The 57007-nt window shown below is 70.3% G+C and carries 50 protein-coding genes and 1 riboswitch; of the genes, 25 read left to right on the plus strand and 25 right to left on the minus strand.

The annotated features are described in order from the left end of the window. The first annotated feature begins 17 nt into the window (after positions 1 to 17). Positions 18 to 563: a hypothetical protein gene (locus tag RBJ65_RS25440; protein WP_306318860.1), complete on the plus strand. Its 546-nt coding sequence runs from the start codon at positions 18 to 20 to the stop codon at positions 561 to 563. 19 nt (positions 564 to 582) lie between these two features. Here RBJ65_RS25440 and RBJ65_RS25445 read toward each other — a convergent pair whose 3' ends face one another. After that, positions 583 to 1224, minus strand: a complete 642-nt coding sequence (locus RBJ65_RS25445; protein ID WP_372341270.1) for an AAA family ATPase — start codon at positions 1222 to 1224, stop codon at positions 583 to 585. Positions 1225 to 1359: 135 nt separating this feature from the next. Continuing rightward, positions 1360 to 1459: riboswitch (glycine riboswitch) on the plus strand. 140 nt (positions 1460 to 1599) lie between these two features. On the opposite strand from RBJ65_RS25445, the gene gcvT reads away from it, so the two are divergent. The 7 genes from gcvT to RBJ65_RS25480 all read left to right on the plus strand — a co-directional run bounded on the left by gcvT (position 1600) and on the right by RBJ65_RS25480 (position 7913). Beyond that, on the plus strand, positions 1600 to 2715 hold the full coding sequence (gene gcvT / locus RBJ65_RS25450) for a glycine cleavage system aminomethyltransferase GcvT (protein ID WP_306318861.1): 1116 nt from the start codon (positions 1600 to 1602) through the stop codon (positions 2713 to 2715). 64 nt (positions 2716 to 2779) lie between these two features. Further along, positions 2780 to 3157, plus strand: a complete 378-nt coding sequence (gene gcvH / locus RBJ65_RS25455; RefSeq protein WP_306318862.1) for a glycine cleavage system protein GcvH — start codon at positions 2780 to 2782, stop codon at positions 3155 to 3157. Positions 3158 to 3165: 8 nt separating this feature from the next. Further along, complete coding sequence (gene glyA, locus RBJ65_RS25460) at positions 3166 to 4440, plus strand: serine hydroxymethyltransferase (protein ID WP_306318863.1); 1275 nt, start codon at positions 3166 to 3168, stop codon at positions 4438 to 4440. Between the two features lie 95 nt (positions 4441 to 4535). Then, complete coding sequence (locus RBJ65_RS25465; protein ID WP_306318864.1) at positions 4536 to 5921, plus strand: L-serine ammonia-lyase; 1386 nt, start codon at positions 4536 to 4538, stop codon at positions 5919 to 5921. A 165-nt stretch (positions 5922 to 6086) separates the two neighbouring features. Then, entirely contained in the window at positions 6087 to 6701 is a 615-nt protein-coding gene (locus RBJ65_RS25470; RefSeq protein ID WP_306318865.1) for a hypothetical protein, read from the plus strand. Then, a complete protein-coding gene (locus tag RBJ65_RS25475) occupies positions 6701 to 7600 on the plus strand; it encodes a nucleotidyl transferase AbiEii/AbiGii toxin family protein (protein ID WP_306318866.1) in 900 nt (299 codons plus the stop codon). Before RBJ65_RS25470 ends, RBJ65_RS25475 begins: the two co-directional genes overlap by 1 nt. Before the next feature lie 115 nt (positions 7601 to 7715). Further along, positions 7716 to 7913, plus strand: a complete 198-nt coding sequence (locus RBJ65_RS25480; RefSeq protein ID WP_306318923.1) for a tetratricopeptide repeat protein — start codon at positions 7716 to 7718, stop codon at positions 7911 to 7913. A gap of 405 nt (positions 7914 to 8318) precedes the next feature. Here RBJ65_RS25480 and RBJ65_RS25485 read toward each other — a convergent pair whose 3' ends face one another. Together RBJ65_RS25485 and RBJ65_RS25490 are read right to left on the minus strand one after the other, a co-directional pair. Then, positions 8319 to 9308 (minus strand): L,D-transpeptidase, encoded by a 990-nt coding sequence (locus RBJ65_RS25485; protein WP_306318867.1) that lies wholly within the window; start codon positions 9306 to 9308, stop codon positions 8319 to 8321. Between the two features lie 144 nt (positions 9309 to 9452). After that, the gene (locus tag RBJ65_RS25490; protein ID WP_306318868.1) at positions 9453 to 9797 is read right to left on the minus strand and encodes a DoxX family protein; all 345 of its coding nucleotides are present in this window, start codon (positions 9795 to 9797) and stop codon (positions 9453 to 9455) included. A gap of 145 nt (positions 9798 to 9942) precedes the next feature. On the opposite strand from RBJ65_RS25490, the gene RBJ65_RS25495 reads away from it, so the two are divergent. Beyond that, positions 9943 to 10497, plus strand: coding sequence for a glycoside hydrolase family 25 protein (locus RBJ65_RS25495; protein ID WP_306318869.1), 555 nt, complete (start codon positions 9943 to 9945; stop codon positions 10495 to 10497). Positions 10498 to 10512: 15 nt separating this feature from the next. Here RBJ65_RS25495 and RBJ65_RS25500 read toward each other — a convergent pair whose 3' ends face one another. Next, complete coding sequence (locus RBJ65_RS25500; RefSeq protein ID WP_306318870.1) at positions 10513 to 11217, minus strand: FadR/GntR family transcriptional regulator; 705 nt, start codon at positions 11215 to 11217, stop codon at positions 10513 to 10515. A gap of 212 nt (positions 11218 to 11429) precedes the next feature. Here RBJ65_RS25500 and leuA point away from each other — a divergent pair, with 212 nt between their 5' ends. Beyond that, the gene (leuA, locus tag RBJ65_RS25505; RefSeq protein WP_306318871.1) at positions 11430 to 13127 is read left to right on the plus strand and encodes a 2-isopropylmalate synthase; all 1698 of its coding nucleotides are present in this window, start codon (positions 11430 to 11432) and stop codon (positions 13125 to 13127) included. A 51-nt stretch (positions 13128 to 13178) separates the two neighbouring features. Here leuA and RBJ65_RS25510 read toward each other — a convergent pair whose 3' ends face one another. From RBJ65_RS25510 to RBJ65_RS25535, 6 genes are all read right to left on the minus strand, one after another. Beyond that, the gene (locus RBJ65_RS25510) at positions 13179 to 13391 is read right to left on the minus strand and encodes an EF-hand domain-containing protein (RefSeq protein WP_306318872.1); all 213 of its coding nucleotides are present in this window, start codon (positions 13389 to 13391) and stop codon (positions 13179 to 13181) included. Positions 13392 to 13438: 47 nt separating this feature from the next. Next, entirely contained in the window at positions 13439 to 14353 is a 915-nt protein-coding gene (locus RBJ65_RS25515) for a MerR family transcriptional regulator (RefSeq protein WP_306318873.1), read from the minus strand. Between the two features lie 83 nt (positions 14354 to 14436). Then, a complete protein-coding gene (locus tag RBJ65_RS25520; protein ID WP_306318874.1) occupies positions 14437 to 14940 on the minus strand; it encodes an ATP-binding protein in 504 nt (167 codons plus the stop codon). A 261-nt stretch (positions 14941 to 15201) separates the two neighbouring features. Then, positions 15202 to 15969, minus strand: a complete 768-nt coding sequence (locus RBJ65_RS25525) for an enoyl-CoA hydratase/isomerase family protein (RefSeq protein ID WP_306318875.1) — start codon at positions 15967 to 15969, stop codon at positions 15202 to 15204. Positions 15970 to 16093: 124 nt separating this feature from the next. After that, positions 16094 to 17281: an Ig-like domain-containing protein gene (locus RBJ65_RS25530; RefSeq protein ID WP_306318876.1), complete on the minus strand. Its 1188-nt coding sequence runs from the start codon at positions 17279 to 17281 to the stop codon at positions 16094 to 16096. 182 nt (positions 17282 to 17463) lie between these two features. Further along, positions 17464 to 18681, minus strand: a complete 1218-nt coding sequence (locus RBJ65_RS25535; RefSeq protein ID WP_372341261.1) for an Ig-like domain-containing protein — start codon at positions 18679 to 18681, stop codon at positions 17464 to 17466. Positions 18682 to 18824: 143 nt separating this feature from the next. Between RBJ65_RS25535 and glgX the strand changes: the two genes are divergently transcribed. Then, positions 18825 to 21122, plus strand: coding sequence for a glycogen debranching protein GlgX (gene glgX, locus RBJ65_RS25540; protein ID WP_372341262.1), 2298 nt, complete (start codon positions 18825 to 18827; stop codon positions 21120 to 21122). Positions 21123 to 21212: 90 nt separating this feature from the next. On the opposite strand, the gene RBJ65_RS25545 is transcribed toward glgX, so the two are convergent. From RBJ65_RS25545 to RBJ65_RS25570, 6 genes are all read right to left on the minus strand, one after another. Beyond that, complete coding sequence (locus RBJ65_RS25545; protein WP_306318878.1) at positions 21213 to 21641, minus strand: VOC family protein; 429 nt, start codon at positions 21639 to 21641, stop codon at positions 21213 to 21215. 4 nt (positions 21642 to 21645) lie between these two features. Then, positions 21646 to 22503, minus strand: a complete 858-nt coding sequence (locus RBJ65_RS25550) for a helix-turn-helix domain-containing protein (RefSeq protein WP_306318879.1) — start codon at positions 22501 to 22503, stop codon at positions 21646 to 21648. Positions 22504 to 22644: 141 nt separating this feature from the next. Further along, positions 22645 to 23289 carry a response regulator transcription factor gene (locus RBJ65_RS25555; protein ID WP_306318880.1) on the minus strand — a complete coding sequence of 215 codons (645 nt, stop codon included), beginning with the start codon at positions 23287 to 23289 and terminating at the stop codon, positions 22645 to 22647. Next, positions 23279 to 24610: a sensor histidine kinase gene (locus RBJ65_RS25560; RefSeq protein WP_306318881.1), complete on the minus strand. Its 1332-nt coding sequence runs from the start codon at positions 24608 to 24610 to the stop codon at positions 23279 to 23281. Before RBJ65_RS25560 ends, RBJ65_RS25555 begins: the two co-directional genes overlap by 11 nt. A 35-nt stretch (positions 24611 to 24645) precedes the next feature. Beyond that, positions 24646 to 25431, minus strand: a complete 786-nt coding sequence (locus RBJ65_RS25565; protein WP_306318882.1) for an ABC transporter permease — start codon at positions 25429 to 25431, stop codon at positions 24646 to 24648. Continuing rightward, positions 25428 to 26351: an ABC transporter ATP-binding protein gene (locus RBJ65_RS25570; RefSeq protein WP_306318883.1), complete on the minus strand. Its 924-nt coding sequence runs from the start codon at positions 26349 to 26351 to the stop codon at positions 25428 to 25430. The genes RBJ65_RS25565 and RBJ65_RS25570 overlap by 4 nt, the downstream gene beginning before the upstream one ends. 253 nt (positions 26352 to 26604) lie before the next feature. Between RBJ65_RS25570 and RBJ65_RS25575 the strand changes: the two genes are divergently transcribed. The 4 genes from RBJ65_RS25575 (at position 26605) to RBJ65_RS25590 (ending at position 34488) form a co-directional block, all read left to right on the plus strand. Further along, on the plus strand, positions 26605 to 28479 hold the full coding sequence (locus tag RBJ65_RS25575) for an ABC transporter ATP-binding protein (protein ID WP_306318884.1): 1875 nt from the start codon (positions 26605 to 26607) through the stop codon (positions 28477 to 28479). Continuing rightward, positions 28476 to 30350: an ABC transporter ATP-binding protein gene (locus RBJ65_RS25580; protein WP_306318885.1), complete on the plus strand. Its 1875-nt coding sequence runs from the start codon at positions 28476 to 28478 to the stop codon at positions 30348 to 30350. The genes RBJ65_RS25575 and RBJ65_RS25580 overlap by 4 nt, the downstream gene beginning before the upstream one ends. A 343-nt stretch (positions 30351 to 30693) precedes the next feature. Then, the gene (locus tag RBJ65_RS25585; RefSeq protein WP_306318886.1) at positions 30694 to 32769 is read left to right on the plus strand and encodes a M4 family metallopeptidase; all 2076 of its coding nucleotides are present in this window, start codon (positions 30694 to 30696) and stop codon (positions 32767 to 32769) included. Between the two features lie 225 nt (positions 32770 to 32994). Further along, the gene (locus RBJ65_RS25590; protein ID WP_306318887.1) at positions 32995 to 34488 is read left to right on the plus strand and encodes a M4 family metallopeptidase; all 1494 of its coding nucleotides are present in this window, start codon (positions 32995 to 32997) and stop codon (positions 34486 to 34488) included. A 78-nt stretch (positions 34489 to 34566) separates the two neighbouring features. Here the strand turns inward: RBJ65_RS25590 and glgP are convergent, their stop codons facing one another. The 3 genes from glgP to RBJ65_RS25605 form a co-directional block, all read right to left on the minus strand. Further along, on the minus strand, positions 34567 to 37185 hold the full coding sequence (gene glgP, locus RBJ65_RS25595) for an alpha-glucan family phosphorylase (RefSeq protein ID WP_306318888.1): 2619 nt from the start codon (positions 37183 to 37185) through the stop codon (positions 34567 to 34569). A gap of 171 nt (positions 37186 to 37356) precedes the next feature. Continuing rightward, positions 37357 to 37827: a hypothetical protein gene (locus RBJ65_RS25600; RefSeq protein ID WP_306318889.1), complete on the minus strand. Its 471-nt coding sequence runs from the start codon at positions 37825 to 37827 to the stop codon at positions 37357 to 37359. Positions 37828 to 37967: 140 nt separating this feature from the next. Continuing rightward, positions 37968 to 38552, minus strand: coding sequence for a 1,4-alpha-glucan branching protein (locus RBJ65_RS25605; protein ID WP_306318890.1), 585 nt, complete (start codon positions 38550 to 38552; stop codon positions 37968 to 37970). 219 nt (positions 38553 to 38771) lie between these two features. On the opposite strand from RBJ65_RS25605, the gene RBJ65_RS25610 reads away from it, so the two are divergent. The 5 genes from RBJ65_RS25610 (at position 38772) to glgB (ending at position 48159) form a co-directional block, all read left to right on the plus strand. After that, positions 38772 to 40001 (plus strand): S8 family peptidase, encoded by a 1230-nt coding sequence (locus RBJ65_RS25610; protein WP_372341263.1) that lies wholly within the window; start codon positions 38772 to 38774, stop codon positions 39999 to 40001. 228 nt (positions 40002 to 40229) lie between these two features. Then, positions 40230 to 42374, plus strand: coding sequence for an alpha-1,4-glucan--maltose-1-phosphate maltosyltransferase (locus RBJ65_RS25615; RefSeq protein ID WP_306318891.1), 2145 nt, complete (start codon positions 40230 to 40232; stop codon positions 42372 to 42374). Positions 42375 to 42421: 47 nt separating this feature from the next. Then, positions 42422 to 44122, plus strand: a complete 1701-nt coding sequence (gene treS / locus RBJ65_RS25620) for a maltose alpha-D-glucosyltransferase (RefSeq protein ID WP_306318892.1) — start codon at positions 42422 to 42424, stop codon at positions 44120 to 44122. A gap of 301 nt (positions 44123 to 44423) precedes the next feature. Continuing rightward, positions 44424 to 45776, plus strand: a complete 1353-nt coding sequence (locus RBJ65_RS25625) for a phosphotransferase (protein ID WP_306318893.1) — start codon at positions 44424 to 44426, stop codon at positions 45774 to 45776. 172 nt (positions 45777 to 45948) lie between these two features. Then, positions 45949 to 48159, plus strand: coding sequence for a 1,4-alpha-glucan branching enzyme (glgB, locus tag RBJ65_RS25630; protein WP_306318894.1), 2211 nt, complete (start codon positions 45949 to 45951; stop codon positions 48157 to 48159). Positions 48160 to 48256: 97 nt separating this feature from the next. Here glgB and RBJ65_RS25635 read toward each other — a convergent pair whose 3' ends face one another. Continuing rightward, a complete protein-coding gene (locus RBJ65_RS25635; protein ID WP_306318895.1) occupies positions 48257 to 50260 on the minus strand; it encodes an AAA family ATPase in 2004 nt (667 codons plus the stop codon). Between the two features lie 3 nt (positions 50261 to 50263). On the opposite strand from RBJ65_RS25635, the gene RBJ65_RS25640 reads away from it, so the two are divergent. Next, entirely contained in the window at positions 50264 to 50533 is a 270-nt protein-coding gene (locus RBJ65_RS25640) for a hypothetical protein (protein ID WP_306318896.1), read from the plus strand. Positions 50534 to 50661: 128 nt separating this feature from the next. Here the strand turns inward: RBJ65_RS25640 and trxA are convergent, their stop codons facing one another. From trxA to RBJ65_RS25660, 4 genes are read right to left on the minus strand one after another with little or no spacing between them, the layout of a single operon-like run. After that, the gene (trxA, locus tag RBJ65_RS25645) at positions 50662 to 50991 is read right to left on the minus strand and encodes a thioredoxin (RefSeq protein ID WP_306318897.1); all 330 of its coding nucleotides are present in this window, start codon (positions 50989 to 50991) and stop codon (positions 50662 to 50664) included. Continuing rightward, entirely contained in the window at positions 50988 to 51404 is a 417-nt protein-coding gene (locus RBJ65_RS25650; protein ID WP_306318898.1) for a MerR family transcriptional regulator, read from the minus strand. The genes trxA and RBJ65_RS25650 overlap by 4 nt, the downstream gene beginning before the upstream one ends. 42 nt (positions 51405 to 51446) lie before the next feature. Further along, entirely contained in the window at positions 51447 to 52979 is a 1533-nt protein-coding gene (locus RBJ65_RS25655) for an ATP-binding protein (RefSeq protein WP_306318899.1), read from the minus strand. Further along, positions 52958 to 53440 (minus strand): ATP-binding protein, encoded by a 483-nt coding sequence (locus RBJ65_RS25660; RefSeq protein ID WP_306318900.1) that lies wholly within the window; start codon positions 53438 to 53440, stop codon positions 52958 to 52960. Before RBJ65_RS25660 ends, RBJ65_RS25655 begins: the two co-directional genes overlap by 22 nt. Before the next feature lie 209 nt (positions 53441 to 53649). On the opposite strand from RBJ65_RS25660, the gene RBJ65_RS25665 reads away from it, so the two are divergent. Together RBJ65_RS25665 and RBJ65_RS25670 are read left to right on the plus strand one after the other, a co-directional pair. Continuing rightward, positions 53650 to 54531, plus strand: a complete 882-nt coding sequence (locus RBJ65_RS25665; RefSeq protein WP_306318901.1) for a helix-turn-helix transcriptional regulator — start codon at positions 53650 to 53652, stop codon at positions 54529 to 54531. Positions 54532 to 54535: 4 nt separating this feature from the next. Then, a complete protein-coding gene (locus RBJ65_RS25670) occupies positions 54536 to 54754 on the plus strand; it encodes a DUF397 domain-containing protein (protein WP_306318902.1) in 219 nt (72 codons plus the stop codon). Here the strand turns inward: RBJ65_RS25670 and RBJ65_RS25675 are convergent. Next, entirely contained in the window at positions 54735 to 55106 is a 372-nt protein-coding gene (locus tag RBJ65_RS25675; protein ID WP_306318903.1) for a hypothetical protein, read from the minus strand. The two genes, RBJ65_RS25670 and RBJ65_RS25675, sit on opposite strands and share 20 nt — an antisense overlap. Before the next feature lie 152 nt (positions 55107 to 55258). On the opposite strand from RBJ65_RS25675, the gene RBJ65_RS25680 reads away from it, so the two are divergent. Both RBJ65_RS25680 and RBJ65_RS25685 read left to right on the plus strand, forming a co-directional pair. Continuing rightward, positions 55259 to 56140 (plus strand): AraC family transcriptional regulator, encoded by an 882-nt coding sequence (locus RBJ65_RS25680; protein WP_306318904.1) that lies wholly within the window; start codon positions 55259 to 55261, stop codon positions 56138 to 56140. Positions 56141 to 56184: 44 nt separating this feature from the next. Then, positions 56185 to 56961: a maleylpyruvate isomerase family mycothiol-dependent enzyme gene (locus RBJ65_RS25685; RefSeq protein WP_306318905.1), complete on the plus strand. Its 777-nt coding sequence runs from the start codon at positions 56185 to 56187 to the stop codon at positions 56959 to 56961. Positions 56962 to 57007 lie beyond the last annotated feature (46 nt).

Genomic DNA, 57007 nt, shown 5'->3' on the forward strand with positions numbered 1-57007 from the left:
CGACCGAAAGGACCCGCATGAAGCTCTCCAAGGCCGCCTCCGTCGCCGTCGGCTCCGCCCTCTGCGGCTCGCTGCTGCTCGGCACCGCAGGCCCGGCGCTCGCCTCCGGCGCCGAACCGGACACCTCCCTGCCGACCGCCGCCACCACGCGCATGTACGCGGACGTCAACGCCCTGTACGACGCCGTGAACCGGTACACCGCGCAGCCGTACGGCGATCCGGCCGAGGTGCTCGCGGCGCTCGACCGGGTGCTCGCCGATCCGGCCCCGGGCCAGCCGGTGGACGGCAAGGACCAAGTGGCGAAGCTCAAGGCGGAGTTGAAGACCGAGATCGACGCCTTGGTGAGCGCGGCGAGCAAGGGCGACCTGTCGGCGACGGTCTCGAAGTTGCAGGCGGTGCCGCAGCTCGCGGTGGAGCTGCTGGTCACCGTGAGCCTCGGCAAGCTCGCGGACGAGATGAAGCTCCCCGACGCACCCAAGACACCGAAGGTGCCCAAGGCATCCAAGGACGCCGCCGCCATGCCGAAGCTGCCCGAGCTGCCGAAGGCCCCCTCCAACGGCTGACCGCTCCCCCGCGCGGCGATCACTCGCTGAACGTGATGCCTCCCAGCGCCTCCGTCGCCGCGCGGTCGAGCAGCACCGCCGACTCCATCCCGGCCGGCAGGTCCCCCCGCTCCGTCGAGGAGACGAGCGCGCCGACCGCCCGGCGGTGGCGGGCGAAGGCGTACCGGGACACCCCGCGGCCGCGGCTGCGCTGCCCTTCGAGGGCGGTGTCCTCCGGCACGTCGAGCAGCATCAGGTGGACGGCGGCCCCGCGCCGCCGCGCCGTGCGGGTCACCCAGCGGCGCACCCACGCCTGCGTACCGCAGTCGTGCACGACGACGCTGGCGCCCGAGCGCATCGCCCGCCGCAGACCCGCGTAGTGCGCGACGCGGACGAGCGGGCGGTACAGCGCGTACGGCAAAAAGCGCGGCATCCGCGCGGCCCAGCGCTCGCGGGTGTCCTGCGAGTCGATCCGGATCTCCGTGACGGCCCGCCGCATCAGCGTCGACTTGCCGCTGCCCGGCAGGCCCGAGATCACGACGAGGTCGCCCGCCCCGAAGAACAGCCTGTGCGGGGTGTGTCCGCGGCGCCCGCGCAGGTCGCGCACCGAGCGCTGCCGCGGAATCCGCACCCCCGCCAACGCCCCCGCGTATACGCCTGCCACAGCCTTCTGCACCGCGATCGTCCTCCCCGCTCCGGTCACGCCACTCTTGCCCGCCAAGTGTAAAGAGAAGGTAATGCCGTACAAGCTGTTTCCCTGTTCCCCCGGCATGCAATGATGTGCGCGCCAAGCCCACACAACCTCATACCGGCCGCTCGAATCCGCGCGGGAGAGTTCCGGGGACCTACGGGTTCGCGGACGCCGAAGGAGCAAGTTCCTCCCTTGAATCTCTCAGGCCCCGTACCGCGCGGGCGAGGCAGATCTGAAAAGCGGGCCACCGTTGACGTACGGCGGCCCCACCCAAGGTGCAAGCCCTCTCGGGGCGAACCTCTCAGGTTCCGATGACAGATGGGGAGGAAACTTCACCATCGCCGTCATGCCACGGGAGCACCGCTGATGACTCGCACCACCGCACTGGACGCCCTGCATCGTTCGCTCGGCGCGACGATGACCGACTTCGCCGGCTGGGACATGCCGCTGCGCTACGCCAGTGAGCGCGACGAGCACAACGCCGTGCGCACGGCGGCGGGCCTCTTCGACCTGTCGCACATGGGCGAGATCACGGTGACCGGGCCGCAGGCCGTGGACCTGCTGAACCGCTCCCTCGTCGGCAACATCGGCTCCGTGGGCCCCGGCCGTGCCCGCTACACCATGATCTGCCGCGAGGACGGCGGCATCCTCGACGACCTGATCGTGTACCGGCTCGGCGAGACCGAGTTCATGGTGGTCGCGAACGCGGGCAACGCGCAGGTCGTCCTCGACGCCCTCACCGAGCGCGCCGCCGGCTTCGACGCCGTCGTCCGCGACGACCGCGAGGCGTACGCGCTGCTCGCCGTGCAGGGCCCGAACTCCGCGGCGATCGTGAAGTCCGTCACGGACGCGGACCTGGAAGGACTCAAGTACTACGCGGGTCTGCCCGGCACCGTCGCCGGTGTGCGGGCGCTCATCGCGCGCACCGGCTACACCGGCGAGGACGGCTTCGAGCTGTTCGTCTCCCCCGCCGACGCCGAGAAGCTGTGGCAGGCGCTGACCGAGGCGGGCGCCGCGCACGGGCTCGTGCCCTGCGGCCTGTCCTGCCGGGACACGCTGCGCCTGGAGGCCGGCATGCCGCTGTACGGGCACGAGCTGAGCACCTCCCTCACCCCCTTCGACGCCGGTCTGGGCCGGGTCGTGAAGTTCGAGAAGACCTCGCACGGGGACGACTTCGTGGGCCACGACGCGCTGAAGGAGGCCGCGGCGAAGGCCGAGGCCAACCCGCCGCGCAAGCTCGTCGGCCTGATCGCCGAAGGCCGCCGCGTGCCGCGCGCCGGGATGTCGGTCGTCGCCGACGGCAAGGTGATCGGCGAGGTCACCTCCGGCGCCCCGTCGCCGACGCTGGGCAAGCCGATCGCGATGGCGTACGTGGACGCCGCGCACGCGGAGCCGGGTACGGCGGGCGTCGGGGTCGACATCCGCGGCACGCACGAGCCGTACGAGGTCGTCGCCCTGCCGTTCTACAAGCGCCAGAAGTGAGCCGCGCCCGTCCGGGCGCCCCCTCTGTCACCAGCACCTTCCCGCGTACAGGAGAATTCGCATCATGAGCAACCCCCAGCAGCTGCGTTACAGCAAGGAGCACGAGTGGCTCTCGGCCGTCGAGGACGGCGTCGCCACCGTGGGCATCACGGAGCACGCCGCCAACGCGCTCGGTGACATCGTGTTCGTCCAGCTTCCCGAGGTCGGGGACACCGCCACCGCGGGCGAGACCTGCGGCGAGCTGGAGTCCACGAAGTCGGTCTCCGACCTGTACTCCCCCGTCACCGGCGAGGTCACCGAGATCAACCAGGACGTCGTCGACGACCCGGCGCTCGTCAACTCGGCCCCGTTCGAGGGCGGTTGGCTGTTCAAGGTCCGCCTCGCCGAGGAGCCGAAGGACCTGCTCTCCGCCGACGAGTACACCGAGTTCTCCGGGAGCTGACCCCTCTGATGACCGACAAGAACGTACTGAACGAGTCCCTGCACGAGCTCGACCCCGAGGTCGCCGTCGCGGTCGACGCCGAGCTGAAGCGCCAGCAGTCGACCCTCGAAATGATCGCGTCGGAGAACTTCGCCCCGGCCGCCGTCATGGAGGCCCAGGGCTCGGTCCTCACCAACAAGTACGCGGAGGGCTACCCCGGCCGCCGCTACTACGGCGGCTGCGAGCACGTCGACGTCACCGAGCAGATCGCCATCGACCGCGTGAAGGCGCTGTTCGGCGCCGAGTACGCGAACGTGCAGCCGCACTCGGGCGCCTCCGCGAACCAGGCCGCCCTCTTCGCCATCGCCAAGCCGGGCGACACGATCCTCGGCCTGGACCTGGCGCACGGCGGCCACCTCACGCACGGCATGCGCCTGAACTTCTCCGGCAAGCAGTTCAACGTCGTGCCGTACCACGTGGACGACGCGGGCCTGGTCGACATGGCCGAGGTCGAGCGCCTCGCCAAGGAGCACCGCCCGAAGGTGATCATCGCGGGCTGGTCCGCCTACCCGCGCCAGCTGGACTTCGCCGAGTTCCGTCGCATCGCCGACGAGGTCGAGGCGTACCTCTGGGTCGACATGGCGCACTTCGCGGGCCTCGTGGCCGCGGGCCTGCACCCGAACCCGGTCCCGCACGCCGACGTCGTCACGTCCACGACGCACAAGACGCTCGGCGGCCCGCGCGGCGGCATCATCCTCGCCCGCAACAAGGACTTCGCGAAGAAGCTGAACTCGGCGGTCTTCCCGGGCTTCCAGGGCGGCCCCCTGGAGCACGTGATCGCGGCCAAGGCGGTCTCCTTCAAGGTCGCGGCTTCGGACGACTTCAAGGAGCGCCAGGCCCGCACGATCGAGGGCGCCCAGATCCTCGCCGAGCGCCTGACCACCCCGGAGTCCCGCGCGGCGGGCGTGAACGTCCTGTCCGGCGGCACCGACGTGCACCTGGTCCTCGTCGACCTGCGCGACTCCGAGCTCGACGGCCAGCAGGCCGAGGACCGGCTCCACGAGGTCGGCATCACGGTCAACCGCAACGCGGTCCCGAACGACCCGCGCCCGCCGATGGTCACCTCCGGCCTCCGCATCGGCACCCCGGCCCTCGCCACCCGCGGCTTCACCGCCGAGGACTTCCGCGAGGTCGCCGACGTGATCGCGCTCGCGCTTCAGCCGTCGTACGACGCCGAGGCGCTGGGGGCCCGGGTGACCGCCCTGGCCGACAAGCACCCGCTGTACCCGAACCTCGGGAAGTAACACACAGCGGGCCTGCCCCTGGGGCACCGCGCACACTGGAGTGTGCACGGTGCCCCGCACCATGTACGTACCGTCCTTCCCTCCGGAGGAGTCCCGTGGCCATCTCGGTCTTCGACCTGTTCTCGATCGGCATCGGCCCGTCCAGCTCGCACACGGTCGGCCCGATGCGCGCGGCCCGCATGTTCGCGCGGCGCCTCAAGAACGAGGGCCTGCTGGCCCACACCGCTTCCATACACGCCGAGCTGTACGGCTCCCTGGGCGCGACCGGCCACGGACACGGCACGCCGAAGGCGGTACTGCTCGGCCTGGAGGGCGAGTCCCCGCGCACCGTCGACGTCGAGACGGCCGACGAGCGCGTGGAAGCGATCAAGGAATCCGGCCGCCTGAACCTCCTCGGCGCGCACGAGATCCCCTTCTCGTACGACGACGATCTGATCCTGCACCGCCGCAAGGCCCTCCCGTACCACGCCAACGGCATGACGATCTGGGCCTACGACGCCGACGGCAAGGAACTGCTCACCAAGACGTACTACTCGGTGGGCGGCGGCTTCGTGGTCGACGAGACCGTGCTTTCTCAAGAGGGCGTGGCGGGCGAGAACCCGATCGTCCCCGACGACACCGCCCTCAAGTACCCCTTCCGCACCGGCGACGAGCTGCTCCGCCTCACGCAGGAGACCGGCCTTTCCATCCCGGCGCTGATGCTGGAGAACGAGAAGGCGTGGCGCACGGAGGACGAGATCCGTTCCGGGCTGCTCGACATCTGGCACGTCATGCAGTCCTGCGTCTCGCGCGGCATGTCCCGCGAGGGCATCCTGCCCGGCGGCCTCAAGGTCCGCCGTCGCGCGGCCGGTTCGGCCCGCAAGCTGCGCGCCGAGGGCGACCCCGTGGCGCACGCCATGGAGTGGATCACCCTCTACGCGATGGCCGTGAACGAGGAGAACGCGGCGGGCGGCCGCGTCGTCACGGCCCCCACGAACGGCGCGGCCGGCATCATCCCCGCCGTCCTGCACTACTACGTGAACTTCGTGCCGGGAGCCGACGAGGACGGAGTGATCCGCCTCCTGCTCACCGCGGGCGCGATCGGCATGCTCTTCAAGGAGAACGCCTCGATCTCCGGCGCCGAGGTCGGCTGCCAGGGCGAGGTCGGCTCGGCCTGCTCGATGGCGGCGGGCGCGCTCGCGGAGGCCCTCGGCGGCAGCCCCGAGCAGGTCGAGAACGCGGCCGAGATCGGCATGGAGCACAACCTCGGCCTCACCTGCGACCCCGTCGGCGGCCTCGTCCAGATCCCCTGCATCGAGCGCAACGGCATGGCGGCGGTCAAGGCCGTCACGGCGGCCAAGATGGCGCTGCGCGGCGACGGCTCGCACAAGGTGTCCCTGGACAAGGTCATCAAGACGATGCGGGACACGGGCGCGGACATGTCGGTGAAGTACAAGGAGACGGCGCGGGGCGGGCTCGCGGTGAACATCATCGAGTGCTAGGCGGAGGGCCCTGACCAGCGCGCTCGCATCTTTCGGCGCTCCCTGAGGAAGGGGCTCTTGACCTGCAGGTTTGCGGTACGCGATCAACACCGGATGCGCCGCTCACCCGCCACGGGATGTATCAAATCGATCCCTCGGAACCATACGAGGGGTACCATTTGATACATGGATGCTGTGGAAAACTCGCGCCTGGAACAGCGGCTGGCCGGCCTATCCCCCACATTCACGACGGCGCAGGCACGTCAGGCCCTGCTCTCCCCTCGCGATCTGGCGCACTTGGTCACGGAAGCGGAGATAGACGAACTGTCCCGTGGGGTGTACCGGCGTGCAGACGCCCCGGAGACTGCGCACGCGGATCTGCTGGCCGTGTGCGCACGGGCTCCTCGCGCCGTCGTGTGCGGTGAATCCGCCCTGGCCCTGCATGAGCTGATCGACGACATCCCCTCAGCAGTACACATCGCCGTGCCGCGCGGTACACGCCGCCCGACGATTTCCTACCCGCCGACCGTGGTGGCGCAGTACGCCGCGAAGACCTTCGACCTCGGTATCGAACGGTTCGAAGCAGCCCCGGGAGAGACCATCCCCATGTACAACGCGGCCCGCAGCGTCGTCGACGCGATGCGCCACCGCGGCCGCCTCGGCGAGACCCTCGCCCTGTCCGCGCTCGGCCGCTACCTGCGCCGGAGCGGACGCGGCGGGGTCGGTGAACTCCAGTACATCGCACGCGAGTTGGACGCTCTCTCCATCGTCCGCCCCGCCGTAGAGGCGGTGCTCGCCTGATGGCCAACCCCACCCGCGACACCATCGCCGGCCGCGTCTACAACGACCTGCGCAACCTGGCACGCCGCAACAGCCGGTCCACGGACGAGGTCATGGTCGAGTACGTCCTCGAACGGTTCCTCTACCGTCTGGCCTCATCACCCCTGGGCCGGGAGCACTTCGTCCTCAAAGGTGGCCTGCTGCTCGCCCAGTTCGGCGCACGTCGAATGACCCGCGACATCGACATCCTCGGCCGCTCGTTCCCAGGCACCGAAACCGAGATCATCCGCAGGGTCGCGGCCATCGCCGCCGCCGAGATCGACGACGGCGTCGCATTCGATCCCACGACGCTCAAGACCGTCCCCATTCGTGAGGAGGACGAGTACCACGGTCTGCGCCTGTCGATGGCCGCCTCCATCGCCCGAGCACGACTCAAGCTCCAACTGGATATCAGCTTCGGCGACCCCGTCACCCCCGGCCCCCGGATCATCGACTACCCGCAGCAACTCACGACGGACAGCTTCCAGATCCTCAGCTACCCGCTCGCCACCGTCATCGCCGAAAAACTCTCCACCGCCATCTCACTCGGCGACCTCAACACCCGCGACCGCGACTACGGCGACCTCTACCGCCTGCTCACTCTCAACGACTTGGACGGCCAAGAACTCACCACAGCGCTGACCGCCACCGCCACACACCGCGACATCACCCTGAAACCCCTCAGCACCACCATCACCGACCTCGGCGAGCGCCGCCAGACCTCCTACACCGCCTGGCGCCGCCGGCAAGGCACCGCCGCAACGAGCTACCCCGAACGCTTCACGGACGTCGTCCGGCAGGTCACCGCCTTCGCAGACACACTTCTCAACGGCGACGCCGTCACCCTCACTTGGAGTGCGGCGACCCTCACGTGGTCATGACCCAGACCTGGCCGACCGACCAGGCCTTCGGTCGGATCTTGGTCCGTCGACTTCGTCAGGCATCCACCACGAGAACGAAAACCTGGGCAATGCTGTGGTTGCAGTGGCATCCGGGGTGGCTGCTGATCTTCGCGCGCGAGTTTTCGGCGACTCCCACCCAGGGACGCTGACCGTCAACTCCAACCTCGCCAACTCCTACCGTGCCGCCGGCGATCTGGATCGTGCGGTCTCCCTGCATGAAGCGACCCTCACGCAGTACGAGCGATCCCTAGGACCAACTCACAGCGCGCTCCTTCATGTCCGCCTCCCGTAGCAGCTCGTGCTTCGGCCGACCTCCCTGTTGCCCTCGCACTGCACCTTGACTCTGTGATCCGACTGCCGCCCGAGAGGGCGCTCGTGCGTGAGCACCGCATGACGAGTACGGGGCTCGCCCGAGCCGTCCCATGCCGCCCGAGCATCAACGACCCAACCCCGCGAGCGCCTCGCCCAGCACGGGATACGTTGTCATCAGCTCCCGGCAAGAAGTCCCAAAAAGCCCCTGACGTGATTCAAGGCAAGCCCGGGCATGACAAAATCCCAGGTCATCCCCATGATCAACAGTCGTCCACATGTAGACGAAGTACAAGGAGACGGCGCGGGGCGGGCTCGCGGTGAACATCATCGAGTGCTGACCGCCCCGACTCGCCCGCCCCGACTGGCCCGCCCGGCCCCTACGCGACTACAGGGTCGCGGTCGTCCCCTCGCCCGAACCGCTCCCCGCGAGCCACTGGTCCCAGCCCAGGTTGAAGTCCGCGTAGCCGTTGTCGGCCGGGGCCTTGGCGCGCGGGGAGCCGGTGATGGTCACCGGGTCGCCCTGCTTGACCTGGCCGTAGAACCACTTGGCGTCGGACATCGACAGGTGCACGCAGCCGTGCGAGCCGCGGGCGCTGCCGCTGCCCGGGTTCGGGTCGCCGGTCGAGTAGTGGGCGTAGGTGCCGGACTGGGTGAGGTGGACGTCCCAAGGGAGCGTCAGGTCGTAGTAGTTGGGGCTGCCCTTGTCGCAGCTGATGCCGACGCTGCAGGAGGTCATGTGGACCTTCTTCTGCTTGTCGATGACGGCCATCGTGCCGTTCCACGTCGGGTACTGGGGGCTGCCCGCGTTGATCGACAGGGTGCGCAGCGCCGACCCGTTCCTGGTCACCTTCATGGTGTGTCCGGTGACGGAGACGGCGGCGCGCACGTCGTCGCCGACGGTGAAGGTGTGCGTGTAACCGTGCACGCCGTAGCGGCCGTTGCCGTTGCTGACGCCCTTCATGTCGGCGTCGATCTTGACCTTCGTACCGGAGGGCCAGTACGTCTTGGGGCGCCAGTCGGCGCGCCGGTCGCCGAACCAGTGCCAGGCGCCCTTCACCGGCGTCGAGGCGCTCACCTTCATGTGCTTCTCGACGGACGCGCGGGCCTTGGCCGCCACGGGGTTCGTGAACACCACCGAGACGGGCATGGCCACGCCGACCTTGGTGCCGGTCTGCGGGGTGATCGTGTCGAGGAGCATGGGCGGCCCCTTGGGCTTGGTCGGCGACGGCTTGGCGCTCGCGCTCGCCTTCCCCGACACCTTCGCGTCGGCCTTGCCCTCGCCGCCGCCACCGCTACAGGCGCTCGCGCCCACCAGCGCCGCGACCGTCACGAGCGCGATTCCTATGCCCCTGCCCTTGCTCCTGCGCCGTCCCACGTCCTGCCCCACTCTCCGAGTCCGCCCTGCCCTGCCCGCCCCGAACGGGGCTCAACTCCCTGTCAGACAGGCACGGCGGCTCCACCAGTTGCGGCTGTGCGGTAAAGCGCGTTCCAAGACTTGGGGCGGCCGAAACGTCGGGCGCTAGACAGTGACCCTCAGGACCAGGGCGGCTACGGCGAGTACGAAGCAGACGGACCACGCGCTGTAATCGCGGTCCCCGACGCGCAGATGCGCGCCGAGCGCGCACACGAAGTACAGCACCAGGCCCGACGCCGCGGCGATCCCGAGGGCCGGGACCACGAACCCGGCGACGAGCCCCAGCGCCCCGGCCCCGATCGCCGTCCCGAGCCACGGAATCCACGCGTACGGCACCCCCAGCTTGTCGGCCTGGGCCTTCGGATAGGAGTGGCCGGAGAGGTTGGCGAAGGCCACCGCTCCGTAGACGACGGCGGCGAGAACGGTGACGACCACATACGCGCTGAACATGACGTGCTCCTCCGGAAGGCTTTACCGAACCGACGGATCGCCCCGCGGGAAAGTGACATCGGGGCAGGCAAGGGTGCTCCCATAACCGTCCGGATCAGGGACGATGAAAGTTCGACCTCGTCGCCCCACCGACCGGGAGGCCCGCATGATCCGTGGCATCGACGTCAGCTCTCACCAGACCACGTTCGACACGGACGGCGTCTCGTTCGTCATCATCAAGGCGACGGAGGGCCGTTCGTACGTCAATCCGCGCCTGGCCGCACAGACGAAGCGGGCCCGCGAGGCCGGCTGTGTCGTCGGCTTCTACCACTTCCTGTGGCCGGGGAACATCACGGCGCAGGCCGAGTACTTCGTGAGCAAGGCCCCTGAAAAGGCCGGGGACTTCCTGGCCGCGGACTGGGAGACGACCGGCGAGGGCACGCACGCGAGCAACGCGGAGAAGGACAGGTTCATCCGCGAGGTGAAGCGGCTACGCCCGAATCACCGGGTGCTGCTGTACGCGAACCGCAACTATTGGCTCAATGTGGACACGACCTCGTACGCCGGCGACGGCCTCTGGATCGCCGACTACGTGACGGCCGGCAAGCCGAAGATCCAGGCGGACTGGACCATCCACCAGTACACCGACCGGCCGCTCGACAAGAACATCGCCGACTTCGGGAGCAAGAGCGCCATGAAGGAGTGGGCGGGCGACGCCTGATCCGAGCGACAAGCGCTAGCGGTCGTCCGCCTCCCGCAACTTGCCCTGGATCGCGCTCAGTTCGTCCCGCGCCGCCCGCCCCGCCCCCTCCGCGTCCCCCGCCTCGACCGCCTCGACCAGCGCCGCGTGTGCCGCGTCGCCGTGGTCCTGTTCGGCGCCTCGTACGTCGACGAGGGCGAGGAGGTCGATCAGGGCCTGGCGCAGGGCGGGGCTGAATTCGGCGAAGAGGTCGGTGAGGACGGGGTTGTGGGCGGCGGCGACCACCGCGGCGTGGAGGGCGATGTCGGCGTCGACGAACGCGTCGCCGGGGCCGCCCGCCGCCGCCCTGCGCGCGTCGAGCGCGGCCCGCATCGCCGTGACGTCCTCGTCCGTGCGGCGTTCGGCGGCGAGGCGGGCGGCCTGGATCTCCAGGAGCGTACGGACTTCGTAGACATCGGCAACTGCCGCGCGGCGCAGGCGGGTTGGCCAGTCCTCGGTCGGGCGGAGTGCCGTCACGAAGACTCCCGCGCCCTGCTTCGGGCGCACCATGCCCGAGCCCGCGAGCGCGCGCAGTGCCTCGCGGACCGTGGAGCGGCCGACGCCGAGTTCCTTGGCGAGGGTCGTCTCGCCGGGGAGCCGGGTACCGAGGGGCCAGACGCCGTCCGCGATCTGTGCGCGCAGGCGCTCCGCGGCCTGTTCGACGAGGGGGCTGGGGCGGAGGGGCCCAGGGTCGGTCGACACGGGTCAATCCAATCGTTTTCCGTGCGAAACGGAACTTGTCTGAGGGGTACTTGTCTGAGGACCTGAGGTCTGGTTACTGTACCGGCATGTTCCGCGGACTCCTTCTTCTCGGCTGCCGCGGCGGGGCCTGACGCGACCGGCACCCCGCCGCGGGGTGCCGTGCTGCCGGTCGGCTTCACGCCACGACCGCACCGAGGAAGGCCTCAGCCACCATGTACCGCTGGAATCCGCAGACTCCGGGACCGATGCCGTACCACCGCTACCGGCAGCATCACGAGCGGGTCGCCAACGTCCCACTCACCGACCGGAGTTGGCCGTCCCGGCAGATCACCGAAGCGCCCCTGTGGGTGCCCGTCGATCTGCGGGACGGGAATCAGGCACTCGCCGAGCCGATGGACACGGGGCGCAAGCGCCGCTTCTTCGACCTCCTCGTGGGGATGGGGTTCAAGGAGATCGAGGTCGGCTATCCCTCGGCGAGCCGAACCGATTTCGACTTCGTACGTCACATCGCCACCACCGCCGAACTGCCCGACGACGTCACGCCCGTCGTGTTCACCCCGGCCAAGCCGGAGCTGATCGAGCGGACCTTCGCCTCGATCGAGGGGCTGCCGCGCGCCGTCGTGCACCTGTACATCCCCACCTCCCCCACCTGGCGCGACGTCGTCCTCGGCATGACGCGCGAGGAGATCAGGCGCACCGTCCGCGAGGCCGCCGCCCACATGGCCCGCCTCGCCGACGCCCGCCCGGACGCCCACATCCGCTTCCAGTTCGCCCCGGAGACCTTCAACCTCACCGAGCCGGACTTCGCGCTCGACGTGTGCAACGGGCTCACCGAGCTGTGGGACGCGAGCCCGGACCGCCCGGTCACCCACAACCTCCCGACGACCGTGGAGATCGCGACGCCGAACGTGTACGCCGACCAGATCGAGTACATGCACCGCCACCTGGACCGCCGCGCCTCCGTCATCCTCTCCGTGCACCCGCACAACGACCGCGGCACCGGCGTCGCCTGCGCCGAACTGGCCGTGCTCGCGGGCGCGCAGCGCGTGGAGGGCTGTCTGTTCGGCAACGGCGAGCGGACGGGCAATGTCGACCTGGTGACCCTCGCCCTGAACCTGTACGCGCAGGGCGTCGACCCGATGATCGACTTCTCGGACATCGACGCGGTGCGCGAGACCGTCGAGTTCTGCAACCGGCTGCCGGTGCATCCACGGCATCCATACGGCGGCGAGCTCGTCTACACCGCCTTCTCCGGCACCCACCAGGACGCCATCGCCAAGGGCTTCGCGCACCGCGCCGCGCACCCGGACGAGCCGTGGGACGTGCCGTACCTGCCGATCGACCCGGCCGATGTGGGGCGTACGTACGAGGCCGTGATCCGCGTCAACTCGCAGTCGGGCAAGGGCGGGATGGCGTATCTGCTGAAGGAACACCACGGTGTCGACGTGCCGCGCGCGATGCGTCCTGAGTACGCGCGGATCGTGCAGGAGGCCACCGACGACAGCGGGCGTGAGGCGGAGCCGGACGAGCTGTACGAGCTGTTCCGTACGGCCTATCTGGACGTCACCGGGCCCGTCGCGCTCGCCGACGGCTGGTCGGCGCGGCAGGACGGGGCCGTGCACCGCTTCACGTGCGCGCTCGAAGTCGACGGCGGCATACGGGAGTTGGAGGGCAAGGGCAACGGTCCGCTGGCGGCCTTCGCGGACGCGCTCGCGGCGGCCGGCCTGGACGTCGACGTCCTGGACTACAGCCAGCACGCGCTGACGTCGGGCCGGGACGCGGAGACCGTCGCGTTCGCGCACTGCCGGGTCGGCGGGGCGGAGGTGTGGGGCGCGGGCCGGGACACGTCGGTGCTGGCCGCTTCCGTACGGGCGGTACTGTCGGCGGTGAACCGGGCCGCCGGGGCGTGAGACGCCTGTGGGGCGTACGCGAGTCGCGTACGCCCCACCGAAGCCTTGGGCTCACTTGTTCAGGTTCGCCCAGAACTCGTCGAACGACAGAGCCTTGTCCCCGTTGGCGTCCTGCCCGGCGATGAGCACCTCGGCCACGGAGTCCGTGACGTTGAAGTCGCCCATCTGCGCCATGGCGCTCTTGTACTCGGCCGCCGTGATGAAGCCGTCGCCGTCCGCGTCGAACCGCTCGAACGCCTTGCGTGCTTCTTCTATGTCCGCCACCGGGTCACACCCCTCGATTTCTCACTGCCGTGTTGACGGTGGCCAGATTAGCGGGCCGCCCTCGCGCGCAGTGCGGCGAGTACCCACGCGAACTCCTCGCGGTGCGGGTGCTGGGGGCCGCCGCCCTTGAGGACGACGAGCAGTTCCCGGTAGCGGGCCACCTTGTCGTTCATGGTGGCGAGCAGCCGGTCGAGGACGGCTGAGCGGTCGGCGTCGCCGAGCAGTTCCTGGAGGACGGGTTCCGCTTCCGGGGACTCGGGGTCGATCCCGTCGCGCAGCGCGTCACCCGCGCGCGAGACCAGCTCGGCCAGGAACCGCATGGAGGCGCCGGCCGCGTCCTCGGCGGTACGGTCGGCTGCGTTGTACTCGGTGGCGCGCCGCATCCCGGCCCGCAGCTCCGGGTCCTGGAGCAGTTCGGCGAGCTCCACCCAGGCGTCGACCTGCTCGGGCGTCGGGTCGTCCGGCAGCCCGGCGCTCATGCCGCGCATCCGCTCCTGGACCGCCGGGTCGACGGTGTCCAGGCCGCGCAGCATCTCCTCGGCGAACTCGTCCATGATCCGCTTGCGCTCCGCGGTGGACTGCCGTGCCATCTTGTTCATCAGAGCCATCTCCTCGGCGCTCGAATTCCGCTTCGCGACCGTCGACAGCACCGCCCGGTTGAGCCGCAGCACCTGGATCTGCGCGTCGAGCGCCGCCACGTGCGCGGCGGCCACGGACGCGATGTCCCGCTCCCCGGAGAGGATCTTCCGTACGTCGTCCAGGCCGAGGCCCAGCTCGCGCAGGGTGCGGATCAGTTCCAGGCGGGCCACGGACTCGGCGTCGTAGAGCCGGTAGCCGCCTTCGCTGCGGGTCACGGGGTGCAGGACGCCCTCGTCGGACCAGAACCGGATGGTGCGCACCGTGAGGCCGGTGCGGCGGGCCAGCTGTCCGATCGTGAGCAGCCGCGGGCCGTCGTCGATCATGTCGAGGAGTCTGGGCCTTCCAGTGGGTGGAGACTCAAGCTCCCCAGCGTACGAGGCCGTGGCCTACGGGACGCGGAACCCGCTCAGCGGTCGGCGACCCGCATCTCGAACCACGTGGTCTTGCCGCGCGGCAGCAGGTCCACGCCCCAGCGGTCGGAGAGCTTGTCGACGAGGAAGAGGCCGCGCCCCGAGATGTCGAACTCGTGCACCGGCATCAGGCAGGGCAGGCCGCGGGACGGGTCGCGGACCTCGATGCGGATCCAGCCGCGGCGGCGCAGCGTGCGCAGGCCGAAGTGGCGGGCGCCGGTGTGCCTGACCGCGTTGCCGACCAGTTCGGAGACGAGGAGGACGGCGTCCTCGGTCATCTTCGGGGAGAGGCCCCAGTGCCGCAGCACGACGACTTGGGCGAGTCTGCGCGCGGTCGCGGCCGATTCGGGGCGTGACGGCAGGGACACCTCCGCCTCGGCCGGATTCCCGAACAACTCCAGTGCCCTCAGGGCGTGTTCGTCCTCGACCGCGGGAGACCAGCGCGCCGCGGTCGCACCTGCGTGCCGCCGCGGTTGTTCCACACCCTCAAGCCCCGCCATGCGTCCATGATGGGGCCATGGAGCGCCCCGTGGGGCCGTTCCGACGGAATAAGCCCCCCGGAACGCTTCGTTCCGGAGGGCCGTCTGGGCATATGCCGTTGGCAGTACAGAGGCGTTCACACCTCGCCCGACCTGGGGCAACTCCGCGCGGGTGAGCGGGAATTGATCGTTCACGGCCCCGATTCCTTAAGGCTCGCTTAAGGTTGGGATAATGCTCCTCGAACGAGGGACCTGATCAACTCCCGTTGCTCGCGCGGCACTTCAGGCGAACTTCGCCTTGCCCGGCCCCTCCTCCACGAAGCTGCGCATCCCGGTCTCCCGGTCCGCCGTGGCGAACAGGCCCGCGAACCAGTTGCGTTCGATGGCCAGGCCCGTGTCGAGGTCCGTCTCCAGGCCCGCGTCGATCGACTCCTTCGCCGCGCGCAGGGCGATCGCCGGGCCCTTGGCGAGCTGTCCGGCCCAGGCGTTCGCGGCGTCGAAGACCTCGGCCGCCGGGACCACCCGGTCGACGAGGCCGAGGGCGAGCGCCTCGTCGGCCTTCACCTGGCGGCCCGTGAAGATCAGGTCCTTGGCCTTGGACGGGCCGACCAGGCGGGACAGGCGCTGGGTGCCACCGGCGCCCGGGATCAGGCCGAGGAGGATCTCCGGCTGGCCGAGCTTGGCGTTGTCGGCGGCGATCCGGAAGTCCGCGCACAGGGCGAGTTCGCAGCCGCCGCCGAGGGCGTAGCCGGTGACCGCGGCGACGACCGGCTTGGGGATGCGGGCGACCGCGGTGAAGGAGTCCTGGAGGCCGCGGGACCGGGTCACCATCGCGGCGTGGTCCATGTCCCGCATCTCCTTGATGTCCGCGCCGGCCGCGAACACCTTTTCGCTGCCGCGGACCACGACGGCCCTGATGTCGTCGCGGGCCGTGGCCTCTTCGGCGAGTTCCTTGATGCGGTCCTGGAGGGCGACGTCCAGGGCGTTCATCGGGGGGCGGTCCAGGCGGATGGTTCCCACGCCGTCGGCTACTTCAAGGTGAACGGTCATGCGGCGCAGCGTACCCATCATCATTAAGCCCCTGCGGCGATTGAGCAGGCGGCTCCGTGGCCGAGGCCGCGGGGCTCCGCCCCGGACCCCGCTGCTCAATCGCCGCCGGGGCTTGGTTACTGGGTCACTTCTTCCAGTCGGCCCAAGACATGTTCCAGCCGTTCAGACCGTTGGCCGGGTCGACCGTCTTGTCGTGGGTGTTCTTGACCACGACGACGTCACCCGTCATCGAGTTGTCGAAGAACCACGCCGCCGGGATCTTCTTGTCGTAGCCGCCACGCACATCGCGGAGCCCCACGCAGCCGTGGCTGGAGTTGACGTTGCCGAACGTGCCGGCGCCCCAGTAGTTGCCGTGGATGAAGGTGCCGGAGTCGGTGAGGCGCTGGGCGTGCGGGACGTCCTTGATGTCGTACTCGCCGCCGTAGCCGACGGTGTCACCGTTCATGCGGGTCACCCGCAGGCGCTCGCTGATGACCATCTTGCCGTTCCACGTCTCGTAGCCCGGCTTGCCCGTGGTGATCGGGATCTTCTTGATGGTCTTGCCGTCGCGCTCGACCGTCATCATGTGCTTCTTGGCGTCGACCGTGGAGATCTGGCTGCGGCCGACCGTGAACTTCACGGTCCTGACCTGCTTGCCGTAGACGCCGGGGCGGCCCTCGACGCCGTCGAGGTTCATCTTGACAGTGACCTTGGTGTCCTTCGCCCAGTACTTCTCCGGGCGGAAGTCGATGCGGTCGTTGCCGAACCAGTGCGGCTCGATGGGGACGGAGGGCTCGGCCTTGACCGAGATGGCCTTCTCGACGTCCTCGGGGTGGGTGATGCCGCGCGAGAAGCGGACCGAGAACGGCATGCCGACGCCGACCTTCGAGCCGTCCTCCGGGGTGAACGTGCCGATGAAGGTGTTCTTCGGGGTGAGCGTGGTGAACGTGGAGTCCTTCGCGGACTCGCGGCCGTCCTTGTCCTTGGCGACCGCGTGCACCTTGTACTTGGTCGACGCGGCGAGGTGGAGCGCGGGCTTCCAGCTCCTGCCGCCGTCGGTGATCGTGCCCCGCACCTCGTTGCCCTTGGTGTCGGTGACCTTCACCTCGGTCAACTTGCCCTTGTCCGCGCTGACTTGGAGCGCCCCGCTGGTCGCGATGCCGTCGGCGCCGTTCTTGGGTTCCACCTTCACCACGGCCTGCGATGCCTTGTTCTTCTCGGCCGCCGCGCCGGACTTGCCCTTGCCGTCGCCGCCACCACCGCCACCGCACGCGGTGACAAGGAAGAGTGCCGCCCCCAGCAGAACCGCGGATATCGGTCGTCGCCCGTTCATCTTTCTCCCCTCGCACGGCCTTTGCCCCAAGGCCCGCACTACCGCGCCAACGTGCGCGCACTGCGAAAGATAACCACACGACCTGGGGAAACGGATCCCCAGGGATGTCACCGTTTAGTCCCAACACCGGGGAGGAGGCGTGTGTTTCGGATAGCTACGGAGACGGGCGGAGCGTGCGTCCATCACCCGTCCGCTCCCCCGGACCTCCAGCGCGCCCAGCCCATGTTCCAGCCGCCGAGCCCGTTGTCCGCCGCCACCGTGCCGTCCGCGCTGTTCCTGACCTCCACGACGTCACCAATGAGCGTGCGGTCGAAGAACCGCCCGGCGGGAGTCGCAGACCCGCCACCCTTCACATCGGGCAGGCCCACGCAGCCGTGGCTGACGTTGCTGTTCCCGAAGACGCCGCCCGACCAGTAGTTTCCGTGCAGGAACGTGCCGGAGTCGGTGAGCCGCATGGCGTGCGGCACGTCCGGGATGTCGTACTCGCCGCCGAAGCCGACGGTGCGGCTGTCCATGCGCGTGACGTCGAGCAGCTCGCTGACGACCATCTTCCCGTTGTACGTCGTCGAGCTCGGCGCCCCCGCCGTGATCGGCACGGTGTCCACCACCTTGCCGTCCCTGCGCACCCGCATCGTGTGCGCCGCCGCGTCCACCACGCTGACCTGGCTGCGCCCCACCGTGAACGTGAACGCCTTGTCCTGGAGGCCGTAGACACCGGGCGCCGCCTGTACGTCGCGCAGACCCAGGTCGACGGTGACCTCGGTGCCGGGCTTCCAGTACTTCCTCGGCCGGAAGTCGAGGCGGTCGCGGCCGAACCAGTGCGGGGCGATCTCCACGCCGGGCTCGGCGGTGACCTTGATGGCGCGCTCGACGGCGGCCCGGTTCTCGATGTCCCGGTTGAACGCGACCTTCACGATCATGCCGGTGCCGACCTTGGCGCGGTGCTCGGGCGTGACGTAGCCGATGAAGCGCCGGTCGGGGACGTAGGTCGTGAACGTGGTGTGCCGGGCGACGCGGCGGCCGTGGCCGTCGACGGCCACCGCGTCGACCTTGTACTGCGCGGCGAGCGCGAGGCGGTCGCCGCCGGGACCGGTCGGCCGCCAGCGCATGGCGTCCCGCTCAAGCCGGCCCCGTACGACGTGCTCCTCCGCGTCCTGGATCCTGACGACCTTCACCGACCGCAAGCGGCCCTCGGGGACGGTGACTTGGAGTCCCTGGCTCGCCCGCACGCCCTTCGACCGGTCGTCGGGGGTGACCCGGATCAGGTCCTTCGCCGAGCGCGGCTTGCCGAACACCGTGTCCGAATCGCAGCCGGCGAGCGCGCCGATCAGTCCTGTCCAGGTCAGTACGGCGGCCAGTGTCGCCCCTGCGTGTCGCACACGCCTCGCGGTGTCTCTCACGCCAGGCCAACGACGCGCCCCCCGCTGGGGAAACGTGAGTGCGAGCGAAGCTCTGGGCAGAACAGTGGGGAGGACGCAGGGGAGCGACCGGGACGCCGCACGCCCTGTGGCGCATCAGTCGTGGAGCCGCGGGAGGCTGACAGGTGTCGAGCGCACCCGAGCAGGGGGCAGTGCAGGGGGCAGTGCGGAGCGCACCGCATGATGCGGACCGGACGGGCCATGGCAGACCGCGGTCGCCTGCGCCGTTCGGCGGGCGCGGCCACGAGCCGGAGCGCGCGGCGCCGCTGGCGCCGGTGTGGCCGGGCACGCCCGTGCCGCTCGGGGCCCGCTACCGGGTCGGCCCGGACGGCGTCGCGGGCACCAACTTCGCGCTGTGGGCGGGCGGCGCCGAGTCCGTGGAGCTGTGCCTGTTCGACGAGGCGGGCCGGGAGCGCCGGGCCCCGCTGACCGAGCTGACGCACGAGATCTGGCACGGCTTCGTACCGGGAGTGCTGCCTGGGCAGCGGTACGGGTTCCGGGTGCACGGCCGCTGGGACCCGTGGACCGGGGCCCGCTGGAACCCGGCGAAGCTGCTGCTCGACCCGTACGCGCGGGCCGTGGACGGCGAGTTCGGGTTGCCGCCCGAGGTCTACGGGCACGTACGGGACTGGCCCGAGCAGCACGTCGCCGACACGGTGCGCGACGACCGGGACTCGGCGCCGTACGTCCCGAAGGGTGTCGTCGTGCACGACGACGCGTCCGGGGACGAGTGGGTGGACGACCGGCGGCCGAAGACGCCGTGGGCGGACTCGGTGATCTACGAGCTGCACGTGCGCGGCTTCACCCGCCAACACCCCGGCATTCCCGAGGAGTTGAGGGGTACGTACGCGGGGCTCGCGCATCCGGCGGCGATCGAGCACCTGGTGCGGCTCGGCGTGACGGCGGTGGAGCTGCTGCCGGTGCACCAGTTCGCGCACGAGGACCACTTGTTGAGGAGGGGGTTGAGGAATTATTGGGGCTACAACTCCATCGGCTACTTCGCCCCGCACGCGGGCTACGCGGCGACCGGCACCGCCGGGCAGCAGGTCGGCGAGTTCAAGCGGATGGTGCGGGCGCTGCACGACGCGGGGATCGAGGTGATCCTCGACGTCGTCTACAACCACACGGCGGAGGCCGGGGAGTTGGGCCCGATGCTGTCGCTGAAGGGCATCGACAACCGGGGCTACTACCGCCTCCAGGACGACGCGCGGCGGTACGCCGACTACACCGGCTGCGGGAACACGCTGCACGTGGTGCAGCCGCAGGTGCTGCGGCTGATCACGGACTCGCTGCGGTACTGGGTGACCGAGATGGGCGTCGACGGGTTCCGCTTCGACCTGGCCGCGGCGCTGGCGCGCTCCATGCACGACGTCGACATGCTGTCGCCGTTCCTGGCCGTCATCGCTCAGGACCCGGTGCTGCGGCGGGTGAAGCTGATCGCGGAGCCGTGGGACGTCGGGTCCGGCGGTTACCAGGTGGGGGCGTTTCCGCCGCTGTGGACGGAGTGGAACGACCGGTACCGCGATGCCGTACGGGACTTCTGGCGGGGCGCGCTGCCCGACGTACGGGATCTGGGGTACCGGCTTTCGGGGTCGAGCGATCTGTACGCGTGGGGCGGGCGGCGGCCGTACGCGTCGGTCAACTTCGTGACGGCGCACGACGGTTTCACGCTGCGCGACCTCGTCACGTACGAGCACAAGCACAACGAGGCCAACGGGGAGGGGAACCGGGACGGGACACACGACAACCGGTCCTGGAATTGCGGAGTCGAGGGTGAGACCGACGACGAGGACGTACTCGCCCTGCGCAGGCGGCAGTTGCGCAATCTGCTGACGACGCTGCTGCTGTCGACCGGGGTGCCGATGCTGGTGGCGGGCGACGAGTTCGGGCGCACGCAGCGCGGCAACAACAACGCGTACTGCCAGGACAACGAGATCAGCTGGGTCGACTGGGGGCTGCTCGACGATCCCGGGTGCCGGGGCCTTTTCGAGCTGGCCTCACGCCTTGTCGCGCTGCGGCACGCGCATCCCGTGCTGCGGCGGCGGGCGTTCTTCTCGGGGCGGGCGGAGTCGGCGGACGGGTTGCGGGACCTGGCGTGGTTCACGGTGCGGGGGGACGAGATGACGGAGGGCGACTGGTATGCGCCCGCCGCGACGGTCGGCATGTATCTGTCCGGGCGCGACATCCCGGGGCGGGACGCGCGCGGGGAGCCGGTGCGTGACGACAGTTTCCTCGCGGTTCTGCACGCGGGTGACCGGGCCGAGAGCTTTGTCCTGCCGGATGCGCCCTGGGCGCGGTCGTACGAGGTGGTGGTGGATACGGGTGAGGAGGAGCAGGGTGGCCCGCCGGGCGTGGTGCACGATGCAGGTGCGGCTGTGACCGTGGGGGCGCAGTCCGTGCTGTTGTTGCGGGTCCGTGAGTGAAATCGCCCCCGCCGCCCCTTCCCGTCCCGTCCCCGGGGGCTGTGCCCCCGGCCCCCCCCCTTAAAAGATGCGCAGTTCCCCGCGCCCCTGTCAGGGGCGCGGTTCGCCGGCGTATGTTCCGAAGGACCACATGTTGCCTTCCGGGTCCTTGATCGCGAATTCGCGGGAGCCGTAGGGCTGGTCGGTGATTTCGCGGAGGATGTCGGCGCCCGCGGCGACGAGGCGGGCGTACAGGTCGTCGACCTTGGCGGTGACGACGTAGCAGCCGAAGGTGCCCGGCTTGAGGCACCAGTCGCCCTCGCCCGCGTCCGGCTTGCCCGAGCCGAGCATGATCGCGCCGCCTTCCGGCCAGTCGAGCTGGGCGTGGGCGACGCGGTCGCCGTCCTCGTAGACGGCGGTGCGCAGGAAGCCGACGGTGTCGACGAGGAAGTCGATGAGCGCGTGCGCGTCGTTCGCCTGGAGAGTGGGCCAGACGGCGGGCTCGCGCGGGGTCCGCTGGGTGCTCTGTGTGGTGTTCATGGCTTCAGTCTTCGCCGTTGTGGTGGCCCCCGGCTTGGATGTTTCGGCACTCTTCGGCGAGCCAGCCGGTCGGGCTCAGGCCCGTGTACTGGTGGAAGTCGCGGACCAGGTGGGAGTGGTCGCAGTAGCCGTGTTCCGCGGCGACGCGGGCGAGGTCCGGCGGGGCCCCGGAGGCCACGGACCGTACGACCGCGGCCTTCGCGTGCTGGAAGCGCATCAGGCGGGCGGCCTGCTTCGGGGCCAGGCCCGTCTCGGCGCGGAAGAGCGTGGTGAGGCGGCGTTCGCTGAGGGCGACGTGGGCGGCGAGCCCGCGCAGGGTGCCCGCGCCGCGGTGCCGGGCGAGCCACGTCCAGGCCTCGGCGACCTCGTGGCGGACGCCGGTCAGCGGGTCCTCGTCCGGCGTCAGATAGGCGGCCAGGAGGTCGAAGCGGGCGCGCCAGTCGTCGAGCCCGGCCAGTTCCTCCCGTACGTGGGCCGCCGACCGGCCGAGGACGTCCGTGCCCTCGATCGCGACGGGGCCCGCGAGGGCCGCCGCCGGCACCCCGAGCAGCGCGCGGGCTGCGAGCGGGTGCACCGCGAGCTGGATACCGGCCTCGGAGCCGGACTGCGCGATGTACGCGGGGCGCTGGTGCAGGCCGCCCACGACGACGTCCGTGCGGGTCGCGCCGGGGCCGGTGGCCTGCTCGGGGGTGTGGCCGCCGACGACCGGGCCGTCGAGGGTGAAGATCACCGTGAGGTACGGGGACGGCAGGCCGCGGTGGAGCGCGGGAGGCACGCCCCGCGTGCGATAGCCGACCGCCGAGACGATCGGCCCGCCGGGCCGTGGCGTCGCGCGCACGAACTCGTGGGAGCCGGTGCTCATGCCTCCCAGTATGGGTACGAGGCGGTGGCCGGTGCTAGCCGGACACCCCGCGATCGTCGTCCGCCGCGACGGACACGACACGCGGCCGGCGGAGCCGAAAAGTCCGGCCACCGGGGTCCAGCCCGATCCGTCGGAAGGGCCCTAGCCGAGGATCTTGCGGTCGTACGCCACCGCGACCGCCGCGGCCCGGTCCTTCACGCCCAACTTGCCGTAGATGTGGGTGAGGTGGGTCTTGACCGTGGCCTCGCTGATGAACAGCTCGCGGGCGATCTCCTTGTTCGGCGTGCCGCGCGCGACCAGGACGAGGACCTCCCGCTCCCGCGCCGAGAGGGTCTCGCCGGTGTCGGGCGCGGGCGTGCGCACGGCCGTGACCAGGCGGGACGCCACCGCGGGCGAGAGGACCGTGCGGCCTTCGGCGGCGGCGCGTACGGCCGTGAAGAGCTCCTCGCGCGGGGCGTCCTTGAGCAGGTAGCCGGTGGCCCCGGCCTCGATCGCGGGCAGCGTGTCCGAGTCCGTGTCGTACGTCGTGAGGACCAGGACGCGGGCCCGTACGCCGCGCCTGCCGAGCTCGCGGATCGCGTCGACGCCGCCGCCTCCCGGCATCCGCAGGTCCATGAGGACGACGTCGGGGTCGAGGGCGGCGGCGCGGGTGACGGCCTCCACGCCGTTCGCGGCCTCGCCGAGGACCGTGAATCCGGTGGCCGACTCGAACATGCCGCGCAGACCGTCCCGTACGACGGGGTGGTCGTCGACGATCAGCAGGCTGATGGCGGGATCACTGGTCATGGCGCACCAACGGTACGTGAGCGGAGATCGCCGTGCCGCCGCCTTCCTCCGACTCGACGGTGACGCCGCCCGCGAGGCGCTCGGCGCGGGCCCGCATCCCGTCGAGGCCGAAGCCTCCGGTGCCGGAGCGGGCGCGGAGAGCGGTGGGGTCGAAGCCGCGGCCGTCGTCGCGCACGTCGAGGGTGACCTCGCCCGCCATGAAGGAGAGGGTGACGCCGACGCGGGTGGCGGCGGCATGCCGCGCCGCGTTCGACAGGGCCTCCTCGGCGATGCGCAGCAGGCTGGCCTCGATCTCCTCGTGCAGCGGCTCGGCGGTGCCGGTGAGGGTGAAGTCGGCGCGGACGCCGGTGCGGGCCGACCAGGCGGCGACGGTCTTCTTCAGCGCCTCGGCGACCGTCGCGTCGTCGAGGGCGGCGGGCGCCAGGTTGTGCACGGAGCGGCGGGCCTCGCCGAGGCTGTGCCGGGCGAGGCCGGAGGCACGGTCGAGGTGTTCACGGGCGACCTCCAGGGTGGGCGCGTTCGCGACGACCTGGAGCTGGGCGATGATCCCGGTCAGGCCCTGGGCGATGGTGTCGTGGATCTCGGCGGCGAGCCGGCGCCGCTCGTCGGCGACGCCCGCTTCCCGTGCCTGGACGAGGAGTTGGGAGTGCAGCGCGGCGTTCTCGTCCATGGCCCGCTGGAGGGCGATGTTCGTCCGCTCCAGCTCCCGGATGGTGGCGGCCTGGGCGTGCGCGCGCTCGTCCTCCTTGATCTGGATGTGTGCCGTGGCGCCCACCAGGATCACGTTCACCGCGAGCAGGGCGCCGAACACCGCCCAGCCGGTCGTCCCGTCAGGCGGCAGCCCGCCCGACTGGGAGCCGGCCATGACGACGGCCGTGGCGAACAGACCCGTCCTGATCAGTCGGCGCGGCAGCATCCGGTCGGCGTCGAAGTAGCCGGTGGCCGCGTAGAACGCGTAGAACGGGTTGATCACGGTGACGACGAAGGCGATCGCCCAGCGCACCCAGTAGAAGGCGAAGGCCCCGCCGGACCGCAGCGGGCGGCCGGTCCGCTCCCGCCAGGTCCACCACAGCTGAAGGACGAGCCCGGCCGCCGTGAGGCCTCCGAGGAGGAACCACTGGGTGCGGTCCATGTCGAAGAGGCCCGCCGTACCGACGGACAGCAGGAAACCGACACCCAGCAGGACGTAGGGGCCGTAGACGTGGAACGGCCTCCAGCGGTCCTCGACCCTGACCGCTGCGGCCTCGACGGCGCCGCGGCCGCAGCCGCCGAACTCGCTGCCGACGCCGCTGTCGCCGTCGCCGTCGCTGTGGCTGGTCATCCCCTCAGTGTGCAGGGAGCCGTCGGTCGTCACCGTCATTCCCAGCGGAACCAGCGCGCGGCAGCGCCGGTCAGGGCCACCGCCCAGACGGCGAGGACCAGCAGGTGCGACCAGGCCGGCCAGTCGCCCGCCGCCGCCTCGTTGAGGGACTGCGCGGCGGCGCCGAACGGGGTCAGTTCGACGATGTGGGCGAGCGTGTCCGGCATCGCCTGGACCGGGATCCAGACGCCCGCGCAGAACATCGCGGGGAAGAAGACGACCGAGCCGATCGCGTTGGAGACCTTCGTCGTACGGGCCCGGGAGGCGATCAGCGCGCCGAGGGCGAGGGAGACGACGACGGACAGGACGAGCGCGAGCAGATAGCCGGGGACCTGGCGCGGCAGCGTCACGTCGAAGGCGATCCGGCCGACGGCGAGACAGAGCGCGACCGAGACGAGGACGGCCGCGCCGTGGATGCCCATCTGCGCGCCGAGCACGGCCGTCGGCCGCACCGGCGTCGTCGACATGCGGCGCAGGATGCCGCGCTCGCGGTACCCGGTGATGATCGGCGGCATCGACTGGATACCGCCCGCGAGCATGCCGAGCAGCACGGTCACGGGAACGTACGCGTCGACGAGCCGGATCCCGCCGAGCCCGGCGTCGACCTCACGGAAGGAGGGGATCGAGCCGAGGATCACGAGCAGGACGACGGGGAACAGCAGGATCCCGACGACGCTGCCGGCCTCGCGCCGGAACAGCGTGAACTCGGCCTTGAGCACGGCCCGGTCGGTCCGGCCCGTGCGGTCGGCCCGCCCCGTGGGCGCGGTCGCTGTGGTGGTCATGACTGTCCGACTCCCGTCAGGTCCAGGAAGGCGTCGTCCAACGTGGCGTCGGAGACCCGGAGTTGGTGCGCGGTGATGTGCCGGCGCGCGAGCAGTGTGAGGAGGGCGGTGACCGTGTCGTCGGTGCCGGTGAGGGTCACCCGGCCGTCCGGCTTGCGGTCGGTGGAGATGAGCGCGGGCAGCGCGGCGATGGCGTCCGCGTCCAGCGGCGCGGACGGCGTGAACGAGATGACCGTCGAACCGGCGGCCCGGCTGATCAGGCCCGCCGGGGTGTCGAGCGCGGCGACCCGGCCCTGGTCGATCACGGCGATCCGGTCGCAGAGCCGCTGCGCCTCCTCCATGAAGTGCGTGACGAGGAGGACGGTGACGCCGCCCGCACGGACCTCCTCGATCAGCTCCCAGGTGTCGCGGCGCGAGCGCGGGTCGAGCCCGGTGGTCAGCTCGTCGAGCACGACGACGCGCGGGTTGCCGACGAGGGCGAGCGCGATGAACAGGCGCTGCTTCTGGCCGCCGCTGAGCTTCGCGAACCGGGTGGAGAGCTTGTCCGTGAGGCGCAGGCGCTCGGCGAGCGGCCGCCAGTCGAGCGGGTCCGGATAGAAGGCGGAGTACAGCTCCAGGGCCTCCCGAACGGTCAACTTCGGCTGGATCTCGCTCTCTTGGAGCTGGGCGCCGAGGACGCGGGTGAGCCGCTGGTGGTCGCGCACGGGATCGAGCCCCGCGACCCGCACCCGCCCCTCGTCGGCGGCGCGCAGCCCTTCGACGCACTCGACGGTGGTGGTCTTGCCCGCGCCGTTCGGCCCGAGGATCCCGAAGATCTCGCCCTCTCCGACGCTGAAGGACACCCCGTCGACGACGGCCCGCCCGGCGTACGCCTTGCGCAGCCCTGCGACCTCGATGAGCGGTGCTGTGGTGGTGGTCATGGCATCAAGACTCGCGGTGCGGGCCGGGTCCGGGCATCAGTCATCGCGCTTGAGCACGCATCAGCCGATCGGTTGATGCGCGCTACGACTCCGGAACGGACCGGCCCGACCTCGGGTCCCCACCTCAGAAACATGTCGCACTTCCACGTGTAAGTGCGACATGTTTCTGAGGTGGGGACCCGAGGTCCGGCGATCCAGTGCCGGGCCGAAACTCGGTGGGCGTTGTCAGTGGCGAACCGTAGGCTCGCTCCTGATGCCGACGACGACACGTGCCACCACAGAGACGACCGGTCAACTCTCCGCCGTGCGGACGCTGTTGCGGCTGTGGCCGTACGTGCGTCCGGTGCGCGCGCGGTGGGCGGGCGCGGCCGTCGTGGCGGTGCTCGCGTCGTGCCTGGCGCTGGTCTTCCCGCTGGTCCTGAAGTGGATCGTGGACGGTCCCGTGACCGAGCGGGATCCGGGCGGGGTGTGGCTCGGCGCCGGGGTGCTGCTGGCGCTCGGCATCGCGGAGGCGCTCCTCTTCGGCCTGCGCAGATGGCTCGTGGCGCGGCCCCTCGCGGGGGTGGAGGCCGCGCTGCGGGCCGACCTGTACCGGCATCTGCAGCGGCTCCCGGTCGCCTTCCACGACCGGTGGGCCTCGGGGCAGTTGCTGTCGCGCGGCACGACGGACCTGATGGTGCTGCGGATGTTCCTCGCCTTCCCGCTGACGTTCCTGTTCGTCAACGGCGTCACGATCCTGGCGGGCCTCACCGTCCTGATCGTCCAGGACTGGGGTCTCGGCCTCGTCCTCCTCGCGCCCGCCGTGCCGCTGATCGCGTTCTGCTACAAGTTCGAGGACGGGTACGCGAGGGCCTCGCGGCGCGCCCAGGACCAGGTCGGCGATCTGACGACGGTCGTCGAGGAGTCCGTGCTCGGCATCCGCGTCATCAAGGGCTTCGGCCGGCACCGCAGCCAGGCCCACGCCTTCCGCGACCTGGCCCGCAAGGTGCGCGGCACGGAACTGGTGAAGGCGCGCCTGCTCGCCGGCATCCTGACGGTGATCACCCTCCTCCCGGAGGTGGCACTCGGCGCGGCCCTGGTGATCGGCACGATCCAGGTCTCCGACGGCTCCCTCTCGGCCGGCACCCTCGTCGCCTTTCTCTCCACGGCGCTGGCGCTGCGCTGGCCCATCGAGTCCATCGGCTTCCTCCTCGCGATGAGCCAGGAAGCGGCAACGGCGACGCGCCGCTACTTCGAGGTGATGGACACGGATGCGGAGACAAATCAAGCCCCTGCGGCGCTTGAGCAGGCATTTCAAGCCCCTGCGGCGATTGAGCAGCGGGGTCCGGGGCAGAGCCCCGAGTCCGCAACCACACCGCCCGGAACCGCCGGAGGCATCCGGTTCGACGGCGTAGCCTTCCGCTACCCCGACGCCACCGAAGACTCCACCCCCACCCTCACCCACATCGACCTGCACATCCCCTCCGGCGAAACGATGGCCCTCGTCGGCGCGACCGGCAGCGGAAAGACCACCCTCACCGCACTCGTGCCCCGCCTCTACGACGTGACGGCGGGCCGCATCACACTCGACGGCCGCGACATCACCACGATGCCGCGCGCCGAACTGCGCGAACTCGTGTCCGTGGCGTTCGAGGAGCCCACCCTGTTCTCGGCCTCGGTCGCCGACAACGTACTGATGGGCGCCTCCGGCACCGCGAGCCCCGAAGAACTGGCACAGGCACTCGGCGTCGCGCAGGCCGAGTTCGTGGACCGGCTGCCCGACGGCGCCGACACGGAGGTCGGCGAGCAGGGCCTGAGCCTGTCCGGCGGCCAGCGCCAGCGCCTCGCGCTGGCCCGCTCCGTCGTCGGCACGCCCCGCTTCCTGATCCTGGACGACCCGCTGTCCGCGCTCGACGTACACACGGAGGCCGCCGTGGAGGCGGCACTGCGCCGGGTGCTCGCCGACAGCACGGCGCTCGTGGTCGCGCACCGGCCGTCGACGGTACTGCTGGCCGACCGGGTGGCGCTGCTGTCCGAGGGCCGGATCACGGCGGTGGGCACCCACCACGAACTGCTGCGCGCGAACGCCGAGTACAGACACCTGATGTCGGGCGAACACACCGGGGAAACGGAGACGGAGCGCGCATGACGACGACCGCGAAGCCGAACGCCACGACCGGCACCCCAGAAGACGACGACGTCCGCACCCCCTCCCCCGGTGGCCCCGGCGACCCCTTCGACCAGGACGACCTGCCGACCCCCAAGGGCGCGACCGGCACCCTCCTGCGCTCCCTCCTGTCGCCCCACCGCCGCACCGTCGCCCTCACGGTCCTCGCCCTCCTCCTGCAACAGGCCGCCGTGCAGTCCGGCCCGCTGATCGTCGCGTACGCCATCGACAGCGCGGTCCCCGCGTTCCGGGCGGACGACTACGGGCCGTTGGTCGCGGTCGGCGCGGGCTTCCTGCTGTGCGCGGTCGGCTCGGCGGCGTTCGTGTACGCGTACATCCGGTACTCGGCCCGCGTCAGCCAGAACGTGCTCGTCGATCTGCGCGGCCGCATCTTCCGGCACGCGCAGGCGCTGAGCGTGGACTTCCACGACCGGTACACATCGGGCCGGGTCATCTCCCGCGCCACGACGGACGTCGAGGCGCTGCGCGAACTGCTCAGCGAGGGCCTCCAGGAACTGGTGAACGTCATCGTGGGCTCGCTCTACATCACGGCGATGCTGCTCTGGCTGGACCTCGGCATCGGCGCGGTCGCGGCCCTGTCCTTCGGGCCGCTGTACATCCTGATCCGGCTGTACCGGCAGCGCGCGGCCCGCGCCTACGCGGAGCGGTCCTCGGCGATCGCCGCGGTCATCGTGAAGTTCGTCGAGACCATGAACGGCATCCGCCCCGTGCGCGCCTTCCGCCGCGAGCGCGCGAACGACGAGCACTTCGCGCGCCTCAACCACCGGCACGAGCGCTCCAACGGTACGGCGATGCTGGAGATGGCGCGTTACGTCGTCGGCTCCCGGCTCCTCGCGAACACGGCGGTGGCGGGCATGGTGCTGTGGGGCGCGTACCGGGTCGCGGGCGGCACGCTGGAACTCGGTGTGCTGGCGGCGGCGGTGCTCTACATCCGCCGCCTGTACGACCCGATCGACCGCCTGGCGATGTTCCTCAACGCGTATGAAAGCGCGGCCGCGTCCCTGAAGAAGATCGCGGGCCTTCTCACCCAGTCCCCCTCGGTACCAGAACCGGCCACTCCGCGCCCGCTCCCGGCCCGCGACCCCGAACAGCCGGGCCGCGAGGTCGAGTTCCGCGCGGTCTCCTTCGGCTACCGCACGGGCGGCGAGGTCCTCCCCCGCTTCGATCTGACGCTGCCGGCCGGGCAGACGGTGGCGGTCGTCGGCTCCACGGGAGCCGGAAAGTCCACGCTGGCGAAGCTCCTGGCCCGTTTCTACGATCCCTCGCACGGCCAGGTCCTCCTCGACGGCGTCGACCTGCGCGACCTGTCGAACGCGGACCTGCGGCGCGGGGTCGTCATGGTCACCCAGGAGGCCTTCCTCTTCTCCGGGACCGTCGCCGAGAACATCGCGATCGGCCGTCCCGAAGCGAGCCGCGAGGAGATCGAGCAGGCCGCGAAGGCGATCGGCGCGCACGACTTCATCGCGGCGCTCCCGGACGGCTACGACACGGACGTCCGCAAGCGCGGCGGGCGCATCTCCGCAGGCCAGCGTCAACTGGTCGCCTTCGCGCGCGCCCTCCTCGCCGACCCCGCGGTCCTCGTCCTCGACGAGGCGACCAGTTCCCTCGACATTCCCGGTGAGCGCGCCGTCCAGCGCGCGATGCGCACGGTGCTGCACGGCCGCACGGCGGTCGTGATCGCCCACCGTCTCTCCACGGTGGAGATCGCGGACCGCGTCCTGGTGATGGCCTCCGGCCAGGTCACCGAGGACGGCCCCCCATCCGAACTCACCTCCGGCACGGGCACGTTCGCCACCCTCCACCGCACCTGGCGCAACAGCCTCACGACCTAACCCCCGGGGCTCACTCGCCGGCGGGGCTTGATTGACCTCGCGTCTCGCTCGTCTGCGGGGGCTTCCTGGGGGCCGGTTCGGCAAATCAAGCCCCTGCGGCGATTGAGCAGCGGGGTCCGGGGCGGAGCCCCGGGGGCGCAACCACGTCACCGGGAAACGAACGACGCGCACCGGACAACGAACCATTTCCGGCCAACCTGTTGACGAGCCCCTGACACACGGCACCCCGTGGTGCCACTCTCCTTCCGCACCTCCCGCACTGCGCATTGCCCGGACGGCCACCCGCCGCCCGTACCCCACTGGCCGCACACCCAATTCGCGGCCACGCAGAAGGAGTTCCGCGTTGCGCAAGAACCCGACCTCCCACAGACCCGCCTCGCCCAGACGCCGGGTCACCGTCACCACCACCGCCGCCGGAGCCGTCGTCGCCCTCCTCGCGATCGCGCTCCAGACGGGCCCCGCCACGGCCTACGAAGCCCGTGCGACGGCCCCCGTCAACGCCGACCGCGGCGCCGACCCCGGCTCCCTCCCCGCGAAGCTCTCCCCCGCCAAGCGCGCCGAGCTGATGCGCGAGGCGAACGCCACGAAGGCCGACACCGCGAAGGACCTCGGCCTCGGCAAGAGCGAGAAACTCGTCGTGCGGGACGTGCTCCAGGACAAGGACGGCACGACGCACACCCGCTACGAGCGCACGTACGGCGGACTCCCGGTCCTGGGCGGCGACTTGATCGTCGAGGCGACGAAGTCCGGCGCCACGGAGGGCGTCACCAAGGCGTCCAAGGCCGAGCTCAAGAACGTCGACACGTCCGCCGACGTCGCACCGGCCACCGCCGAGACACAGGCGCTCAAGCTCGCGAAGCAGGACGGGTCGAAGAAGACGGAGGCCGACAAGGCCCCCCGCAAGGTCGTCTGGCTCGGCCAGGGCGCGACGAAGGGGCAGCCCACCCTCGCGTACGAGACGGTCGTCGGCGGTCTGCAGGAGGACGGCACGCCCAACCAGCTGCACGTCATCACCGACGCCACCACCGGCAAGAAGCTGCACGAGTGGCAGGCGATCGAGACCGGCACGGGCAACACCCAGTACAGCGGCACCGTCACCCTCGGCACCGCGCAGTCCGGCTCCTCGTACACGCTGAACGACACCACCCGCGGCGCCCACAAGACGTACAACCTGAACCGCGGCACGTCCGGCACCGGCACCCTCTTCTCCGGCTCCGACGACGTGTGGGGCAACGGCTCCGCCTCCAACACCGAGACGGCCGCCGCCGACGCCCACTACGGCGCCGCCCTGACCTGGGACTACTACAAGAACGTGCAGGGCAGGACCGGCATCCGCGGCGACGGCGTCGGCGCGTACAGCCGGGTCCACTACGGCAACGCGTACGTCAACGCGTTCTGGGACGACTCCTGCTTCTGCATGACGTACGGCGACGGCACCAGCAACACGCACCCGCTGACGTCGATCGACGTGGCGGGCCACGAGATGACGCACGGCGTCACGTCGAACACGGCGGGCCTGAACTACTCCGGCGAGTCCGGCGGTCTCAACGAGGCCACCTCCGACATCTTCGGCAGCGCCGTCGAGTTCTACGCCAACAACTCCACCGACGTGGGCGACTACCTCGTCGGCGAGAAGATCAACATCAACGGCAACGGGACGCCGCTGCGCTACATGGACAAGCCGAGCAAGGACGGCGCGTCGAAGGACAGTTGGTACTCCGGCATCGGCTCCGTCGACGTGCACTACTCCTCGGGCCCCGCGAACCACTTCTTCTACATGCTCAGCGAGGGCAGCGGCACCAAGACGATCAACGGTGTCACCTACAACTCGCCGACCTCCGACGGCCTTCCGGTCACCGGCATCGGCCGCGACAAGGCCGCGCTGATCTGGTTCAAGGCGCTCACCACGAAGTTCACGTCGACGACGAACTACGCGGGCGCCCGCACCGGCACCCTCGCGGCGACCGGTGAGCTGTACGGGACGTCGTCCGCCGAGTACAAGGCGGTGCAGGACGCGTGGGCCGCGGTCAACGTCGGCGCCCGCTCCGGCGGCGGCGACCCGGGGACCGGCAAGACGTTCACCAACGACACCGACGTGAACATCCCGGACTCCCCGGGAGCCGCCGTCACCTCGAACGTCACCGTCACCGGCATCAGCGGCGCGGCGCCCTCCACCCTGAAGGTCGGCGTCGACATCGTGCACACGTGGAGCGGTGACCTCCAGGTCGACCTGGTCGGCCCGAGCGGTCGCACGTACCGGCTGCACAGCTCGACGTACGACCCGACGCCGAACATCCAGACCACGTACACGGTCAACGCCTCCGCCGAGACCGCGAACGGCACGTGGAAGCTGAAGGTCCAGGACCTCGGACCGCAGGACACGGGCTACATCAACAGCTTCAAGCTGACGTTCCCGTAGGCCCCACCGCAAGTCCCACCTCACCCGGGCGCGCCACGGCGGCGGTTCAACTCCCCGCCGTGGCGCGCCCGTTCATGTGCTGTTCGCAATACGGTGGCCGTTTTCCAGTGAACGGACGAATTCCGGTCAACCTGCGATCACGTACATGACATTTACCGACGTCAACTGTCACAGTCTTCCCGCACGGCAAAGCTCACCCCCCACATCACACAAGGAGCTTTCTACGTGAACCCCCACATACCCGCCCGCCCTGCCCGCACTTCTTCGCGCGGCAGGCGGACCACGCTCCGCGTCGCCACGGCCGTCGCCGCCGGCGCCCTGCTGACCGGCACCCTCGCCACGACCGGCGCCTCGGCCACCCCCACGGCCTCGGGCGAGAAGCTCGTGGTCAAGGACGTCGTGAAGGACAAGGACGGGACCACCCACACCCGTTACGAGCGGACCTACAACGGCCTCCCGGTGCTCGGCGGCGACCTGATCGTCCACCGGAAGAAGTCCGGCGCCCGCGAGGGCGTCACCCGCGCCACGGCCAAGTCCATCGCCGTGAAGACCGAGGGCGTCTCCCTCAAGGCCGCCCCGACCGGCGCCCGCAAGGTCGTCTGGGCCGCGAGCGGTACGCCGAGACTCGCCTACGAGAAGGTCGTGAAGTCCGCCAAGAAGGACGGCACGCCGAGCCGCCTGCACGTCATCACGGACGCGGCCACCGGCAAGAAGATCTTCGAGTACGACGACATCAGGACCGGCACCGGCGAGTCCCAGTACAGCGGCAGCGTAGAGATCGGAACGAGCGGCTCGGGCTCCTCGTTCACGCTCACCGACGCGACGCGCGGCGGGCACTCCACGTACGACCTGAAGAACGCCGAGTCCGGCAAGGGCACGCTGTTCGCCGACGCCGACGACAAGTGGGGCGACGGGACGACGAACGACGCCGCGACCGCCGGAGTCGACGCCGCCTACGGCGCCCAGGTCACCTGGGACTACTACAAGGCGGTGCACGGCCGCAGCGGGATCAAGGGCGACGGCAAGGGCGCCTACTCCCGGGTCCACTACGGCGAGGCGTACTCCAACGCGTTCTGGGACGACTCCTGCTTCTGCATGACGTACGGCGACGGCGAGGGCAACGCCAAGCCGCTCACCTCGATCGACGTCGCCGCGCACGAGATGAGCCACGGCGTCACATCGGCCACCGCCAACCTCACCTACAGCGGCGAGTCCGGCGGCCTGAACGAGGCGACCTCCGACATCTTCGGCACCTCGGTCGAGTTCTACGCCAAGAACAGCGAGGACGTCGGCGACTACCTGATCGGCGAGAAGGTCGACATCCGCGGAGACGGCTCCCCACTGCGCTACATGGACAAGCCGAGCAAGGACGGCAACTCCCTGGACGCGTGGAAGGAGGGCGCGGGGAACGTGGACGTCCACTACTCCTCCGGCATCGCCAACCACTTCTTCTACCTGCTCAGCGAGGGCAGCGGAAAGAAGACCATCAACGGCGTCGACTACGACTCGCCGACCTCCGACGGCTCCACCGTCACCGGCATCGGCCGGGACAAGGCCGAGAAGATCTGGTTCAAGGCGCTGACGGCGTACTTCACGTCGAACACCGACTACGCGGCGGCCCGCACCGGCACGCTGAGCGCGGCGGACGACCTGTACGGCGCGGACTCGGCCGAGTCCAAGGCAGTCACGGCAGCCTGGTCCGCCGTAAACGTCAAGTAGCCCAATCCAGCCCCGCCGGCGTTTGAGGCGCGGGGTCTGGGGCAGAGCCCCAGGCCCCAACCCCGGCGGGCCGCAACGTCACCGCATCAACACCCCGGCCCCCTCCCCGGTCGCCTCCGTCGGCACCACCACAAGCCCCGTCTCCGCCACCGACGCGAGCAGCGGATGCGCCGGCAGGACCCGGACCGTGTACCCATAGGGCCCACTCCGGTCAAGTGCCAGAGGCCCCTCGTACGCCCAACGCCCCTCCCCGTCGGGCCCACCCACCGGCTTCAGCGGCACCGTCGCCGGCTCGGTGATCCGGTCCTCCGTGTCGACGCGCCCCGCGACGGCCTGCACCTCGACGTCGTCGGGCCCCAACTCGCCCAGCGCCACCCGGACATGAAGCCCCAGCGTGGCCCCCAGTTCGGCGCCGCCCGCCGACGCCTCCACATGGTCGACGGTGACCAGCGGCCACGCGGCCCGCACCCGCGCCTTCCACGACGCGAGGTCCCGGGCCGCGTCCGGCGTGAGCGCCCGCGCGGACCCGGCGGCGGGGGCGTAGAGCTGATCGACGTACTCGCGGACCATGCGCCCGGCGAGGACCTTCGGGCCGAGGTGGGTGAGGGTCTGGCGGACCATTTCGATCCAGCGGTCGGGCAGCCCGTCGGGGCCGCGCTCGTAGAAGCGGGGCGCCACCCGTTGCTCCAGGAGGTCGTAGAGCGCGGCGGCCTCAAGGTCGTCCCGCCTGTGCTCCTCCGTGCCGGTGCCGTCGGCCGTGGGGATGGCCCAGCCGTAGTCGGGCTCGAACCATTCGTCCCACCAGCCGTCCAGGACCGACAGGTTGAGGCAGCCGTTGAGCGCGGCCTTCATGCCGGACGTGCCGCAGGCCTCCAGCGGGCGCAGCGGGTTGTTGAGCCAGATGTCGCAGCCGGGGTACAGCTTCTGCGCCATCGCCATGCCGTAGTCGGGGAGGAAGACGATGCGGTGCCGCACGCGCGGGTCGTCGGTGAACCGCACCAACTCCTGAACAAGCCGCTTGCCACCGTCGTCAGCGGGGTGCGCCTTCCCCGCCACCACGATCTGAACGGGCCGCTCCTCGTCCAGCAGCAGCCGCATCAGCCGGTCCGGATCGCGCAGCATCAAGGTCAGCCGCTTGTACGAGGGGACGCGGCGCGCGAAGCCGATGGTGAGCACCTTCGGGTCCAACACGCCGTCGATCCAGCCGAGTTCGGCGGTGCCCGCGCCGCGCTGCCGCCAGGACGCGGCGAGCCGGGCCCGCACCTCCTCGACGAGCTGGGCGCGCAGTTCGCCGCGCAGCGCCCAGATGGCCCGGTCGGGGATGTCGCCGACGGCGTCCCAGCGGTCCGAGGCGCCGACCGACAGGGCGTCCTCGGTGCGCCGCTCCCCGATCTGGCGGGCGCCGAGCCGGTACACCTCGGGGGCGACCCAGGTCGGCGCGTGCACGCCGTTGGTGACGGAGGCGATCGGCACCTCCTCGACGTCGAATCCCGGCCAAAGCCCGGCGAACATGTTCCGGCTGACGGACCCGTGCAGGGTGGAGACGCCGTTGGCGCGCTGGGCGAGGCGCAGCCCCATGACCGCCATGTTGAAGACGTTCGGGTCGCCGCCCGCGTACGTCTCCATGCCGAGGCCGAGTATCCGCTGCACGTCGAGCCCCGGCAGCTCGGCGGCGGAGCCGAAGTGCCGGGCGACGAGCTCCCGGTCGAAGCGGTCGATGCCGGCGGGGACGGGGGTGTGCGTCGTGAAGACGGTCCCGGCCCGCACCGCTTCGAGGGCGGAGTCGAAGTCGAGCCCCTGGTCGGCGAGTTCGGCGATCCGCTCCACGCCGAGGAAGCCCGCGTGCCCTTCGTTGGTGTGGAAGACCTCGGGCGCCGGATGCCCGGTGAGCCGGCAGTAGGCGCGTACGGCACGCACCCCGCCGATCCCCAGCAGCATCTCCTGCAGCAGCCGGTGCTCGCTGCCGCCGCCGTACAGCCGGTCGGTCACGTCCCGCTCGCGGGCGCCGTTCTCCTCGACGTCCGAGTCGAGAAGGAGCAGCGGCACCCGCCCCACCTGCGCCTGCCACACCCGCGCGAGCAGCCGCCGCCCGCCGGGCAGCGCGAGCGCGAGGTGCACGGGGGCGCCGTCGGCCTCCCGCAGCAGGCTCAGCGGCAGCTCGTTCGGGTCGGTGACGGGGTACGTCTCCTGCTGCCAGCCGTCCCGCGAGAGCGACTGCCGGAAGTAGCCGTGCCGGTAAAGCAGTCCTACGCCGATCAGCGGCGCCCCGAGGTCGCTCGCGGCCTTCAAATGATCACCGGCGAGGATGCCGAGGCCGCCCGAGTACTGCGGCAGCGCGGCCGTGATGCCGAACTCGGGCGAGAAGTAGGCGACGGCGGCGGGGAGTTCGGTGCGCCGCGCCTGCTCCTGGAACCAGCGGTCGTCGTGCAGATAGCCCCGCAGGTCGTCGGCGACCTCGCTGAGCCGCGCGAGGAAGTCCTCGTCGCCCGCGAGCGCGGCGAGCCGCTCGGGCGGGATGCTGCCGAGCAGCCGCAGCGGGTCCCCGTCCGCCGCGGCCCAGCGCCCCGGGTCGACGGCGGCGAACAGATCACGGGTCGCCGCATGCCACGACCATCGCAGATTGCGCGCCAAGTCGTGCAGCGGGGCGAGGGGTTCGGGCAGGACCGGGCGGACGGTGAATCGACGGATGGCCTTCACGGGCTCACCTCTGGGGTTGCGCGTCGGATGCCTGAGTCGTCTCCCGACGGTAGCCGCCCGTCCGCACCAGGGGCCACGGCGCGTGGCACGGGCTCCCGGAACACGAACGGCGGCCCGGCCGCGCGCGCCGCGCGACCGGACCGCCGTGTGCGGTGCCCTGAGGGCCGGGTGCTAGGCGATCGCCGCCCCGGTCCCGCGCGCCCCACCGATGTAGTCGGTGAGCGCCGGGTCGTCGTACACCGCGATGTCGACGGCCGTGCCTTCGGGCAGGTCGAAGTCCTTCACGACGGAGTCCACGACGTTCTCACCGCCGGGCGCGGAGTACGTGCCCAGGTTGTGCGTGACGCCACCGTGGGTGGTGGAGACGTGGACGTAGAACGTGTCGCCGTCGTTCTTGGTGTCGTAGACCCCCAGCTGCTGGGAGTGCGCGTCGAACACCACGGTTCCGAGGTACGAACCGCCCTGGCTCAGGCCCACATTGACGCCTACGCCGCTGTCGGACTTCTGGTAGGTCACGGCCGCCTCGGGGTTGGGCTCATAGGCCGCGGCCGGTGCGGCGGCCGCGCCGACCAGCGCGCCCACCGCGAGGGCGGCCCCCGCGAGAAGGCGTGCGAGCCGTCGCGGCTGTCGGGTCGCTGTCATGCGTGTTGCCCCCCAGATCAAAAAACCACATCCAAACCATTCGGACGTCGGTGCAGGAAGTTGTCGCCGTCGGTCATCGGCGACCTGCCCACGATGCCAGATTTCATGATCACCCAGAGGCACGCAACGCCCAGAGATCCTCAGCCGCCCCGAACCACTACGAAAACCCCACGAACCCGCCGCTCGTCCGCCGCGGACCACTCGGCGGACACCTCGCCGACCGCGTCACCGGGCGCCTTCGCCCCGGCCTCCAGGACGCGCACGATCTCGGGGCGCACCTCTCCGGGCACGTCGTCGAGGGCGAGGCGGGCGTGCACGGTCGGGTCGAGGGCGCCGTCGACGCTCTGCGCGTGCGCGGGCACCTCGCCCTTCAGCAGGGCGGTCAACTCCCGTACGAGGACCGGGTCCTTGGCCCCGTCGTACACCCAGCGCATCCCGAGCACGCCGTGCTCGGTGGTGCCGATGAGCGCGTCGTCCGGGGCGTCCGCCAGTGGGGCGCCGCGGTAGGCCATCGGCACGTGGTACGTGACGGGCTCGGGGCCGGAGGTGTCCGTCACGGCCATGAACTCCAGGCCGACCTCGCCTGCCGGGTCGTCGAGCCGGAACCCGCCGGCCTTGACCGGCTCCGGGGTGCCGGTCCCCCGGTACCAGGGCTGCTTCGGCAGCCACTCGGCGAGGAGTTCGGGCTTGGTGGGCGTGAGTGTGGTGCGGTGAATGATCGACACGGCCCCATCATCGGCCGTGGCCTTCGCGCGACGCCAGGGAATTGCGCGCACCCCTGCCCGGACGTCCGGACGTCCGAAAAACGCCGCAACTCTCCCGCACCACCCCCACGACCGATATGGCCGATTCCGCCACCTCGTACCTCCTTGTGGTGCTTCACACCGCACGAGAGGCTGCCAACTGGCGTATGACCGCGCCGAGTTGAGGAGGGGAACCCACCCATGGCAGGGACCGTGCGAGTGACGCGAAAGCGACGGACGCGGTGGGCCGGTGGGTGCACCGCGGTCGCCACGGTCGCGGCGCTTTCGGCCATCACACTGCCCGCGAACGCCGCTCCCGCTCAGGGACGGATATCCGGCGCCGGCGCACCCGGCTCCATCACGGGCAGCTACATCGTGACACTGAAGGGAGACACCAGGGCCCCGTCCGCCGCGGGCAAGGACCTCGCGGAGAAGTACGGGGCGAAAATCCGCCACACCTACAGCGAGGCGCTCAACGGGTACGCGGTGACCCTCGGCGAGGGCGAGGCCAAGCGGCTCGCGGCCGACGGGAACGTGGCGTCCGTCGTCCAGGACTCCCAGGTCACCATGGACCACACCCAGAAGAACCCGCCCTCGTGGGGCCTGGACCGCATCGACCAGGAAGAGCTGCCGCTCGACAAGTCGTACACCTGGCCGGAATCGGCGGGCACGGGCGTGCACGTCTACGTCATCGACACCGGCGTCCGCGCCACCCACCGCGACTTCGGCGGCCGGGCCACCAGCGGCTGGGACTTCGTCGACAACGACTCCGTGGCGCAGGACGGCAACGGGCACGGCACCCATGTCGCCGGGACCGTCGCGGGCGAGAAGTACGGCGTCGCCAAGCAGGCCGACGTGGTCTCCGTGCGCGTACTCGACGACGAGGGATCGGGGACGACCGCGCAGGTGCTCGCGGGCATCGACTGGGTGACGAAGAACGCGCAGAAACCGGCCGTCGCCAATCTGAGCCTCGGCGGCTACGCGAACGCCCAACTCGACGCCGCCGTCCGGAACTCCATCGCGTCCGGAGTCACGTACACGGTGGCGGCGGGCAACGACGGAATGCCCGCGGAGCTGTACTCGCCCGCCCGCGTCAAGCAGGCGATCACGGTCGGCGCGACCGGCAAGAAGGACACGCGTGCGAGCTTCTCCAATTGGGGTACCCGTCTCGACCTGTTCGCGCCCGGCGTGGACATCACGTCCGCGTCGTACAAGAGCGACACGGGGAAGGCCACCTTCTCCGGTACGTCCATGGCGTCACCGCACGTCGCGGGCGCGGCCGCGCTGTACCTCGCCGACCACGCGGCGGCCTCGCCCGCCGATGTGAGCAAGGCGCTGGTCGCACGGGCCGCGAACGACATGGTGACGGACGCGGGCGTCGGCTCGCCCAACAAGCTGCTTCAGGTGAACAACCCGACCGAAAGTCCTTAGAAGGAAGGTGAGTTGATGAGCCGGTCCCGTCGATTCCGGCGGGACCGGTCTTATGTGTTCCCTTACGCGCCAGTAGCGACGAGTAGTTGGTGGGACACGGATTGTCCGCCGATGGAGCGTGGAAGGCTCCCCCGATACGCCGCACGGCCTTACCGCACGGCTCCATCGCACGGCCCTCTCCCCGAATCACGTCTCCGCACCCCCGATTCCCCGCGGACAGGAGCGGTCATGCCCGCAAAGCGCCCTACGCGCTCCACGCCCTCCACACCCTCCAAGTCGTCCAACCCGTCCAAGACATCCAAGGCATCCAAGGCGTCCAAACCGTCCAAGCCCGCCACGCCCGCCACGCCCGCCACGCCCACGGCGCCGCGCGCCACCATGGGCCGCATCCCGATCCGCGACGTCCGCCCCGTCGTCGAGCACGGCAGGCTCCCCGCGAAGGCCGTCGTCGGCGAGACCTTCCGGGTCACGGCCACGGTGTTCCGCGAGGGGCACGACGCCGTCGCCGCGAACGTCGTGCTGCGCGGCCCCGACGGCGAGCCGGGCCCCTGGACCCCGATGCGCGAGCTGGACCCCGGCACCGACCGCTGGGGCGCCGAGGTCACCCCTGACGCGCCGGGCCGGTGGACGTTCCGGGTCGAGGCGTGGGGCGATCCCGTGGCGACATGGCGGCACACGGCGAAGATCAAGATCCCGGCGGGCATCGACACCGAACTCGTACTGGAGGAGGGCGCGACGCTGCACGAGCGCGCCGCGAAGGGCGTCCCCGAGCCACTGCGCGAGGCGGTCCTGCGCGCCGCCGCCGCGCTCCGCGACCCCGACCGCCCCGCCCCCTCCCGCCTCGCCGCCGCGCTCGCCCCCGACGTGCACCGGGCCCTCGCCCGCCACCCCTTGCGCGAACTGGTCACGCGCAGCGGCACGTTGCCGCTCCTCGTGGAGCGCGAGCGGGCCCTCTTCGGGTCCTGGTACGAGTTCTTCCCGCGCTCCGAGGGCGCCGTCGTGAAGCCGGGCGAGCCGCCGGTGAGCGGCACCTTCCGCACGGCCGCCCGACGCCTTCCGGCCATCGCCGCGATGGGCTTCGACGTGGTGTATCTGCCCCCCGTCCACCCCATCGGCAGCACCTTCCGCAAGGGCCCCAACAACTCCCTCTCGCCCGGCCCGTACGACGTGGGGGTCCCCTGGGCGATCGGCTCGCACGAGGGCGGCCACGACGCGATCCACCCGGACCTCGGCACCTTCGACGACTTCGACCAATTCGTGGCGCGGGCACGCGAGTTGGGCATGGAGATCGCCCTCGACTTCGCGCTCCAGTGCTCCCCGGACCACCCGTGGGTGCAGAAGCACCCCGACTGGTTCCACCACCGCGCCGACGGCACGATCGCGTACGCCGAGAACCCGCCCAAGAAGTACCAGGACATCTATCCGATCGCCTTCGACAAGGACATGCCGGGCCTGATCACGGAGACGACCCGCGTTCTCCGCCTCTGGATGGACCACGGCGTCCGCGTCTTCCGCGTCGACAACCCGCACACCAAGCCGGTCGTCTTCTGGGAGAAGGTGATCGCGGACATCAACGGCACCGACCCGGACGTGATCTTCCTGGCGGAGGCGTTCACCCGCCCCGCGATGATGCACACGCTGGCCGCCATCGGCTTCCAGCAGTCGTACACCTACTTCACCTGGCGCAATTCGAAGCGCGAACTCACCGAATACGCCGAGGAGTTGAGCGGCGAGGCGGCGAGCTACATGCGGCCGAACTTCTTCGTCAACACCCCCGACATCCTGCACGAGTTCCTCCAGGACGGCGGCCGCCCCGCCTTCGAACTCCGCGCCGTCCTCGCCGCCACCCTCTCCCCCACCTGGGGCGTCTACAGCGGCTACGAACTGTGCGAGAACACCCCGCTGCGCGCGGGAAGCGAGGAGTATCTGAACTCGGAGAAGTACCAACTGCGGCCGCGCGACTGGGAGTCGGCGGAACAGGAGGGCCGCACCATCGCCCCGCTCATCACCGCGCTCAACGCGATACGCCGCCGCAACCCGGCCCTTCGCACCCTGCGCGACGTGCACTTCCACCACGCCGACAAGGACGCGGTGCTCGTGTACTCGAAGACCACCGCATCGACCGCCGGTTCCGCACAAGGCTCGAACACGGTCCTGGTGGTCGTGAACCTCGACCCGCACCACACCCAGGAGACGACGGTGTCGTTGGACATGCCGCACCTGGGGCTCGACTGGCACGAATCCGTGCCGGTACGCGACGAACTCACCGGCGACACCTATCACTGGGGCAGGACGAACTATGTGCGCCTAGAGCCGGGCCGCACGCCCGCGCACATTCTCGTCCTGGCGCCCGCACCGGCCACGCCGCGATGAATTCTCAGGAGCAGACGGGACATGGGATTCGGAGGGTCACCCACACCATGATGATGAATGAGCCCGTTCCGGACACCTTCGAGGACACCCCCGCGAAGGACCGGGACCCCGATTGGTTCAAGCGCGCCGTCTTCTACGAAGTCCTGGTCCGCTCCTTCCAGGACAGCAACGGCGACGGGATCGGCGACCTGAAGGGCATCACGGCGAAACTGGACTACCTCCAGTGGCTCGGCGTCGACTGCCTCTGGCTGCCCCCCTTCTTCAAATCGCCGCTCCGCGACGGCGGTTACGACGTCTCCGACTACACATCGGTGCTCCCCGAGTTCGGCGACCTGGCCGACTTCGTCGAGTTCGTCGACGCCGCGCACCAGCGCGGCATGCGCGTGATCATCGACTTCGTCATGAACCACACGAGCGATCAGCACGACTGGTTCAAGGAGTCCCGCTCCGACCCCGAAGGCCCGTACGGCGACTATTACGTCTGGGCCGACGACGACAAGAGCTACGAGGACGCCCGCATCATCTTCGTGGACACGGAGGCCTCGAACTGGACCTTCGACCCGGTCCGCAAGCAGTACTACTGGCACCGCTTCTTCTCCCACCAGCCGGACCTCAACTACGAGAACCCGGCGGTCCAGGAGGAGATCCTCGCCGCCCTGCGCTTCTGGCTCGACCTCGGCATCGACGGCTTCCGCCTGGACGCGGTCCCGTACCTGTACGCCGAGGAGGGCACCAACTGCGAAAACCTTCCGGCCACCCACGAGATGCTCAAGCGGGTCCGCAAAGAGATCGACGCCCAGTACCCCGACGTCGTCCTCCTGGCGGAAGCCAATCAATGGCCCGAGGACGTCGTCGACTACTTCGGCGACTTCGCCTCCGGCGGCGACGAGTGCCACATGGCCTTCCACTTCCCGGTGATGCCCCGCATCTTCATGGCGGTACGCCGCGAGTCCCGCTACCCGGTCTCCGAGATCCTCGCCAAGACCCCGGCCATCCCCTCCCGCTGCCAGTGGGGCATCTTCCTGCGCAACCACGACGAGCTCACCCTCGAAATGGTCACGGACGAGGAACGCGACTACATGTACGCGGAGTACGCCAAGGACCCGCGGATGCGCGCCAACATCGGCATCCGCCGCCGCCTGGCCCCCCTCCTCGACAACGACCGCAACCAGATCGAACTCTTCACAGCTCTCCTGCTGTCATTGCCCGGCTCGCCGATCCTCTACTACGGCGACGAGATCGGCATGGGCGACAACATCTGGCTCGGCGACCGCGACGCGGTCCGCACCCCGATGCAGTGGACCCCGGACCGCAACGCCGGCTTCTCCTCCTCCGACCCGGGCCGCCTCTTCCTCCCCACGATCATGGACCCGGTCTACGGCTACCAGGTGACGAACGTGGAGGCGTCGATGTCCTCCCCGTCCTCCCTGCTCCACTGGACCCGCCGCATGATCGAGATCCGCAAACAGAACCCGGCGTTCGGCCTCGGCTCCTACACCGAACTCCCGTCCTCCAACCCGGCGGTGATCGCCTTCCTCCGCGAATACAAGGACGACCTCGTCCTGTGCGTCCACAACTTCTCCCGCTTCGCCCAGCCGACGGAGCTGGACCTCCAGTCCTTCAACGGACGCCACCCGGTGGAACTGATCGGCGGAGTCCGCTTCCCGGCGATCGGGGAGCTGCCGTATCTGCTGACGTTGGCGGGGCACGGGTTCTATTGGTTCCGGCTGCGGGCGGACGAGGGCTGATCCGGGCGCGCTGCGCGCGAGCCCGCTTGGCCAGTTCACCCAGCAGAGCACAGGCCGGGTCCGCGTCGAACCAGGGCAGGTCCCGGACGAGCGCGGCCGTCATGGCCCACAGAGCCGGTTTTCGGGCCCTTTCCCTGGGCACTCTCCCCGAATACCGTGCGCGGCAGGCACGCTCTCCCGCACCGCCCCGCACCAGTCGTCACCGCACACCGGCACGTCCCCATGTCCCATTCTCCGGACAGCATCTCGGCACCCGGGATCCGCCGCGTCGCCCGGCATCCCGGGGAAAGGACGCGACGCCATGTCGGAAGCCGCAACCCGGTCCACGGCACAGCAGGTGGACCTGCTCACGTCGCTCGATCCGCCGCTGCGCGAATGGCTGCCCCGCCAGCGCTGGTTCGCCGGCAAGGGCCGCCCGGTCACCGGCTTCACCCTGGACTCCGTCACCGAACTCCTGCCGGGCGCCGCCCTGTTGCACCTCCTCGTCCGCGTCCACCAGCCCCCGGCCGACGAGGAGGGCCCCGGCGACCGCTACCAACTGCTCATCGGCACCGCCGAGGCCGCCGCCCCGCACCTCGCGCCCGCCGTGATCGGCCACGTCACGCACGGCCCGCTGGCCGGCCGCACCGCGTACGAGGCGCTGATGGACGCACGCCTGTCCACGGTTCTCCTCGAACGGCTCCGGACCCCCGGCGCGCTCGGCGCCCTCCACTTCCACCGCGGCCCGCACGGCGAGGTGCCCCGCGACCTGGCACCCCGCCCCCTGGCGGCGGAGCAGTCCAACTCCTCGGTCGTCTACGGCGACACGCTCATAGCCAAGCTGTTCCGCCGCGTCGTCCCCGGCGTCAACCCCGACCTCGAACTCCCGCTGGCCCTGGCCCGCGAGGGCTGCGACCGGGTACCGGCACCGGTCGCCTGGTTCGAGACGCGCGGCACGGACCACACGGAACCGGCCACCCTCGGCGTCCTCCAGCCCTTCCTCAAGGACGCGGCCGACGGCTGGGACCTCGCCCTCAAACACCTCACCAACCAGCAGGACTTCACGTCCCAGGCCCACGCCCTCGGCCGCGCCACCGCCGAAGTGCACACGGCCCTGGCCCACGCCCTGCCCACGGTCACGTACACCCGCGCGCACATCGAGCAGCTCGCCGAGTCGATGACCCGCCGCCTGGAGTCGACGGCCCACCAGGTCCCGGCACTGCTCCCGTACGTGAACGGCCTGCGCCCCACCTTCGAAGCCCTCGCCCGCCTCGGCGCCGACGGCCACACCTGGCAGGCCCAACGGATCCACGGCGACCTGCACCTCGGCCAGTGCCTGCGCGAGCCGTCCGGCACCTGGAAGCTGATCGACTTCGAGGGCGAACCCTCCCGCCCCCTCCCGGAACGCCGCCTGCCGCACCCGGTCCACCGCGACATCGCCGGCATGCTCCGCTCGTTCGACTACGCCGCACCCCAAAGCGACTGGGCGCACGCCTCCCGCTCCGCCTACTGCGACGGCTACACAGAGGTGGCGGGCACCGACCCCCGCACCTCCCCGACCCTCCTGCGCGCCTACGAGACCGACAAGGCGATCTACGAGGCCCTGTACGAGGCGAGGCACCGCCCGGACTGGCTCCAAGTCCCCCTGTCAGCGCTGAGGCGATTGACTCGATAAGGGGCGCGGGGAACTGCGCAATCTTTTAGGGGGGTCTGGGGGCACAGCCCCCAGGTTCGGGACGGGAAGGGGAGGAGGGGGCGACCACCAGGAACCGAACCGCACCACACCACACCACACACCCCGGCACACTCCCCGGCACACGAGACGGCCACCCAAGGAGGCCCCCACCGTGACCCGCCGCCCCACCACCACGACTCCGGCCCCCGTCCCCCCGGACGACCGCACCCGCCTCCTCACCGCGACCCACCACGCCCCCCACGAAGTGCTCGGCGCCCACCCCACCCACGCCGGCATCGCCTTCCGCACCTGGCGCCCCTACGCCCGCCACGTCGCCGTCACCACCCCGGAGGGACTGCACGCGGAGCTCCACGACGACGGCGACGGCTTCTTCACCGCCCTCCTCCAACTCCGCGAAATCCCCCCTTCCTACGAACTCGAAATCACGTACGCGGAGACCACCCAACGCATCGCGGACGCCTACGCCCTCCTCCCCTCCCTCGGCGACCTGGACCTCCACCTGATAGCCGAGGGCCGCCACGAGGAACTGTGGACGGCACTCGGCGCCCACCCCATGACCCACCAGGGCATCCAGGGCACCCGCTTCACGGTGTGGGCGCCGAACGCCCGCGGCGTCCGCGTCGTCGGCACGTTCAACTACTGGGACGGCGCGGCCCACACCATGCGCTCACTCGGCTCGTCGGGCGTCTGGGAACTGTTCGTCCCGGACATCGGCGAGGGCGAACTCTACAAATACGAGCTCACCCGCCCCGACGGCAGCAAGACCATGCGCGCCGACCCCCTCGCCACCCGCACCGAGGAGCCCCCCGCCAACTCCTCGATGGTGCACGCCTCCCACCACACGTGGGGCGACGCGACCTGGCTCGCGGCCCGCGGCACGCACGCCCCCCACACCTCCCCCTTCTCCGTCTACGAGGTCCACCTCCCGTCCTGGCGCCCCGGCCTCACCTACCGCCAATTGGCCGACCAACTCCCGTCCTACGTATCCGACTTGGGGTTCACACACGTCGAGTTCCTCCCCGTGGCCGAGCACCCCTTCGGCGGCTCCTGGGGCTACCAGGTCACCGGCTTCTACGCCCCGACGGCCCGCCTCGGCGCGCCCGACGACTTCAAGCACCTGATCGACAAGCTCCACCAGGCGGGCATCGGCGTCCTGATGGACTGGGTCCCGGCCCACTTCCCGCGCGACGACTGGGCGTTGGCGGAATTCGACGGGAAGCCCCTCTACGAACACGAGGACCCGCTCCGCTCGGCCCACCCCGACTGGGGCACTCTGGAGTTCGACTACGGCCGCAAGGAGGTCCGCAACTTCCTTGTGGCGAACGCCCTTTACTGGTGCGAGGAGTTCCACATCGACGGCCTGCGCGTGGACGCGGTGGCGTCCATGCTCTACCTCGACTACTCACGCGAGGACGGCGAGTGGCTCCCGAACGCCCACGGCGGCCGCGAGAACCTCGACGCCGTCGCCTTCCTCCAGGAGATGAACGCGACGCTCTACCGCCGCGTCCCCGGCGTCGTCACCATCGCCGAGGAGTCCACGGCCTGGGACGGCGTCACCCGCGCCACCCACCACACGGGCCCCGGCGGCTTCGGCGGCCTCGGCTTCGGCCTGAAGTGGAACATGGGCTGGATGCACGACTCCCTCGACTACCTGAGCCACGAGCCGGTGCACCGCAAGTACCACCACAACGAGATGACGTTCTCGATGGTGTACGCGTACAGCGAGAACTACGTACTCCCCATCTCCCACGACGAGGTCGTCCACGGCAAACGATCCCTCGTCTCCAAGATGCCCGGCGACTGGTGGCAACAACGCGCCACCCACCGCGCCTACTTGGCCTTCATGTGGGCCCACCCCGGCAAGCAACTCCTCTTCATGGGCCAGGAGTTCGCCCAGGGCGCGGAGTGGTCGGAGGCCCACGGCCCCGACTGGTGGCTCCTCGACCCCGCGTACGGCGCCGAACCCGATCACCGGGGCGTACGCGACCTGACCCGCGACCTGAACACGCTCTACCGCGCGACCCCGGCCCTCTGGGAACGCGACACCGACCCGGCCGGCTTCTCCTGGGTCCTCGGCGACGCGGCGGACGACAACGTCTTCGCCTTCCTCCGCCACGCGGCCGACGGCACCCCCCTGCTGTCGGTCTCGAACTTCTCCCCGGTCGTCCGCCACGCCTACCGCGTGCCCGTCCCCGACTCCATCCCGGCCTGGCACGAAGTCCTCAACACGGACAACGCCCGCTACGGCGGCACCGACGTCACAAACCACGACCCACTCAAACCGGACGAGCCAGGAACCATCACCGTCACATTGCCGCCGCTGGCAACGGTGTGGCTCCTATCCAGCCCCTCCGGCGTTTGAGGAGCGGGGGCCCGGGGGCAGAGCCCCCGGTTTCGGGAAGGGGCGGGGTGGGGGACTTCAACACACCCCACCACCACCCCACCCCACCCCACCCCACCTACCGCAGAGCCACGCCCAACGCCCCGGCCAACTCCCCCTCGGACACCACCCCGAGGTCCTGCGTCGCCCGCGTCAACGCCACATACAAATCACTCACGCCGAACTCCCCGGGCTCCACCACAATCACCCGGTCGAACTCCAGCCCCTTCGCCTGCCTCGCATCAAGCAACACCAGATGCCGCGTCAGGTCAGGCTCACCCCCGGCCTCAACCCCCGGCAACCGCGCCGCCAACGCCTCATGCAGCCGCCGCGGAGCGATCACCGCGAGCCGCCCCTCCTCCGGCGTCCGCTCAACGGCGGCCTTCGCCGCGGCCTCGACGACGTCATCGGCCCGCAACGCCCACGGCCGCTCCCCGGTGGACCGCACGGACGCCGGCGCCTCGTAGTCCGGGTAGGACTCCCGCAACACCGCCGCCGCGACATCCATCACCTCGGACGGCGTGCGGTAGTTGACCCCGAGCCGCGTGTGCTCGAACCGGTCCTCGACGTACGGCGCGAGGATGTCGGCCCACGCCCCGACGCCGCCCTCCTCCGAGGTCTGCGCCGGGTCACCGACCAGCGTCATCGCCCGCGTCGGCGACCGCCGCATCAACAGCCGCCACGCCATCGGCGACAGCTCCTGCGCCTCGTCGACGATGATGTGCCCGAACGCCCACGTCCGGTCGGCGGCAGCCCGCTCCGCCGCGCTCCGGTGGTCCTCCTCCTCGTACCACCCGGCGACCCGGTCCGCGTCGATGATGTCGTGCGCGGCGAGCACCTCGGACTCGTCCTCGTCCTCGAACTCGTACGTCTCCGAGCCCTTGGACAGGTCGAGCACGCCCTGCGCGTACGCGATCCGCTCCTGCCGCTCGGCCTCGGCGGCGGCCCGCTCGGCACTGTCGTCGTACCCGAGCAGCTCAGCGGCCTCATCGAGCAGCGGCACATCCCCGACGGTCCACTCGTCACCGTCCTGCCGCCGAATGGCCTCCGCGTCCTCCTCCGCGAGGTGACTGGGCTCGCCCAGATAATCCGCGACGAACCCCTGCGGAGTGAGGGCCGGCCACAACTCCTCGATGGCGGCGTGCACTTCGGCGCTCGCCGCGACACCCTTCCCCAACTGGGCGATGTCGTCGGGCCCGAGGAAGTTCGGCCCGCCGTACGGGTCGGCGCCGATCCGCTCGGTGAGCTGCTCGGTGAGCGCGTCGATGACGCGGAAGGCGAAGTGCGGGCGGGCCAGATTGTGCGGCAGCTTGGTGTCACGGGCCGCCTGCCGCGCCTCGTAGGCGATCTCCCAGTCCAGAATGAGATCGCCGTCGTCGTTCGGAATCACCAACGGAGCGCCGGGCTCCGGCAGTTGCTGCCGGTCGGCGACGGCCAGCGCCAGCGCGTCGGCCATGCCGGCCGCCCCCTTCACGGCAGCCGCACGCGGCGTGTCCTTCGCCGTGGCATGCACGCCCGGGAACAGCTCCCCGACCGTCGACAGCAGCACCCCGGTCTCGCCGAGCGCAGGCAGCACCTCGCTGATGTACTTCAGGAACGCCGGGTTCGGCCCGACGATCAGCACGGCCCGCTTGGCCAGCAGCTCCCGGTGCTCGTACAGCAGAAACGCGGCACGGTGCAGCGCGACCGCCGTCTTCCCAGTCCCCGGCCCACCCTCGACGACGAGCACGCCCCGGTGCTCGTGCCGGATGATGCGGTCCTGCTCGGCCTGGATGGTCTGCACGATGTCGCCCATGCGGCCGGTGCGGGCCGAGTTCAGGGCGGAGAGCAGCACGGCGTCACCGGTCGGGTCCTCGAACCCGGTGCGCTCGGAATCGTCGAGGTCGAGGATCTCGTCGTGCAGCTCGGTGACCGTGCGCCCGTCGAGCGTGAGATGCCGGCGGCGGCGCAGACCCATCGGCGTATGGCCGGTGGCGAGATAGAAAGGCCGGGCAACGGGGGCCCGCCAGTCGATGAGCATCGGCGTACGTTCGGTGTCGTCGGCGCGAATTCCGATACGGCCGATGTGGTGTGTGACACCCACTTCTTGATCTTCACCGGCATCTTCACCGGCCTCGGCCTTGAGATCAATTCGACCGAAGCAGAGCGACCCCTCGACCGCATTCAACGCGGCGAGCAGCCCGGACCGCTCGACGACCAACAGGTCCCGCTCAAGGCGGGCCTGCTGGCCGGTCCCCACCGGCGTGACCGCCTCCCGGACGGAGTCCGCGGTGACGCCACGCAGCTCATCGACGCGCTCATAGAGCGCGTCGATGTATTCCTGTTCTTTCTGCAATTCCAGGCTGTCCCGGCTTGACAAAACAACTCCCTGCCCGGTACCGTGGTTTTTGTTGGCCCCCAGTGAGGGGCCTTTTCTGTGGGCGCACAGAACCACCGAATATACCCCCGGCGGGGCCGAATTCCAATTTCGGTACCGGGTTCAGCTCATACCGCTTCGGCCAACTCCTCCAGCTCCTCCAGCAGCCGCCGCTTCGGCCGGGCGCCCACGCGCGACCACACCGGTTCGCCGCCCTCGAAGACCATCAGCGTCGGCATCGACAGCACCCCGTACTTCACGGCGGTGTCCGGATTGGCGTCGACATCGATGACGACGACGTCGAGCCGCTCCCTCTCCTCCTCCGCGACCGCCTTCAGCACCGGCGCCAGCTGCTTGCACGGCCCGCACCACTCCGCCGTGAACTCCACGAGCACCGGCCGCGAGGCCCGCACCACCCGCTCCTCGAAGTCCGAGTCCGTCACCACACGCACACTCATGCCGTCTCCCCTAGTTCGCAGCGCGGCTCGGCCCCCTCGGACCCGACGCCCAGCGCCTCCATGGCCTGCTCGGCGCGCGCCAACTGCGCACCGACCTTCTCCCGTACGGCGGTCAACTCGCCGATCAGCGCATCGAGTTCGGCCATCTTGCCCCGGTACACGGCGATCGACGCCGGACACGAGTCACCCTCCGGATGGCCGGCCCGCAGACACTCCACGAACGGCCGCGTCTCCTCCAGGTCGAAACCGAAGTCCTGGAGCGTACGGATCTGCCGCAGCGCCCGCAGATCGTCCTCGTCGTACGTCCGGTAGCCATTGCCGCCGCGCCGCGCGGGCAGCAGCCCACGCGACTCGTAGTACCTGAGCGCCCGCGTCGTCGTACCGGCGCGGGCGGCGAGCTCTCCGATGCGCATACGGACGACGTTAGACCTTGCCGCCGACGTCAAGGCCAGCGTCTACTCCCCGGCGTCCTCGTCCTCGTAGTCCTCGTAGTCCTCGTCGTCGAGGTCCTCGCCCTCCGGCCCCCGTACGCCCAGCAGCCGCCGCGTCAGCGCATCCCGGTCGGACAGCAGCTCGTCCAGCGCCTCCCGCAGATCGCGGGGCCCGACCCGCTCGGCCTCCCGCTCCGCGGCGACGAGGACGGTACGCCGGACGAGCTCCTTGGCGAAGGACGCGGTCGTCCCCTCCGTACGGGCCACCGCCTCCGCGAGCACGTCCTCGTCGAGGTCGCCCCCGATCCCCGCACCGGACAGCCCGTACAGATCGAGCAGCCGGGCCCGCCCCGCCGCGTCCGGCAACGGAATCTCGACGGCCAGATCCACCCGCCCCGGCCGCTGCGCGAGCGCCGGCTCCAGCAGATCGGCACGGTTGGTGGTGAGCAGGAAGGCAACATCGGCATCGTCACCGAGCCCGTCCATCTCATTCAACACCTGGAAAAGCAGGGGCTGTTCACCCCCTCCATAGTCGCGCGACTCGGCGATGAGATCACAGTCCTCCAACACCACAAGCGCCGGCTGAAGCATCCGCGCCAGGGCGCAGGCCGCCCCGATCGCGCCGATGCTCGTCCCCGACAGCAGGATGACGGTGAAGTCGGGCAGCCCGGACACCAGATACCGGATGGTGTGGGTCTTTCCCGTACCAGGCGGCCCGTACAGCAGCAGCCCGCGCCGCAGATGCTGCCCGGCGGCCCGCAGCCGCTCCCGGCGCCGCGCGACGCCGACGACCTGCCGCTCGATCCGGTCGAGCAGCCCGTCGGGCAGCACGATGTCGGCGCGGCCCAGCCCCGGCCTCCGATGGAACCGGAACGGCCCCAGCCCCTCCCCGAACGCGCTCCCCTCAAAGGACAACATCTGCCCACGAAAGATGTTGTGGGCCCGCACGAGCCCGTCCACATCACTCAGAAACCCCTGCGCCAACTCCCTCTGCTCACACATGACTTCGAGCCGCACATCGTTCTCGTCGTAGTCATTGGTCGGCCCGCGCAACAGCGCCGCGAACGGCACGCCGTCCTCGGTCCGGCCGAGGTAGAAGCCGATGCCGACGCAGGTGATCTCCCGGTCGGGTCCTACGGGCAGCTGGGTGTAGTCGACGGCGCCGACGGTGAACTGCTCATAGCGGTTGGCCGACTCGACGACCTCGGAGAGCGCCAGATCGCCCCGATTGCGGGCGCCGCTCAGCCCGATCAGCTCGTACGCCCGCCCTTCCGCCTCTCCGAACCAACGCTCCACCGCCAGATGGACATTGGGGTGGTCATAGGGCGCGTACACCACCTTGACCACGGGAGTCTCACTGGGCTCGCCCCCAAGGTGCGCCCGCAGCCGGGCCGCCAGGTCCCGCCCGTCCGACTCGCCCCTCGCCGGCCTGGCAACGGCCTCCAGAAACTCCCGGAACAACTCCTCGACCCGCTCGTGGTCAACGTGCGGGTCGGCTTCGCGGGCCGCCCGCCGCCGCTCGTACTCATCGGAACTCATGACCTCGGTCGCACCCACGCGCCCTCCTCGCTCTCGCCGGATTGCCCAGGGTGTCCCATTTGCCCAGCCCCCCGCTCGGAATTTCCCGGCGCGCCACCCATCGCACCGGCAAGCCGAGCCCGCACGGTCTTCCCCACCCCGTTCCGCAGGAACCACTCCACCTCCAGGGCAAGCTGCCGTACGACGACGAGCCCACGCCCTTCCCTCACCGGCAACACCGGCGACGGGTCGGAGACGTCGACCAGCAGTCCCCCGTCCTCCGTCACGGCCAGCCGCACCCACATCTCGTGCCCGGCCACCCGCCCATGCGTCACGGCGTTCGCCGCGAGCTCGGAGACGACGAGCACCGCGTCGTCGATGTCACCGGTCCACTGCCAGAAGGTGAGCCGCCGTCGCGTGTGCATACGGGCGAGGGGGACGCTCCGCGGGGTCAGCGGGTAGCCGGTGGAGCGGTCGAGGGTGGGGAGGGCGGTGGACATGGGGGGACTCCTTGAACGGAGGGGCGGTCTCTCCCAACTACGGTCTCGGTACGGCGCGTTCGACTTCAATCGAAAGCCACCTGATTAATCAGTGAGCCAGAAAGTGGACTATGCCGATATCGGCACATCCGGCTGCGCCGAACGCAGCCCCCTGACACACTCGGCACACCGCAACAAGCGGCACGTACAGCACCACTGAGGCGGCACACATGGCAGCCAAACGGGGACGCACGGCCCAACGACTCGAACTCGGCCTTCAACTACGGCAGTTGCGCGAAAACTGCGGACTCGGTGACCGAGGCGGCGGCTTCACCCGCAAGCAAGCAGCGCAGGGCCTACGGATCTCCGAAGCCTCACTGCAACGAATCGAAGGGGGCTCGCTGAACTTCCGCAACGTCGGCGACCTCCGCAAGCTTCTCGACAAGTACGGCGTCACGGACGAGAACGTCATCGAGGCCCTGATCAGCCTCAACCGGGAGTCCAACAACCACGATTGGCTTACGCAGTACCGGGGGCTCATGCCCGCCGGGATGCCGGGCTTCGTCGGCCTGGAGCCCGAGGCCCAGAGCATGAAGGCGTACCACCCGACGCTGGTGTACGGGCTTTTGCAGACCGAGCGTTACGCGCTCGCGCTGCACCAGGTGCACAAATCGATCGAGGAGTACACCTCCGAAGTCATCCGCAACAGTGTGGCGCTCCGTATGAAGAGGCAAGAGGTCCTGACCCGAGAGAACCCGGTGCGGCTGCACGCCATTCTCGGCGAGGCCGCACTGCGCTATCCGGTGGGTGGCGACGAGGTGATGCACGAACAGTACGAGCACCTGTGTGAGTTGTCCGACTGGGACCATGTCACCATCCAGGTGCTTCCGTTCCGTCCGAGCTACCGGTCGAGCAGCGACTTCGCGGTCCTCGACTTCGGTGACCAACTGCCGCCGCGCGTCCAGGCCGACAGCGCCTGGGGCTCGGTCTCCACCTCGGACAAGCCACGCGAAGTCGACCGCTTCAACCGCCGGTTCGCGGCCATGACAGCATCGGCACTGCCCCCTGAGGAAACTCCCCAGTTCCTGCATCAACTAGAACGAAAGCTGTAGCCCCATGAAGACCCGCCCCACCGCCCACGTGATCGCGCCGGAAACGGCCTGGTTCAAGTCGTCGTACAGCGACCCCAACCAGAACTGCGTCGAAGTCGCCCACCCGCTCCCCGCCGGAGGCATCGGCGTACGGGACTCCAAAGACCCGGCCGGACCCGCGCTCGTCCTCACCCCCACCACCTGGTCCCACTTCCTCACCCACGTCACGGCCAGTCGATCATGACCATGAACGCCACGAACGTGACCACCACCGCGATGGGCGCCGCCGCCGAGAACCCGATACGCCGCACCGCGTACCGCTCGTGCCACGGCAGCAGCCACGCCGTCGCGAGGACCAGCAGGGAGATGGTGAGCCCCCACCCGAAGACGGTGTACGCCCGCTCGTAACTCGGCTCGAACCGTGCCAGCGCGGCATCACCGCACGAGTCGCACGCCATCGCCATGAGCGAGGCGAAGAGGTGGGCGAAGAAGGCGGCCGGCAGGGTCACGACGCTGGAAATCAGCGGCGCGACCCACTGCCGGTTGGGCCGGGCGGAGCGAGTCATGGGGGCGTCGTCGACGAGTTCCAGTGTCATGCCCACCACTCAACTCCCCCGACCCGCCCGGGACATGAGTGCGCGTACTCAAATCACCCAACCGAACCGGGCACAGAATGTCGGGCCCGGCACCCCGGTCAGTACATACCTTGGTCCCCGCTGAACAGGAACAAGAACAGGAAGAGAACCGGGTGCTGGACCGACTCAACCAGGTCATGAACCACATCGAGCAGCGCCTCGACGAACCCCTGGACATCGCGGAACTGGCGCGCATCGCCACCACGTCCGAGTACCACCTGCGCCGCATGTTCTCGGCACTGGCAGGCATGCCACTGTCGGAGTACGTCCGACGCCGCCGGCTCACGGTGGCAGGCGCGGAGGTCCTCGCGAACGAGGAGCCCCTCCTGACCATCGCCGTGCGCTACGGATACGGCTCGGGCGAAGCGTTCGCCCGCGCGTTCCGCGCCCTGCACGGCGTCGGCCCCGGCGAGGCCCGCCGCACGAAACCGGCCCTGGTCTCCCAGCCCCGCCTCTCCTTCCGACTCACCGTCGAAGGGAACAGCAGCATGCGCTACCGCGTAGTGGACCGCCCGGACTTCACCGTCATCGGCCCGAAGACCCGGGTCCCGCTCATCTACTCCGGCCCGAACCAGGCAATCATCGACTTCGTCAGGAACATCCCACCCCAGACCACCGCCACCCTGGAGAAGCTCTCCCAGGACTCCGGCGAGGACCCCCAGGGCATCGTCGCGGTCTGCGACGACCTGGACCCCGGCCGCGCCGAGGGCAGCGAACTCGACTACTACCACGGGGTGGTGGCGTCCCAGGACACCCCGGCCCCCGAGGGCGCCGCAACGCTCCCCGTCCCCGCCGGCACCTGGGCGGTCTTCACGACATCCGGCCCGGCCCCGGAAGCCATCCAGGCCCTCTGGGCCACGGTCTACACGGAGTGGTTCCCGGCCAACCCCTACCGCACCCGCCCCGGCCCGGAACTCCTCCGCACCCACATGTCCCCGGACGGCACCACGGCGGAGGCCGAACTGTGGCTACCGGTGGAACGCGAACAGTCATGACCGCGACCGGCTGAATTGTCAGTGGTGGCCGCTACGTTGCGTCCATGAGCCACGACGTACGCACACCGCTGCCCGTCCCCCGGTATCTCGACTGCCTGGCCGCCGACTTCGAGCTCCTGCGTACGGCCGCCACCACGGCATCACCGACGGCACGAGTACCGAGCTGCCCCGACTGGACCGTCACCGACCTGGTCCGCCATGTCGGCCAGGTCTACGCCCACAAGACCGCCGCGATACGGGCGGCCACCCCCGGCACCGAACCGGAGTGGCCGCCCAAGGGCACGACCGACGAGGAGCCGTACACCCTCCTGGACCGCGCCTACGCCGAACTCCGCGAAGCACTCACCACCCACTCTCCCGAGTCCCCGGCCGGCACGTGGTACGCCCCCGACCAGACCGTCGGCTTCTGGATCCGCCGCATGGCACAGGAGACGGTCATCCACCGCATCGACGCCGAACTCGCGGCGGGCGGTCCGATCACCCCTGTCCCGGACGACCTCGCGATCGACGGCATCGACGAACTCCTGAAGGTGTTCACGGCCTACGCGGTCACCGAGTGGACCGACTACTTCAGGGAACCCCTCGCCACCTCACCGGGCCGTAGGTACGAGCTGCACGCGGGGCCCGCGACATGGCGAATCCGCACAGGCCCCGACCCTCTCTTCACGGTCGAGGACGGCACGACCGCCGCCCCCGCGGACACCACCCTGAGCGGCACACCCGAGGCGATGCTGCGCGACCTTTGGAACCGCCTGGGCCCGGAGGAGCCCTCACAGGTCCGGGATGAACTGCGGACCTGCCTCAAAATTTCCACACAGTAGAAAACGCAGAAAAGCCCGGACCGTATCCCGGTCCGGGCTTCTCTCT

It is taken from the genome of Streptomyces sp. KL109B (genome assembly GCF_030766935.1).
Taxonomy (GTDB): Bacteria; Actinomycetota; Actinomycetes; order Streptomycetales; family Streptomycetaceae; genus Streptomyces.

Coding starts and splice junctions, on each gene's coding strand:
- RBJ65_RS25440 (WP_306318860.1), top strand. CDS start 18: ATGAAGCTCTCCAAGGCCGCCTCCGTCGCCGTCGGCTCCGCCCTCTGC.
- gcvT (WP_306318861.1), top strand. CDS start 1,600: ATGACTCGCACCACCGCACTGGACGCCCTGCATCGTTCGCTCGGCGCG.
- gcvH (WP_306318862.1), top strand. CDS start 2,780: ATGAGCAACCCCCAGCAGCTGCGTTACAGCAAGGAGCACGAGTGGCTC.
- glyA (WP_306318863.1), top strand. CDS start 3,166: ATGACCGACAAGAACGTACTGAACGAGTCCCTGCACGAGCTCGACCCC.
- RBJ65_RS25470 (WP_306318865.1), top strand. CDS start 6,087: ATGGATGCTGTGGAAAACTCGCGCCTGGAACAGCGGCTGGCCGGCCTA.
- RBJ65_RS25475 (WP_306318866.1), top strand. CDS start 6,701: ATGGCCAACCCCACCCGCGACACCATCGCCGGCCGCGTCTACAACGAC.
- RBJ65_RS25490 (WP_306318868.1), bottom strand. CDS start 9,797: ATGTTCAGCGCGTATGTGGTCGTCACCGTTCTCGCCGCCGTCGTCTAC.
- RBJ65_RS25495 (WP_306318869.1), top strand. CDS start 9,943: ATGATCCGTGGCATCGACGTCAGCTCTCACCAGACCACGTTCGACACG.
- leuA (WP_306318871.1), top strand. CDS start 11,430: ATGTACCGCTGGAATCCGCAGACTCCGGGACCGATGCCGTACCACCGC.
- RBJ65_RS25515 (WP_306318873.1), bottom strand. CDS start 14,353: ATGATCGACGACGGCCCGCGGCTGCTCACGATCGGACAGCTGGCCCGC.
- RBJ65_RS25520 (WP_306318874.1), bottom strand. CDS start 14,940: ATGGCGGGGCTTGAGGGTGTGGAACAACCGCGGCGGCACGCAGGTGCG.
- RBJ65_RS25525 (WP_306318875.1), bottom strand. CDS start 15,969: ATGACCGTTCACCTTGAAGTAGCCGACGGCGTGGGAACCATCCGCCTG.
- RBJ65_RS25530 (WP_306318876.1), bottom strand. CDS start 17,281: ATGAACGGGCGACGACCGATATCCGCGGTTCTGCTGGGGGCGGCACTC.
- RBJ65_RS25545 (WP_306318878.1), bottom strand. CDS start 21,641: ATGAACACCACACAGAGCACCCAGCGGACCCCGCGCGAGCCCGCCGTC.
- RBJ65_RS25550 (WP_306318879.1), bottom strand. CDS start 22,503: ATGAGCACCGGCTCCCACGAGTTCGTGCGCGCGACGCCACGGCCCGGC.
- RBJ65_RS25555 (WP_306318880.1), bottom strand. CDS start 23,289: ATGACCAGTGATCCCGCCATCAGCCTGCTGATCGTCGACGACCACCCC.
- RBJ65_RS25560 (WP_306318881.1), bottom strand. CDS start 24,610: ATGACCAGCCACAGCGACGGCGACGGCGACAGCGGCGTCGGCAGCGAG.
- RBJ65_RS25565 (WP_306318882.1), bottom strand. CDS start 25,431: ATGACCACCACAGCGACCGCGCCCACGGGGCGGGCCGACCGCACGGGC.
- RBJ65_RS25570 (WP_306318883.1), bottom strand. CDS start 26,351: ATGACCACCACCACAGCACCGCTCATCGAGGTCGCAGGGCTGCGCAAG.
- RBJ65_RS25575 (WP_306318884.1), top strand. CDS start 26,605: ATGCCGACGACGACACGTGCCACCACAGAGACGACCGGTCAACTCTCC.
- RBJ65_RS25580 (WP_306318885.1), top strand. CDS start 28,476: ATGACGACGACCGCGAAGCCGAACGCCACGACCGGCACCCCAGAAGAC.
- RBJ65_RS25600 (WP_306318889.1), bottom strand. CDS start 37,827: ATGACAGCGACCCGACAGCCGCGACGGCTCGCACGCCTTCTCGCGGGG.
- RBJ65_RS25610 (WP_372341263.1), top strand. CDS start 38,772: ATGGCAGGGACCGTGCGAGTGACGCGAAAGCGACGGACGCGGTGGGCC.
- RBJ65_RS25615 (WP_306318891.1), top strand. CDS start 40,230: ATGCCCGCAAAGCGCCCTACGCGCTCCACGCCCTCCACACCCTCCAAG.
- treS (WP_306318892.1), top strand. CDS start 42,422: ATGATGATGAATGAGCCCGTTCCGGACACCTTCGAGGACACCCCCGCG.
- RBJ65_RS25625 (WP_306318893.1), top strand. CDS start 44,424: ATGTCGGAAGCCGCAACCCGGTCCACGGCACAGCAGGTGGACCTGCTC.
- trxA (WP_306318897.1), bottom strand. CDS start 50,991: ATGAGTGTGCGTGTGGTGACGGACTCGGACTTCGAGGAGCGGGTGGTG.
- RBJ65_RS25650 (WP_306318898.1), bottom strand. CDS start 51,404: ATGCGCATCGGAGAGCTCGCCGCCCGCGCCGGTACGACGACGCGGGCG.
- RBJ65_RS25660 (WP_306318900.1), bottom strand. CDS start 53,440: ATGTCCACCGCCCTCCCCACCCTCGACCGCTCCACCGGCTACCCGCTG.
- RBJ65_RS25665 (WP_306318901.1), top strand. CDS start 53,650: ATGGCAGCCAAACGGGGACGCACGGCCCAACGACTCGAACTCGGCCTT.
- RBJ65_RS25670 (WP_306318902.1), top strand. CDS start 54,536: ATGAAGACCCGCCCCACCGCCCACGTGATCGCGCCGGAAACGGCCTGG.
- RBJ65_RS25675 (WP_306318903.1), bottom strand. CDS start 55,106: ATGACACTGGAACTCGTCGACGACGCCCCCATGACTCGCTCCGCCCGG.
- RBJ65_RS25685 (WP_306318905.1), top strand. CDS start 56,185: ATGAGCCACGACGTACGCACACCGCTGCCCGTCCCCCGGTATCTCGAC.